The sequence below is a fragment of the Acinetobacter johnsonii genome, assembly GCF_048551975.1.
Lineage (GTDB): Bacteria > Pseudomonadota > Gammaproteobacteria > Pseudomonadales > Moraxellaceae > Acinetobacter > Acinetobacter johnsonii_A.
Genome location: NZ_JBIMCF010000020.1, coordinates 1 through 50,464, shown reverse-complemented (window position 1 = coordinate 50,464; position 50,464 = coordinate 1). Strand labels below are relative to the sequence as shown.

Annotated in this window: 53 protein-coding genes and 8 pseudogenes; 36 read left to right on the top strand and 25 right to left on the bottom strand. The window is 41.0% G+C overall.

What is annotated here, in order from left to right; genetic code table 11:
• The first annotated feature begins 211 nt into the window (after positions 1–211).
• Positions 212–466, top strand: coding sequence for a TIGR03643 family protein (locus ACG9ZB_RS13425; protein ID WP_130132672.1), 255 nt, complete (start codon positions 212–214; stop codon positions 464–466).
• Here the strand turns inward: ACG9ZB_RS13425 and ACG9ZB_RS13420 are convergent.
• The gene (locus tag ACG9ZB_RS13420; protein ID WP_419326252.1) at positions 463–615 is read right to left on the bottom strand and encodes a DUF2256 domain-containing protein; all 153 of its coding nucleotides are present in this window, start codon (positions 613–615) and stop codon (positions 463–465) included. The genes ACG9ZB_RS13425 and ACG9ZB_RS13420 overlap by 4 nt on opposite strands.
• 2 nt (positions 616–617) lie before the next feature.
• Complete coding sequence (locus ACG9ZB_RS13415; RefSeq protein WP_419326250.1) at positions 618–2,141, bottom strand: cryptochrome/photolyase family protein; 1,524 nt, start codon at positions 2,139–2,141, stop codon at positions 618–620.
• 383 nt (positions 2,142–2,524) lie between these two features.
• Between ACG9ZB_RS13415 and nudC the strand changes: the two genes are divergently transcribed.
• The gene (gene nudC, locus ACG9ZB_RS13410) at positions 2,525–3,298 is read left to right on the top strand and encodes an NAD(+) diphosphatase (RefSeq protein ID WP_416676226.1); all 774 of its coding nucleotides are present in this window, start codon (positions 2,525–2,527) and stop codon (positions 3,296–3,298) included.
• Between the two features lie 158 nt (positions 3,299–3,456).
• Here nudC and ACG9ZB_RS13405 read toward each other — a convergent pair whose 3' ends face one another.
• The 3 genes from ACG9ZB_RS13405 to ACG9ZB_RS13395 all read right to left on the bottom strand — a co-directional run bounded on the left by ACG9ZB_RS13405 (position 3,457) and on the right by ACG9ZB_RS13395 (position 4,261).
• Positions 3,457–3,654 (bottom strand): hypothetical protein, encoded by a 198-nt coding sequence (locus tag ACG9ZB_RS13405; protein WP_168405434.1) that lies wholly within the window; start codon positions 3,652–3,654, stop codon positions 3,457–3,459.
• 61 nt (positions 3,655–3,715) lie between these two features.
• Positions 3,716–3,943, bottom strand: coding sequence for a hypothetical protein (locus ACG9ZB_RS13400; protein ID WP_419326248.1), 228 nt, complete (start codon positions 3,941–3,943; stop codon positions 3,716–3,718).
• Between the two features lie 102 nt (positions 3,944–4,045).
• Positions 4,046–4,261: a cold-shock protein gene (locus tag ACG9ZB_RS13395; protein WP_004799092.1), complete on the bottom strand. Its 216-nt coding sequence runs from the start codon at positions 4,259–4,261 to the stop codon at positions 4,046–4,048.
• A 482-nt stretch (positions 4,262–4,743) separates the two neighbouring features.
• On the opposite strand from ACG9ZB_RS13395, the gene ACG9ZB_RS13390 reads away from it, so the two are divergent.
• From ACG9ZB_RS13390 to ACG9ZB_RS13355, 8 genes are all read left to right on the top strand, one after another.
• The gene (locus tag ACG9ZB_RS13390; RefSeq protein ID WP_419326246.1) at positions 4,744–5,292 is read left to right on the top strand and encodes a lipocalin family protein; all 549 of its coding nucleotides are present in this window, start codon (positions 4,744–4,746) and stop codon (positions 5,290–5,292) included.
• 136 nt (positions 5,293–5,428) lie between these two features.
• Entirely contained in the window at positions 5,429–6,415 is a 987-nt protein-coding gene (locus tag ACG9ZB_RS13385; protein ID WP_419326245.1) for an acyl-CoA desaturase, read from the top strand.
• Positions 6,412–7,695 carry an NAD(P)/FAD-dependent oxidoreductase gene (locus ACG9ZB_RS13380; protein WP_419326243.1) on the top strand — a complete coding sequence of 428 codons (1,284 nt, stop codon included), beginning with the start codon at positions 6,412–6,414 and terminating at the stop codon, positions 7,693–7,695. The genes ACG9ZB_RS13385 and ACG9ZB_RS13380 overlap by 4 nt, the downstream gene beginning before the upstream one ends.
• A 9-nt stretch (positions 7,696–7,704) precedes the next feature.
• Complete coding sequence (locus ACG9ZB_RS13375; protein WP_419326241.1) at positions 7,705–8,499, top strand: DUF1365 domain-containing protein; 795 nt, start codon at positions 7,705–7,707, stop codon at positions 8,497–8,499.
• Positions 8,496–9,692, top strand: a complete 1,197-nt coding sequence (locus tag ACG9ZB_RS13370) for a class I SAM-dependent methyltransferase (RefSeq protein ID WP_419326239.1) — start codon at positions 8,496–8,498, stop codon at positions 9,690–9,692. Before ACG9ZB_RS13375 ends, ACG9ZB_RS13370 begins: the two co-directional genes overlap by 4 nt.
• A 25-nt stretch (positions 9,693–9,717) precedes the next feature.
• Complete coding sequence (locus tag ACG9ZB_RS13365; protein WP_419326237.1) at positions 9,718–10,497, top strand: DUF1295 domain-containing protein; 780 nt, start codon at positions 9,718–9,720, stop codon at positions 10,495–10,497.
• Between the two features lie 8 nt (positions 10,498–10,505).
• A complete protein-coding gene (locus ACG9ZB_RS13360) occupies positions 10,506–11,555 on the top strand; it encodes an SAM-dependent methyltransferase (RefSeq protein WP_419326235.1) in 1,050 nt (349 codons plus the stop codon).
• A gap of 39 nt (positions 11,556–11,594) precedes the next feature.
• Positions 11,595–12,917, top strand: coding sequence for a sensor histidine kinase (locus ACG9ZB_RS13355; RefSeq protein ID WP_419326233.1), 1,323 nt, complete (start codon positions 11,595–11,597; stop codon positions 12,915–12,917).
• Here ACG9ZB_RS13355 and ACG9ZB_RS13350 read toward each other — a convergent pair.
• The 4 genes from ACG9ZB_RS13350 to ACG9ZB_RS13335 form a co-directional block, all read right to left on the bottom strand.
• Positions 12,914–13,606 (bottom strand): response regulator transcription factor, encoded by a 693-nt coding sequence (locus tag ACG9ZB_RS13350; protein WP_419326231.1) that lies wholly within the window; start codon positions 13,604–13,606, stop codon positions 12,914–12,916. The genes ACG9ZB_RS13355 and ACG9ZB_RS13350 overlap by 4 nt on opposite strands.
• 11 nt (positions 13,607–13,617) lie before the next feature.
• Positions 13,618–14,118 carry a chalcone isomerase family protein gene (locus ACG9ZB_RS13345; protein ID WP_419326229.1) on the bottom strand — a complete coding sequence of 167 codons (501 nt, stop codon included), beginning with the start codon at positions 14,116–14,118 and terminating at the stop codon, positions 13,618–13,620.
• Entirely contained in the window at positions 14,094–14,666 is a 573-nt protein-coding gene (locus ACG9ZB_RS13340; protein ID WP_419326228.1) for a nuclear transport factor 2 family protein, read from the bottom strand. The genes ACG9ZB_RS13345 and ACG9ZB_RS13340 overlap by 25 nt, the downstream gene beginning before the upstream one ends.
• Positions 14,667–14,784: 118 nt before the next feature.
• Positions 14,785–15,666, bottom strand: coding sequence for a LysR substrate-binding domain-containing protein (locus ACG9ZB_RS13335; protein ID WP_419326226.1), 882 nt, complete (start codon positions 15,664–15,666; stop codon positions 14,785–14,787).
• 102 nt (positions 15,667–15,768) lie between these two features.
• Here ACG9ZB_RS13335 and trpB point away from each other — a divergent pair, with 102 nt between their 5' ends.
• Positions 15,769–16,980, top strand: coding sequence for a tryptophan synthase subunit beta (gene trpB / locus ACG9ZB_RS13330; protein ID WP_419326225.1), 1,212 nt, complete (start codon positions 15,769–15,771; stop codon positions 16,978–16,980).
• Complete coding sequence (gene trpA, locus ACG9ZB_RS13325; RefSeq protein ID WP_419326223.1) at positions 16,977–17,765, top strand: tryptophan synthase subunit alpha; 789 nt, start codon at positions 16,977–16,979, stop codon at positions 17,763–17,765. Before trpB ends, trpA begins: the two co-directional genes overlap by 4 nt.
• A gap of 134 nt (positions 17,766–17,899) precedes the next feature.
• Here the strand turns inward: trpA and ribA are convergent, their stop codons facing one another.
• Positions 17,900–18,502 (bottom strand): GTP cyclohydrolase II, encoded by a 603-nt coding sequence (gene ribA / locus ACG9ZB_RS13320; RefSeq protein ID WP_416713958.1) that lies wholly within the window; start codon positions 18,500–18,502, stop codon positions 17,900–17,902.
• Between the two features lie 375 nt (positions 18,503–18,877).
• Here ribA and ACG9ZB_RS13315 point away from each other — a divergent pair.
• Positions 18,878–19,875, top strand: a pseudogene (locus ACG9ZB_RS13315) (IS3 family transposase); the annotation flags it as partial.
• Positions 19,876–19,878: 3 nt separating this feature from the next.
• Here ACG9ZB_RS13315 and ACG9ZB_RS13310 read toward each other — a convergent pair.
• Together ACG9ZB_RS13310 and ACG9ZB_RS13305 are read right to left on the bottom strand one after the other, a co-directional pair.
• Positions 19,879–20,373: an IS630 family transposase gene (locus ACG9ZB_RS13310; RefSeq protein WP_419326221.1), complete on the bottom strand. Its 495-nt coding sequence runs from the start codon at positions 20,371–20,373 to the stop codon at positions 19,879–19,881.
• 5 nt (positions 20,374–20,378) lie between these two features.
• Positions 20,379–20,726: an IS630 transposase-related protein gene (locus tag ACG9ZB_RS13305; RefSeq protein WP_419326219.1), complete on the bottom strand. Its 348-nt coding sequence runs from the start codon at positions 20,724–20,726 to the stop codon at positions 20,379–20,381.
• A gap of 37 nt (positions 20,727–20,763) precedes the next feature.
• Here ACG9ZB_RS13305 and ACG9ZB_RS13300 point away from each other — a divergent pair.
• The 3 genes and pseudogenes from ACG9ZB_RS13300 to ACG9ZB_RS13290 all read left to right on the top strand — a co-directional run.
• Positions 20,764–20,931, top strand: a pseudogene (locus tag ACG9ZB_RS13300) (IS3 family transposase); the annotation flags it as partial.
• A 189-nt stretch (positions 20,932–21,120) separates the two neighbouring features.
• Positions 21,121–21,489: a lysozyme inhibitor LprI family protein gene (locus ACG9ZB_RS13295; RefSeq protein ID WP_419326217.1), complete on the top strand. Its 369-nt coding sequence runs from the start codon at positions 21,121–21,123 to the stop codon at positions 21,487–21,489.
• 76 nt (positions 21,490–21,565) lie between these two features.
• Positions 21,566–22,561: pseudogene (locus ACG9ZB_RS13290) on the top strand (IS481 family transposase).
• 72 nt (positions 22,562–22,633) lie between these two features.
• On the opposite strand, the gene ACG9ZB_RS13285 reads toward ACG9ZB_RS13290, so the two are convergent.
• The 7 genes and pseudogenes from ACG9ZB_RS13285 to ACG9ZB_RS13255 form a co-directional block, all read right to left on the bottom strand.
• A complete protein-coding gene (locus tag ACG9ZB_RS13285) occupies positions 22,634–22,987 on the bottom strand; it encodes a hypothetical protein (RefSeq protein WP_419326216.1) in 354 nt (117 codons plus the stop codon).
• Between the two features lie 209 nt (positions 22,988–23,196).
• A complete protein-coding gene (locus tag ACG9ZB_RS13280) occupies positions 23,197–23,703 on the bottom strand; it encodes a GNAT family N-acetyltransferase (RefSeq protein ID WP_419326214.1) in 507 nt (168 codons plus the stop codon).
• Positions 23,704–23,765: 62 nt separating this feature from the next.
• Positions 23,766–25,061 carry a Y-family DNA polymerase gene (locus ACG9ZB_RS13275; RefSeq protein WP_419326213.1) on the bottom strand — a complete coding sequence of 432 codons (1,296 nt, stop codon included), beginning with the start codon at positions 25,059–25,061 and terminating at the stop codon, positions 23,766–23,768.
• Between the two features lie 20 nt (positions 25,062–25,081).
• Entirely contained in the window at positions 25,082–25,705 is a 624-nt protein-coding gene (locus ACG9ZB_RS13270) for a LexA family protein (RefSeq protein WP_419326211.1), read from the bottom strand.
• Between the two features lie 230 nt (positions 25,706–25,935).
• Positions 25,936–26,589: pseudogene (locus ACG9ZB_RS13265) on the bottom strand (linear amide C-N hydrolase); the annotation flags it as partial.
• 205 nt (positions 26,590–26,794) lie between these two features.
• A complete protein-coding gene (locus ACG9ZB_RS13260; protein ID WP_419326209.1) occupies positions 26,795–27,310 on the bottom strand; it encodes a chromate transporter in 516 nt (171 codons plus the stop codon).
• Complete coding sequence (locus ACG9ZB_RS13255) at positions 27,307–27,882, bottom strand: chromate transporter (protein ID WP_419326207.1); 576 nt, start codon at positions 27,880–27,882, stop codon at positions 27,307–27,309. The genes ACG9ZB_RS13260 and ACG9ZB_RS13255 overlap by 4 nt, the downstream gene beginning before the upstream one ends.
• Positions 27,883–27,990: 108 nt before the next feature.
• Between ACG9ZB_RS13255 and ACG9ZB_RS13250 the strand changes: the two genes are divergently transcribed.
• The 7 genes and pseudogenes from ACG9ZB_RS13250 to ACG9ZB_RS13220 all read left to right on the top strand — a co-directional run bounded on the left by ACG9ZB_RS13250 (position 27,991) and on the right by ACG9ZB_RS13220 (position 35,592).
• On the top strand, positions 27,991–28,875 hold the full coding sequence (locus tag ACG9ZB_RS13250; RefSeq protein WP_419326206.1) for a LysR family transcriptional regulator: 885 nt from the start codon (positions 27,991–27,993) through the stop codon (positions 28,873–28,875).
• Between the two features lie 154 nt (positions 28,876–29,029).
• Positions 29,030–29,667: pseudogene (locus tag ACG9ZB_RS13245) on the top strand (amidohydrolase family protein); the annotation flags it as partial.
• Positions 29,652–30,416, top strand: a pseudogene (locus tag ACG9ZB_RS13240) (ABC transporter permease); the annotation flags it as partial. The pseudogenes ACG9ZB_RS13245 and ACG9ZB_RS13240, both read left to right, overlap by 16 nt.
• A gap of 174 nt (positions 30,417–30,590) precedes the next feature.
• Positions 30,591–31,235 (top strand): RluA family pseudouridine synthase, encoded by a 645-nt coding sequence (locus tag ACG9ZB_RS13235; RefSeq protein WP_419326204.1) that lies wholly within the window; start codon positions 30,591–30,593, stop codon positions 31,233–31,235.
• Between the two features lie 136 nt (positions 31,236–31,371).
• Complete coding sequence (gene rapA / locus ACG9ZB_RS13230) at positions 31,372–34,209, top strand: RNA polymerase-associated protein RapA (RefSeq protein WP_419326202.1); 2,838 nt, start codon at positions 31,372–31,374, stop codon at positions 34,207–34,209.
• A 160-nt stretch (positions 34,210–34,369) separates the two neighbouring features.
• The gene (locus tag ACG9ZB_RS13225; protein WP_005399638.1) at positions 34,370–34,636 is read left to right on the top strand and encodes a PAAR domain-containing protein; all 267 of its coding nucleotides are present in this window, start codon (positions 34,370–34,372) and stop codon (positions 34,634–34,636) included.
• 140 nt (positions 34,637–34,776) lie between these two features.
• Positions 34,777–35,592, top strand: coding sequence for an alpha/beta fold hydrolase (locus tag ACG9ZB_RS13220; RefSeq protein ID WP_419326200.1), 816 nt, complete (start codon positions 34,777–34,779; stop codon positions 35,590–35,592).
• Between the two features lie 38 nt (positions 35,593–35,630).
• On the opposite strand, the gene fabR is transcribed toward ACG9ZB_RS13220, so the two are convergent.
• On the bottom strand, positions 35,631–36,326 hold the full coding sequence (gene fabR / locus ACG9ZB_RS13215; protein WP_348930039.1) for an HTH-type transcriptional repressor FabR: 696 nt from the start codon (positions 36,324–36,326) through the stop codon (positions 35,631–35,633).
• A gap of 140 nt (positions 36,327–36,466) precedes the next feature.
• Here fabR and ACG9ZB_RS13210 point away from each other — a divergent pair, with 140 nt between their 5' ends.
• Both ACG9ZB_RS13210 and ACG9ZB_RS13205 read left to right on the top strand, forming a co-directional pair.
• On the top strand, positions 36,467–37,534 hold the full coding sequence (locus ACG9ZB_RS13210) for a ferredoxin reductase (protein ID WP_419326198.1): 1,068 nt from the start codon (positions 36,467–36,469) through the stop codon (positions 37,532–37,534).
• A 14-nt stretch (positions 37,535–37,548) separates the two neighbouring features.
• Positions 37,549–38,643, top strand: coding sequence for a fatty acid desaturase family protein (locus ACG9ZB_RS13205; protein WP_419326196.1), 1,095 nt, complete (start codon positions 37,549–37,551; stop codon positions 38,641–38,643).
• Between the two features lie 36 nt (positions 38,644–38,679).
• Here ACG9ZB_RS13205 and ACG9ZB_RS13200 read toward each other — a convergent pair whose 3' ends face one another.
• The 3 genes from ACG9ZB_RS13200 to ACG9ZB_RS13190 all read right to left on the bottom strand — a co-directional run bounded on the left by ACG9ZB_RS13200 (position 38,680) and on the right by ACG9ZB_RS13190 (position 40,868).
• On the bottom strand, positions 38,680–38,880 hold the full coding sequence (locus ACG9ZB_RS13200; protein WP_419326194.1) for a hypothetical protein: 201 nt from the start codon (positions 38,878–38,880) through the stop codon (positions 38,680–38,682).
• A 159-nt stretch (positions 38,881–39,039) separates the two neighbouring features.
• On the bottom strand, positions 39,040–39,696 hold the full coding sequence (locus ACG9ZB_RS13195) for an HAD-IB family hydrolase (RefSeq protein WP_419326192.1): 657 nt from the start codon (positions 39,694–39,696) through the stop codon (positions 39,040–39,042).
• Positions 39,663–40,868 (bottom strand): DUF1615 family protein, encoded by a 1,206-nt coding sequence (locus ACG9ZB_RS13190; RefSeq protein WP_419326189.1) that lies wholly within the window; start codon positions 40,866–40,868, stop codon positions 39,663–39,665. Before ACG9ZB_RS13190 ends, ACG9ZB_RS13195 begins: the two co-directional genes overlap by 34 nt.
• A 315-nt stretch (positions 40,869–41,183) precedes the next feature.
• On the opposite strand from ACG9ZB_RS13190, the pseudogene ACG9ZB_RS13185 reads away from it, so the two are divergent.
• The 9 genes and pseudogenes from ACG9ZB_RS13185 to dusB all read left to right on the top strand — a co-directional run.
• Positions 41,184–41,417, top strand: a pseudogene (locus ACG9ZB_RS13185) (type I restriction endonuclease subunit R); the annotation flags it as partial.
• Between the two features lie 47 nt (positions 41,418–41,464).
• Positions 41,465–42,127: pseudogene (locus ACG9ZB_RS13180) on the top strand (IS1595 family transposase).
• Positions 42,128–42,334: 207 nt separating this feature from the next.
• On the top strand, positions 42,335–42,550 hold the full coding sequence (locus ACG9ZB_RS13175; protein ID WP_419326187.1) for a hypothetical protein: 216 nt from the start codon (positions 42,335–42,337) through the stop codon (positions 42,548–42,550).
• Between the two features lie 277 nt (positions 42,551–42,827).
• Positions 42,828–43,037, top strand: a complete 210-nt coding sequence (locus tag ACG9ZB_RS13170; protein ID WP_004693516.1) for a cold-shock protein — start codon at positions 42,828–42,830, stop codon at positions 43,035–43,037.
• A gap of 342 nt (positions 43,038–43,379) precedes the next feature.
• A complete protein-coding gene (locus tag ACG9ZB_RS13165) occupies positions 43,380–43,667 on the top strand; it encodes a head-tail connector protein (protein WP_419326185.1) in 288 nt (95 codons plus the stop codon).
• A 255-nt stretch (positions 43,668–43,922) separates the two neighbouring features.
• A complete protein-coding gene (locus ACG9ZB_RS13160) occupies positions 43,923–44,207 on the top strand; it encodes a hypothetical protein (RefSeq protein ID WP_234304855.1) in 285 nt (94 codons plus the stop codon).
• An 89-nt stretch (positions 44,208–44,296) separates the two neighbouring features.
• The gene (locus tag ACG9ZB_RS13155) at positions 44,297–44,422 is read left to right on the top strand and encodes a hypothetical protein (protein ID WP_017397253.1); all 126 of its coding nucleotides are present in this window, start codon (positions 44,297–44,299) and stop codon (positions 44,420–44,422) included.
• A gap of 77 nt (positions 44,423–44,499) precedes the next feature.
• The gene (locus ACG9ZB_RS13150; protein WP_419326183.1) at positions 44,500–44,787 is read left to right on the top strand and encodes a hypothetical protein; all 288 of its coding nucleotides are present in this window, start codon (positions 44,500–44,502) and stop codon (positions 44,785–44,787) included.
• Positions 44,788–44,902: 115 nt separating this feature from the next.
• Positions 44,903–45,928: a tRNA dihydrouridine synthase DusB gene (gene dusB / locus ACG9ZB_RS13145; protein ID WP_419326181.1), complete on the top strand. Its 1,026-nt coding sequence runs from the start codon at positions 44,903–44,905 to the stop codon at positions 45,926–45,928.
• 40 nt (positions 45,929–45,968) lie between these two features.
• Here the strand turns inward: dusB and ACG9ZB_RS13140 are convergent, their stop codons facing one another.
• Positions 45,969–47,021 carry an NAD(P)H-dependent flavin oxidoreductase gene (locus ACG9ZB_RS13140; RefSeq protein ID WP_419326179.1) on the bottom strand — a complete coding sequence of 351 codons (1,053 nt, stop codon included), beginning with the start codon at positions 47,019–47,021 and terminating at the stop codon, positions 45,969–45,971.
• Between the two features lie 206 nt (positions 47,022–47,227).
• On the opposite strand from ACG9ZB_RS13140, the gene ACG9ZB_RS13135 reads away from it, so the two are divergent.
• Both ACG9ZB_RS13135 and ACG9ZB_RS13130 read left to right on the top strand, forming a co-directional pair.
• A complete protein-coding gene (locus ACG9ZB_RS13135; protein ID WP_419326177.1) occupies positions 47,228–48,487 on the top strand; it encodes a putative DNA modification/repair radical SAM protein in 1,260 nt (419 codons plus the stop codon).
• A 1-nt stretch (position 48,488) separates the two neighbouring features.
• A complete protein-coding gene (locus ACG9ZB_RS13130) occupies positions 48,489–49,265 on the top strand; it encodes a TIGR03915 family putative DNA repair protein (RefSeq protein WP_419326176.1) in 777 nt (258 codons plus the stop codon).
• A gap of 286 nt (positions 49,266–49,551) precedes the next feature.
• On the opposite strand, the gene ACG9ZB_RS13125 is transcribed toward ACG9ZB_RS13130, so the two are convergent.
• Complete coding sequence (locus ACG9ZB_RS13125) at positions 49,552–50,250, bottom strand: VIT1/CCC1 transporter family protein (RefSeq protein ID WP_419326174.1); 699 nt, start codon at positions 50,248–50,250, stop codon at positions 49,552–49,554.
• Positions 50,251–50,464: the final 214 nt, after the last annotated feature.

The window sequence follows — 50,464 nt, the reverse complement described above, 5'->3', positions numbered from 1 at the left end:
ACACCCCGAATCAGATGTATGAGCAAACTAAAACCGAGCTAATTGCTTAACTCGGTTTGAAGTGGAATACTGTCAATCTATTTCAGGACAAGACAGAGTTCGTAAACTAGAAAAAATCACAAAAAATTCATGATTGTACTGTTATTCTTTTAATCAAATTAAAGTCGATAAAGCTTATTGACGCTTCATGATGATTAAAAACGAGAATAGTATGAATCAATTTTCTGAAGAAGACGTATCCAGAATTATAGAAATGGCTTGGGAAGATAGAACTCCTTTTGAAGCTATTTTATGTGAGTATGGTTTAAATGAAGCGGCGGTGATCCGCTTGATGCGGCAAAATATGAAAGCATCGAGTTTTAAAATGTGGCGTGAACGCGTCACCGGCCGAAAAACTAAACATCTGCAACTGCGTTCACCCGACGTGATACGGGCCTATTGTTCACGGCAATACAAGCGTTTCTAAGCCTTTGATTTTGACTGCTGTCTGGACTCACGTTTACATCGTTCAGAACAGTATCTGACTTCCTCCCAGCAGCGTTGCCATTTTTTGCGCCAAGTAAAAGGACGCAAACAGTGCATACAGATTTTTTCAGGAAGATGCTGTTTTTTCATGGTTATAACTCATCAATCAGGCTAAGAAGTTGCTGGGCATGGCTGATAATCTGCGGCCGATCTTTAAGCTTGTCCAGCTGTCGATAGATCATGCCCATACGTGGATGAGTACGGAATTTCGCTTCATGCCGAATCATGAAATACCAGTACAGGCTGTTGAAAGGACAGCTGTCCGGTTCGGTTCGGGTTTTGACATTGTAGCTACAGTGCTTGCAGTAATCCGACATCTTATGGATATAATTGCCCGAGGCCGCATAGGGTTTGCTGGCCATCAAGCCGCCATCGGCATGCATTACCATGCCCAGTGTGTTCGGTAATTCTACCCATTCATAGGCATCGGCATAGACTGCCAGATACCACTCGCTGATCTGCTGCGGGTCTACACCAGTTAATAAGGCAAAATTTCCAGTCACCATCAAACGCTGGATATGATGTGCATAGGCATGCTGAAAAGTATTACGGAAACACTCAGCCATACAGTTCATCCGAGTACGTCTAGTCCAGTAAAATTGTGGCAATGGTGCTGAGTGCTGCAGTGCATTGCGGCTGGCATATTCTGGCATGTACAGCCAGTAAATTCCGCGAACATATTCGCGCCAGCCTAGAATCTGTCGGATAAAACCTTCCACTGCATTCAGTGGTGCATGACCGTCATAGTAGGCAGCTTCTGCCGCATCACAGACTTCTTTGGGCAGTAACAGACCACAATTTAGATAAGGCGAGAGCAGGCTGTGAAACAGCATGTCTGCACCCTGAACCATGGCATCCTGATAATCTCCAAAATGCGGCAAACTGTGGGTAATGAAATGCTCCAGTGCAAGCAGAGCATTGCTACGTGTGGTGGCCCAGCGGAAGTTGTCAAGGCTGCCAGCGTGAAGTGGAAACTCGCGCTCAACCAGTTGTATTACATCCAGATCAATCTGATCGCGTTCAAAATGAAGTGTTGGAGGCAATGGTGGAGTGCCTGACCATGCCTTGCGATTGGCGCTGTCATAGTTCCACTGTTGTCCAAGTGGCTGCTGTCTCTGCATCAAATAACCGGTCTGTTTACGCATTTCCCGGTAAAAATATTCCATGCGCAACGTCTGGTAACGGCTGGCCCAGTGCCGGAACTGTTCCGGGCTACAGAAAAAACGATCGTCATCCAGACATTGTACCGGCAGTTGCAGCTGCTGGCTCCAGTGCTGTTCAATCTGCTGCTGCAGGCGGTATTCCCCGCATCGGGTCATTACCAATTCTGTGACGGGGAAGAGCAGTTGCTGTGCCTGTACGAAATCCAGCAGGCTACGAATCGGACTGCCGGACTGAAAGGCATGGTAACGTACACGCCAGCCTTTCGCTTTGAGCTCTTTGGCAAAATGCCGCATCGCGCTAAAAATCAGGGCAATTTTCTGCGGATGATGGGCGACATAAGTCGCTTCCTCAACCACTTCGGCCATCAGGATCACATCCCGGGTACGGTCTAGCGCTTTAAGCGTAGCAAGCTGATGATGAAGTTGGTCACCCAGAATTAAACCGAAACGCATAGCCTTTCCAGACCCGATCAAAGATAGCCTAGTCTATAGCCAGCCAGTTCAATTTTTTGTGAAAATACAGATCAGTCCGCATGTTCAGTTAATTCAGCCCGACCAGATGATCTGGTGACATTGCAAAGGAATCATGATTGCTACAATAACAGAGTGTTCATCTCTATAATGCTACAGCCAGTTGATGAAACGCGCTTCGCATTATTCCTGAATACATAATTGTTGTGAAAATTATGTGATTTTAATCAAAAAGATACAAATTATTATGGTTGTAATTCAGGCAGCGTGCGCTTAGTATCTAAAGAGAAGTTACTCTATGTAAGTTTCCTTAGTTTTGTCCCATACACCCCCATGTATGGGATTTTTTTTAATCAGTGGATGTCATGAGCATGCATTCAAAAGCATATATTTTTAGACAGCAGCAATTAATGGTGGATGAGCATTTTCAGTTGCCGCTGGTAGCAAGACTGCAGCACGACTTGGATCTGTCGGAAAATGGCCAGGTCATTGCACGGGATCTAAAAGAAAATGAATTAGTACCTGAAGGCTATCAACTAGTCCCGATCCGGCAATTGGTGCAGGTCTGGAGCAGACCACAGTTTGAACAAGCCAGTCGTGCTGTGCAGTTGCTCGAGTGGCGCCGTAATCACCGCTTTTGCAGTAAATGTGGCCATCCGACCCAGCAGCACGTCAGTCACTATGCCATGATCTGCCCATCCTGTGGTTATAACCAGTATCCACGTGTGAATCCTTGTGTGATCACTATCATTACTCGGGGTACAGATGAAATTCTGCTGGCAAAAAATGCCCGCAATAAAACCCAGATGTACAGCCTGATTGCAGGCTTTGTTGAGGTTGGAGAAACCTTGGAAGAGGCAGTAAGCCGTGAAACACTGGAAGAAGTGGGGCTACAGATCAAAAACATTCAATATCTGGCCAGCCAGCCGTGGCCGTTTCCCAGCAATCTGATGATGGCTTTCAGAGCAGAATATCACTCGGGTGAGATTCAGATTCAGGAAAATGAACTCAGCGATGCGCAGTTTTTCAAATTTGATCAGTTACCCGAGATTCCGTTCAAGGGCAGTATCGCCTATGCCATGATTCAGCATGTGATGCATGGCACACCTGTTGCCGATGACAGCAAAGAATGGCTTTGAAATTTTGAACAAATATAGTGCGCATTCTCGCTCTTTTAAGGGCGAGTTAAGCCACTAGAAATTTAAAATTATTATATTAGTTATAAATAATATAAAGCTATAAGATATAAATATTTTTATATTATTGGCTTTGTTTTAGCAGTGAGTAGTTCATCGACTTAAATAATCTTGAAAATTTTTCCGCTAGAAGTACTTTGGAAAAACATTTCAAAGCTGGGCCGAATATCTTCACCATCCACGGTAATATATTTGACATGGGAACAAGACTGGCTAGCACTAAAATTGCGCTCAACCGTGGCCTGAATAGAATATTTGATACCGAATTGGTCTTTTACATTTAGATTTTGTTTAAACATTATTTTACCTTTAATAAGATTATGGAGCGGCTATGCAATTAATTAAGTAATATATTATTTTTTAAATAACTTTTTGATTTAGCTTAAATAATTGATTTAAAGACGTATAAAATGTACGACCATCTAAGTTTAAATCTACCTCAACTCCAGATTCCAGAAGAACTCTTTTACCCACTTCAATTTCTTTAAAACCTTGACGTGTATTCTGCATTTTATTTAAGGGAATTAAAGAAACGATAATTTCGGTACCATTTTTAGATTTTGCAATTAATTCATTAGCTTTTAACAATTTATATCCTGTTTTTATGTTTTTTTCCAATGTGGAACAACAACTTTTTCTTTAAAATTAAAAAAGCACTGAGTAGTGCTTTTTCAACTCGTATTTTAGTGCTTATATAGCAACAATATTGACCGCATTCGGTCCTTTTTGACCTTGAGCAATACTAAATTCAACCTGTTGGCCTTCAAATAAGGTTTTAAAACCTGAGTTAGCAATTTCACTGAAGTGCGCAAAAACATCTGGACCTGATTCTTGTTGAATAAATCCAAAACCTTTAGTTTCATTGAACCACTTAACGGTACCTTTAACAACATTTGAGTTTGACATAATAAATCCTACTGATTTTTTAATAATTTTTAGTCATTTTATTGACTGCATATAACTTTGAAAATAATAAAGATTGAAACTTAAAATCTGAAAAAAACGAAGAATTATGAATAAAACGACGATACTTAAGAGAGATTTAATGAAACAAGACTTTTTTCTAGTTGAGTTAACTATACCTTAAAAATAAAATTAATCAAGTTTTTTTATATGTATATTTAATTGCCTTATAAAAGATGATTAGTTCAGGAATTAATATGTTGATCTAGTTGACTTTTTTAAATAATACTATCGACAATATTGCTACATTGAATCTAAAAAATTCAATTTACCGCTTTAAAAGGGGATCCAAGAAGAAATGATTTTCCCCATTTTCTCATGCTGTAAGATTGAAATTTCTCCTACCTTCATTCTGCATTTAATCTTCACACTTTGTTCACATCGACTTGGGTTATCTTAAGTCTCAAATACAACAAGGCTTAAAAATGAAGATGCTATTCAAGTCGGTTTTTGCAGTTACAGCGTTAGCCATCATCACTTTAAGCTTTACTGCTCGAGCTGAAACGGTTGCCCCTCGGGCAGTCGATCAGGTAGATATCCGGCAGTATGCCGGTAAATGGTATGAAATTGCCCATTTACCGATGTATTTTCAGCGTAAATGTGTCTCGGATATCTCGGCACAATACACTGTCAATGCCGATCAGACCATGGGCGTCTTAAATAGCTGCCGGATTGAAAATGGTGAAATGATTAGCTCTGAAGGGGTGGCCTATTCGCAAAATCAGGGCAACAGCAAACTGAAAGTCAGCTTTTTGCCGCCAGGTTTAAGATGGATTCCGTTTACCAAAGGGCATTACTGGGTATTACGCGTGGATCCGGAATATAAAGTGGCCCTGGTCGGTGGACCGAGTACCAAATACCTGTGGATTTTATCGCGCGAACCGCAACTGGATGAAGCCACCTATCAGTCCTATCCGGATACAGCAAAATATTATGGTTATGACATTACAAAACTGATCAAATTGCCACATTAATCTGTTACCCTTTTGCCGAACTCATTAGTCTCTCTATAGTTCGGCTTTTTTTTATTTACTTCACATAAAATTCATACCTGACTGATTACACTCATCAAATAGAATAAAGACAACCGCTTAAAAGTAGGACGAGTCCATGTTGAAAAGCCTGATGCGATGGATAGACAGCTGGTCTACACCCACAGCGCCCGACACACTGACGGCTGAAAACAGCAAGATTCAGTGGCTCCGGATTTTGCCCTTTATTCTGTTGCATCTGGCCTGTCTCGCCGTGTTCTGGGTGGGGGTGTCATGGTTTGCGCTGGGCTTTATGCTGGCGTTCTACCTGATCCGCATGTTTTCCATCACCGCTTTTTTTCATCGTTATCTGTCACATAAAACTTTTCAGACTTCGCGTCCGGTACAGTTCCTGTTTGTGCTGATGGGTACCATGAGTGCGCAGCGTGGCCCGCTCTGGTGGGCGGCGCATCACCGTTATCACCATCGCTATACCGATACCTTGAAAGACCCGCATTCCTCCACGCATGGTTTTTGGTACAGCCACGTTGGCTGGTTTTTAAATGAATATAACTTTGCCACGCGAAAAGAAGTCATTAGAGATTGGCTAAAATATCCTGAACTGATCTGGCTGGACCGTTTCAGTTTAATTGTGGTGCTGCTGACCGCGGGCGGGATTTATGCGCTAGGGGAGTGGCTGGCCATGACCTGGCCGCAACTCGGTACCTCCGGCCTGCAATTGCTGGTCTGGGGATTTGTGGTCTCCACTGTGTTACTGCTCCATGCCACTTTGTGTATTAACTCACTGGCGCATCATTATGGCAGCCGGGATTTTGACACTGAAGATCACAGCCGCAACAACTTGTTTTTGTCCATCATTACCTTAGGCGAAGGCTGGCACAACAATCACCATTATTATGCCGGCAGTACCCGGCAGGGTTTTTACTGGTGGCAGATTGATGTGACCTATTACCTGCTGAAACTCATGTCTTTGTTCGGGCTGGTCTGGGGACTCAAGCCCATTCCGGCACGTGTCTATGATGTCAGTAAAATTGCCCGGGCTCGAAAACAGAAAAAAGCTGCCAAGACCGGCACTCCGACTATTCATTCAAAGGAATCACCATGAAAATTGCAATTATTGGTTCAGGTATTTCCGGTTTGTATGCGGCTTGGAAATTAGGTAAAGTGCATGACGTTACCGTCTTTGAAAAGAATAACTACTTTGGCGGTCATACCGATACCCATCAGTTGAATATAGATGGCGAACAGGTCGCGGTAGACAGTGGCTTTATTGTCTTTAATGAGCATAACTATCCGCTGTTCTGCGCCATGCTAAAAGAACTTGGCATTCAATCGCAAAGCAGTGACATGGGCTTTTCGGTGAATAATCAGGTCACTGGCTTACAGTACAATCCTTCAAAAAAATTCTCGTTATTGTTCCGACCTCAAAACTTTTTTAATGCAGATTTTCGTGCGATGTTGTCGGATCTGTTCCGCTTCTATGCCGCCAATAAAGATCTGGATGTCGAGCATGTCGATGCACAGCTCAGTATTGATGAGTATCTGGATCGGCATGGCTATTCCGAAGCCTTCCGTCATGAACATCTCTATCCGATGTGTGGAGCGCTGTGGTCCTGCCCGGTAGAACAGGCCGGACAGATTCCGTATAAGTTTGTGGTGAGTTTTTTCCAGCATCATCGCATGTTGCAGCTCAAAGACCGTCCTTTATGGCTGACGGTCAAGGGTGGATCAGCTCGCTACGTCCGTGCCATTCAGGCCCAGTGCAATATCACGCTTCGTAAAACTGCTGTGCATCGGGTGTCTCGCAGTGCCAATGATGTGCTGATTGAAACCCAACAGGGCAGCGAGCGTTTTGACTGGGTGATTTTCGCCAGCCACGCCGATGACAGCCTGAAACTGCTGAAAGACCCGACCGCGCAGGAGCTGGACGTGCTAGGCAAGTTCCGCTATCAGAATAACCGCATGGTGGTACATTCCGATACCTCTATCATGCCCAAATCCCGTCGCCAGTGGGCCAGCTGGCATGTACACGTCACGCCGACTCAGGTCACTGAACAGACGCCATTCCAACACAGTGGCACACATTATGGCTTTAGCTACTGGATGAACCAGTTGCAGAACCTGAACTGCAAAACCCAGGTCTTTGCCACCCTGAATCCTAATTTTGCCCTGAATCCGAAAAAAGTCTGGATAGAACGACATTACCGTCATCCAGTGTTTGATGCCCCGGCGATTGAAGCACAGCAACGCTGGGCCGAGGTCAACGGCCAAAACCGCACCTCATATTGCGGCGCTTACTGGGGCTGGGGCTTTCATGAGGATGGGGCACGTAGCGCATCATGGGTAATCGATCAGCTATTAAAACAGGCCGAACAGGCAGACTAGGAGCGCATGATGCAGATGTATCCACTGGCGATCGCCACTGCTGAAATCCGGCATCGACGTTATTTGCCCCAAGCCCATGCTTTTAAAACCCAGCTGAGCTATCTATGGTTTGATCCAGATCAACTCGCGACGTTTACCGGAAAATCCTGGCTGTGGTCATCTAACCGCTGGAATTTCCTGACCCTAGATGAGCGCGATTTTCTGACTATGGAATGTGGCTCGATTCGGCAGAAGATTGCACGCCTGCTGATCAAGCGGGAAAACTATCTGTTACCGCATGCCGCGTCTATCCGGGTGCTAGCTTTGCCACGAACACTCGGCTTTCGTTTCAATTCCGTAGTGTTTTATCTGGTCTTTGGTGCCACCGACCAGTTGCTCTTTGTGCTGAGTGAAATCACCAACACACCGTGGAATGAACGACAGGTCTACATTCACGATTGCCGGAACAATGCAGACGAATATGCGCCGTACCAGAGTCACCAGTTTGACTTTAAAAAGGCCTTTCATGTGTCGCCGTTCATGCCGATGGGGCTGGATTATCGCTGGCGCTTCAGCTTTTCGGATCGGCAGAACGTGATTCATATGCAGCTGTTTGAGCAGGGAATCTTGCAATTCGATGCCACCCTGAAATTTTCCTTGCAGGCCATCACGGTTCCTTCACAGCAGCATCGCTATGCTGTACTGAAAGTTCTTGAACCCTTCAGGATGGTCAGAGGAATTTATCTGCACGCCTTTCGTTTATGGAAAAAGAAAGTTCCATTTTACCGACATCCTAAAAAAGAAAAAGGAAACACATTGCGATGAAGACACTATTCATGGGAGAGCAAAGCACACTGCCGGTGGTATTGCGCCACCTGCTGAAATTACGCCATGGTCAGCTGATTTTTAAAGGCGTCTGGAATGGGGCTGTCGGGGAAAATAGCGATTTACAGGCGGTGATACAGGTGCATGATGTTCGTCTGATGGATCAGCTGTTCCGTAATGGTGTACTGGGTGCTGCCGAAGGTTTTATCCGTGGCTACTGGAGCAGTGCAGATCTAGTCGATGTGATCCGCATTTTGGCACGTAACCGCGATGTGCTGGACCAGATGAATCAGAATGCAGTGGCCAAAGCCAGCCAGTTACTGTTAAAGGTCTGGTATAAATCGCGCAAGAATTCGATTGATGGCAGCCGCAAAAATATTGCCGAGCATTATGACCTGAGCAATGACTTTTTCAAGCTGTTCCTAGATTACAGCATGATGTATTCCAGTGCGGTGTTTAAAGAACCGGGCATGAGCCTGGAACAGGCTTCGGATTATAAAAAAGAGCTAATCTGCCAGAAACTGCAACTCAAGCCGATGGATCATTTGGTCGAAATTGGCAGCGGCTGGGGCGGTTTTGCCATTTATGCCGCGCAGCAGTATGGCTGCAAGGTCACCACCATTACCATTTCCAGAGCACAGTATGATGAAGCCGTGGCCCGGGTCGCTGCAGCAGGACTGTCACATCGTGTGACTGTGCAGCTGAAAGATTACCGCTTACTGGAAGGCAAATACGACAAGTTGGTGTCGATTGAAATGATCGAGGCCGTAGGTGAGCAGTATTTACCAACTTATTTCCGAAAATGCCGCGAGCTCCTCAAGCCGAATGGTCTGGCCCTGATTCAGGCCATCACCATTGAAGATGCACGCTATGCCAAAGCCCTGAATACAGTGGACTATATCAAGCGCTATATTTTCCCGGGCAGTTTTATTCCCTGTATCAGTGTCATGACCCAGACCGCTTCCGAACAAAAACTGCGTCTCAAACATCTGGAAGATATCGGCCAGAGCTATGCCCAGACCTTGCACTGCTGGCGTCAGCGTTTTCTGGAGCAACGTGATCAGGTGCTGCAACTCGGCTTTGATGAGCGTTTTATCCGCATGTGGGATTTTTATCTGTGTTATTGCGAAGGTGGCTTCCGCGAAGGCGTGATCAGTGATGTACATCTGCTGTTCGAAGCCAGTGCCTACTAAGTCAAGATAAAACAGGAGGGCCGAAATGCTGCTGAATTTACTGATGCTGAATGTCTTTATCATGCTCTGTAGCTGGGTGTTGGTGACCTATAACCGCAGAGCAGGGCTGGTCGATGTTGCTTGGAGTTTCAGTATTGCCCTCAATGTGATTATTGCCGCTTGGGCGATTGACAGTGCACCGATGTTGGTTCGCTTATTTCTGGGACTGGCGAGTGGGATCTGGTTTTCACGGCTGACTTGGCATCTGTTACGGCGCTATGCCAGTGAAACCCAAGAAGACACGCGTTATGCCAACATGCGCCGAGCGATGGGGGATTATCAGCATCTTGGTTTTCTGGTGTTTTTTATATTTCAGGCAGGTTTGGCTCTACTGTTTTCTTACCCAATGCTGAAGTTGTTAAGTATCTCGACCGAGCAATGGAATAACTGGACTTTAGTCACTGTGATTGTGGCGGGCATGATCATGCTATCCGCTTTGATAGGCGAAAGCACTGCCGATCAGCAACTTTACCGTTTTAAGCTAGATCCACAGAATCAAGGTAAAACCATGGATCGGGGACTCTGGAAATACTCGCGCCATCCGAATTATTTCTTTGAATGGCTGCATTGGTTTGCGTATCCAGTGCTCGGTCTGGCAGCAGGATGCTATGAATTATGGATTTATCCACTGCTGATGTGGCTGTTTCTGTACTACATCACCGGGATTCCATTTAGTGAACAACAGGCGCTGGCACATCGCGGCGACAACTATAAAGACTATCAACGACGAACTTCAATGTTTATTCCGTGGCCACCCAAACAGTAGGTAAATACATGGACTTTATGATTCAACAATCTTTAAAACTGGTCGAAAGCGGTAAGCTGCCCGATTCGGTGATTCGCGCGGGCATTCGTAGCCTAAGCAAAAAACGTCTGGCACAAGAAGGACGCTTTGACCCGGCACTGGCAGCTCGGCGCTATATGGATGTGCTGCATATGCTGAAAAATAGCGAGATTGCCATCGAGACCGACAAGGCGAATGAACAGCACTATGAACTGCCCACCGCATTTTTCCAGGCGGTGCTGGGCAAGCGTTTGAAATATAGCGCGAGTCTATTTGAACATGCCGATATGACGCTAGACCAAGCCGAAGAAGCTGCCCTTGCCTGCTATTGCCAGCGAGCACAATTGAAAGACGGGCAGGATATTTTGGAAATTGGCTGTGGCTGGGGATCGTTGAGTCTGTATATGGCCGAGCATTATCCCAAGGCTCGCATTACAGTGGTGTCGAATTCCTCGACCCAGCGCCTGTATATTCAGGAACAGGCGCGTCTGAAAAAACTGCAGAACCTGACGGTAATCACCTGCGACGTCAATGTGCTGCAACTGGAACCCACGTCCTTTGACCGCGTGGTTTCGGTGGAAATGTTTGAACATGTGCGCAACTACCAGAAACTGTTTGAAAATATCAGCAGCTGGCTGAAAGCGGATGGTCTGCTCTGGTGCCATATTTTCTGTCACCGTTTCCTGCATTATCCGTTTAAAGTGAAAAATGAATTCGACTGGATGTCGAGATATTTCTTTAGTGGCGGACTGATGCCGGCAGCTTCGACCTTTCTGCATTTCCAGCAGCATTTGCAATTAGAGCAGCACTGGCAATGGGCGGGTACGCAGTATGAACGTACCGCAAATGCTTGGCTAGAAAATATGGATGCTAAACAGGCCGAGCTAAAGCCCTTGTTTGAAAAAACTTATGGTGCAGATGCCGCAATCTGGTGGCAACGCTGGCGGATTTTCTTTATGGCTTGTGCCGAGCTGTTCGGTTATGAGCATGGACGCGAGTGGGTGATCGGTCACTTTCTGTTTAAAAAGAAAACCGTATAATTGAATGGCGAATCGGATAGGGTAGCGGGGAATGCGCCAATGTTAAAGCTGTTCAGGGACAAACACGATCATCCTCTGGGTGAGGTGTTTAACCGCTATTACTGGCTGCAAATCGGATTCATTGCCCTGTCTGTGGTGATCGGGATTGGCTGTAGTGCTTGGGTAATCAAAGGTTCCCTGCTTAGAACAGCGCTAGAACAGGAAATGTCACACTACTGGCAGCGGCTGGAACGTAATCCGGCTGCTGAACTGCCCGACACCAAAAACCTGTATGGTTACCGCTGGAACACTGTGCCACCCTCCCAATTTAAGAATATGTCACTTGAGCAAGGGGTGAATCGGCATTTTGTCGATGGCAAGGAGCGCATGACCGTGTATGGTGAAAAAGACGGACAGCATGTGCTGCTGGTGTTTGGCGAAAGCAACGTCAACAAGCTGGTGTGGCTGTTTGGTCTGGCACCGCTGATGGTCAGCTTGTTTGTGCTATATAGTGTGCTGTGGTGGTGGAACCGTCGGGCCCGGCGCTATTTTTCCCCGATTACCCGTCTGGCCAATGCGCTGGAATATATCGACTGGGAACATCAGAAAAACCAGGCTTCGCCTTTTCAGGACATCCGCACCGACTCTAATCTGGAAGCTGAATACCTCAAGCAGGCACTGGAAAAATATCATCAGGTATTAAGCGAATTTATTCAGCGTGAGCGTGAATTTACCGGAGATGTCAGCCATGAGCTACGCACGCCACTGACTATTTTAAAAGGCAATGTGCAGCTGTGTCAGGCACGCTATGGCGACAACAAGTCCTTTACCCGCCTGCATAACACCATTGAAGACATGCAGCTGCTGGTCGATACCTTGCTGGCCATTGCCCGCAATACCACCAACACTTTAACTGCTGAACCGACCATGCTTTCAGAATGTCTGGACAATCTTGTGCAGGATCTGGAGAGTGTCAGTCATAACAAAGGCATGCAGATAGACCTGCAAAAAGACCTCGATGAACAGCCGCGTAAACTTTATCCATCCATGACCAAAATGGTGTTTGGCAATATTCTGCGCAATGCGCTGAACTATTCACAGGGCACAGAAATTGATGTGATTCTGGAAAAAAATAAAGTGCTGATTGCTGACAATGGGGTCGGCATGCCTTTACCTAACAATTCTAAAGTTCAGGAACTGTCTGGTCAGCAGCTACAACTTGAAATCAAAGGGCATGGTATTGGATTGCAATTGGTGCAAAAGTTATGCAAACAGTTAGGTTGGCGTGTGGAGCTGTTTGACAGGCAATATTATCTCGACACTCATCAGAATGTTGATCTAGCAATGACCACTGGACTGATTGTTGTTGTTTACCTAAATTAGGCTTCATCTTCGAAAGCAATCTTTAAACCAATCCCGGAAATGGTGTGAATCAGCTTTTGTTCAAAGGGTTTATCGACCATTTTGCGTAAATTATAGATATGACTGCGCAGAGCATCACTTTCTGGCTCTTCGTCACCCCAAAGCTGAATCATAATTTCCTGTTTGGTCAGTACTTTAGGAGAATGACGCATCAATAGCTTCAAAAGTTTAAACTGAATCGGAGGTAATTCAATGTTCTGCCCAGCTCGCGTTAGCTGCTGTGTTGCTGTGTCCAAAATTAGGTCATGAATTTGCAGACGACTGCTAGATACTTCACCCAGGGAACGTTTGATCAGGGCCTTGACCCGAACCACAAGCTCGTTAAAGTCAAAGGGCTTGACCAGATAATCATCCGTGCCGGAATTGAAGCCTTTGAGTTTATCATCCAAGGTATCCCGAGCGGTAAGCATCAAGACAGGTAAGTCCAACCCCTCTTCATTACGTAACCACTCGCACAATTCATAACCCGAACCATCAGGCAAATTAATGTCTAGTAGCAAGATATGGTAGCGTTGCTGTTTCAGTAATTGTCTAGCAGCACTCAGATTGCGGGCATGATCGACCACAAAGCCATGTTCTTCTAGAAACTCGCATAGGGTAGAGGCCAGTTCATAATGGTCTTCAACCATCAGGATAAAATGTTTCGACATAGCGGCAGATACTAATTTAATAATTGCTGTTTTAATTTAGCACTAAATGGCTGGGGACCCAGCCATATATTAAAATATTGTTGTGCCAGAGGATGTTTAAGCTGCCCTAAACTTTGCTGGTTCAAAGATAAGCTCAGGGTGTGTGTAGCATGGTTGTATTTTAAACGGTACAGGTCGCCTGATCTGACCGGACGATACAAATCGGTGATTGGGTTGAATAGAGCATGTATTTTTGCGTCTTTAACATTACGTTTCAGTAAATGTGTGGCCGCACGCTTAAATGCCCATTCCGGAATATTCTGGGTATAGGAAAAGTCCATCTGTATATTTTGTTTTTCCCAGGACTGGCTACAGTTTTGTGCAAAATAACTGGCCATACCGACCTGTTTTTTACCCACCATCAGCGGACCATTGCCGCATTGATTCAGGCTTTGTGCCTGTGCCCATGGACAGAAGCTACATCCCATCACTAACGCCGTGCTGATCGCTATTTTTTGAAAGGCAGTAGCCATGAATAGACCCCTCCAACATAAGGCAGGGAACGATACAGGCCATTCGCAGGGTCCCAGAAATCCTGCTGGAAAATAATCTTGTTGTTTTCGTTAATCTTGATTTCACTGATACCGTAAGAGTCCATACTACGGGTCGTGCCGAACATTTTAAAATCATAGGTCATATGCCAGTGCACATAGGCAGAGTCCTGATGATATGAAGCGTTTAACAGCTTGACGCTGACCTTGCTGACCCGTTTGTTCATGCCTTGAAAGTGCTCGAGTAGATTTTGACGGGATGAAAATTGCGATAGGGTATCGTTAATAAACAGCTGGTCGGCATACAGCGATCCGGCTCTTTCCACAAATTCTGGTGTGCCCAAAGTATTAAAAGCTGAGGTAAAGCGGAGGCCGATATCCTGAGCTTTAGTCTGATCCAGCGCTATCCCCTGAATACCGTTTCTGGATTGGGCGTAATCGGCTGAATAACTGGGAATACTTTTACATCCGGCTAACAACAGAAGCGGCAAGGATAAGGCTGTAGCAATTAGTGTTTTTACAAGTCTCATCATCAGTGTCCGTATGAAGTGTATGTTTATACCTTAGGCAGCACAGCGTGAACAGAATGTGAAATAGACGTTATAGATGAGCAATTGAATAGAACTTTTCAAATCAAAGATTAAATGTTTAACTTTTTTCTTCGGCCATTAACCAATCAATGATATTCATAACATCACGATTTTCGTTATTTTTTCTGACCATTGCATAAAAATTATAGTCACAATAGATAAAACCAAAAGGGGCAATGATCTTTCCATTTAACATTTCTTTTTCTACTAAAATTTGAGGTGTTATGGCAATTCCTAACCCAGACACGGCAGCTTCTATCATTAAATTCAGACTATCAAAATAACGGTCATTGGATTTTGGGGAAAAGCTTATTTGAAACTGATCAAACCATGTATGCCATGCACTTTTATTTGAGTGGGTATGAAGTAATGGATAGTTTAAAAGATCATTTACGGAATGAAGAGGATTTATTTCACGATGACAAATAGGACCCATGTTATCGGGAAATAACAGATATTTATTCAAAAAGTTGGGAAGTAGATGATGCTCACTGACGCTATTGATAAATATATCAACCTTCTCTTTTTCTAACAATTTTAAGTCATTACATGTCATTAATTTGATATGGATATTGGGATAAATGACTTCGAGCTTTTCTAATCTCGGAATCAGCCAATTTGCCATAAAACTATGAGAAGCGCCTATGACAACTTCAACTTCTGAAGTTTTATTTGTTAACTCAAAGACGCATTGTTCTAAACGATTAAAAATCTGCGTACAAACGAGCGACAATTCTTCGGCATCCGCCGTCAGAGAGATGGTCGAGGAATGTCGAATAAACAATTTTTTATCCAACCATTCTTCTAACTGCTTTATTTGATGGCTAATCGCGCTATGGGTTACACATAATTCTTCGGCAGCTAAGCTGAAACTTTTATTTCTGGTGACAGCTTCGAAAGCTTTTAAAGCATTAAGAGGAGGTAATGTTCTGCGTTTCATGTTGTAAAATTTTCTAACATCATAAGTTCAAAATATATCAATTATCATCAAAATGAAAATATTTTAAGATCGAACGAGTTTTGATTGTAAAAGAGATATGAGATGACAACCCCTTATACAGGTAATGGTCCTGATGCCTTGGGATTTTTTGGTAAATTTGGCGGATGCTACATGCCAGAGAGCTTAATGCCAGCACTTCAAGAATTAGAGCAAGCCTTTAATACTGTTCGGGTCAAACCTGAATTTTGGGCTGAATATCAGCAGATTTTAACGGACTTTGTTGGTCGTCCTAGTCCTCTTTTTTATGCAAAAAACCTAACAGCTTATGCAGGCGGCGCTCGAATATATTTCAAGCGAGAAGATTTGAACCATACGGGTGCGCATAAGATCAATAATTGTGTAGGGCAAATCTTATTAGCCAAATTTATGGGGAAAACCAGAATCATTGCAGAAACGGGTGCTGGACAACATGGTGTTGCAACAGCAACGGTTTGCGCGCTGTTTAAGATAAAATGTACCATTTTTATGGGAGAAACAGATATTCAGCGCCAACAAATGAATGTTGAACGTATGAAATTACTCGGTGCTGAAGTCAGAAGTGTTCAAAAAGGGCGTGGGACTTTAAAAGATGCCATGAATGAAGCATTACGTGACTGGATTCGTCATGTGGATACAACCTATTACCTATTGGGTACGGGTGCAGGCCCTCATCCATATCCCACCATGGTCAGAGAATTTCAGAAAATTATTGGTCTAGAAGCCAGAAACCAAATACTTCTGAAAGAAAATAGACTGCCTGATGCTCTAGTTGCTTGCGTGGGTGGGGGATCAAATGCATTAGGGTTGATGCATCCTTTTCTAGAAGACCTGAATGTCAAAATGTTTGGCGTTGAGGCAGGTGGAAAAGGAATAAATAGCGATGAACATGCCGCCTCTATTTGCAAAGGTCAGGTCGGTGTGCTGCATGGCAATTTAACCTATTTATTACAAGACTTAGATGGGCAGATTTTAGAAGGGCACTCTATATCAGCTGGATTGGATTATCCTGGTGTTGGTCCAGAGCATGGCATTCTGTTTGAAACAGGACGTGTGACATACACGGCTATAACCGATCAAGAAGCCTTAAATGCATTTCAGCTTTTAAGTCAACAGGAGGGCATTATTCCTGCGCTTGAGAGTTCTCATGCGATTGCATATGCGATTCAACTTGCTCAAGAAATGCAGCCAGAACAGATCATTATTGTCAATTTAAGTGGCAGAGGAGACAAAGACTTAAACACGGTCAAAAAATATCTTGCAGGAGCTACAGCATGAACCGTCTAGATCAAAAATTAGAGCAATTGAAACTGGAAAATCGAAGCGGTCTGGTCTGTTATTTTACTGCTGGAGATCCTAATTTCGCAGAAAGTTGTCGTCTGTTGAGCCAATTAGGTCAAGCTGGGGCTGACATTATTGAAGTTGGCATTCCTTTTTCAGATCCAGTGGCAGATGGGGAAATCATTCAGGCAGCGCATCTTAGGGCTTTAGGTGCAGGTCAAACGGTAAAACAGACCATTGAGTTGGTAAAAGCAATCAGGCTGCATGATGACCAGACACCGATAATTTTCATGACTTATTTAAATCCAATGATGCAATATGGTTTCGAGACACTTATCGCCGAAACAGAGAATCTTATAGATGGAATATTGATTTTAGATGCTCCATATGGATATCGAGAAAACTTTGAAATGCAATTAAATAAAAAAAATATGCATTTAATTGCAATGACCGCGCCGACGACCCCAGTTGAAAGGTTAGAGCAAATCTCAGCGCGCGCGACAGGGTTTTTATATCATGTTGCAGAAAATGGCTTAACAGGAGGAGACTTAAATTTGTCTAAACTTGAAAAAAAGATTGCTGAAATCAAGCCTATTTTTAATATCCCAGTTGCAATCGGCTTTGGGATCAAAAATGAAAACCACGTTAAAGCCTTAGCCAATAAAGTAGATCTTATTATCATTGGCTCAGCTTTCGTCGACACTTTTTTTAATAAAGGAATGAACGCAACTTTAGAAAAAGTCACAGTTTTTTCACAAATCCTGAGAGAAAATACAGAATAAGCTAGCTATCTTTGATAGGTATTTGCTTATTCTTTAAAAACATAATTAAATATAAAACAGTATTTTATCTTCGCCTTCTCCCGAAAGGGAGATGGAACTTTGGATGTGGATTTTTTTCTAAAAGTGATCGCTTTTTAAAAATCACTATTATCATATAAATGTGACATGCGTTTTTGCTTTGTTTCTAGATAAGCTTTGTTAAAGATATTTAAACCAACTTTTAAAGGAATACGTTCAACAACATTAATTCCTAAATCAGTTAAAGATTTAATTTTAAGGGGATTATTTGTAATGAGTTTTACATTCTTTATTTTTAAATAATCTAACATAATGGTACACATATCATATTTACGAGCATCTGCTGGTAAATTTAATAATAAATTGGCGTCAAGAGTATCATGTCCTTGATCTTGAAGTGCGTAAGCTCGAATTTTATTGGTTAGTCCTATGCCGCGACCTTCTTGGCGTAAGTATAAGATCACACCTTGACCTGCATCATTTATCATTTTCATAGTTGAGTGTAATTGTGGACCACAATCACATTTGAGTGATCCAAAAGCATCACCTGTTAAGCATTCCGAATGAATTCTGACGAGTACAGATTGATTAGAAATAGTATCCATTCCTTTAGCAAGAGCGATATGTTCTTCACCAGTACTTTGGTCTTGAAACGCTATAATTTCAAAATCGCCAAATGCAGTAGGTAACTTTGATTTTGAAACAAATTCTATAGCCATTTAACGATACCCCTGTATTTTAAGAATTTAGAAACTTGCAACTATTACTTTCCAGTTAAAATAGTTCTCAGATAGTGAAATTTATGTGAAAACACAAGAGTTTTTAGTGTGTGAAGTAAATTTCAATAAAAAAGCAATAAGTTACTTCTAATTTTAGATTTGACAAGTTTTCTAAAATTATTTTTTAGTTGGATGTTAAATATACAATTTTTATATGCACAATAACTAAGATCGCAATTAACAGTCATTAGGAATGATATAGACAATTTTTAGGTGGTGTTTTAAAAAGTATGCTGACATTAAATGAAGTGATGTGTGCTGAAAAAACAGGAGGTTTTAACTTGGTAAACTAAACACACTCATCAGGAGTTTACCATGAGCAAGAAACACAAGACTTACACCACAGAATTTAAAGCTGAAGCCATCAAATTAATTGAAGCCAATCAAGGCAATGTCTCGGAAACAGCTAGACAACTTAGCATTTCAATGCAAACTCTTTCAAATTGGAATACCAAAGCAAAGCCTGGAACTTTAGCAGGTACAAAACAGTATTCACCTGATCTAAACGCTCTACTCGAAGAAAATAAAAAACTCAAACAACAGCTCAAAATAGCTGAAATGGAACGTGAATTTTTAAAAAAGGCAGCAGCGTACTTTGCCAAAGAAAGTCAGTAAGGTACGCCTATATGAAACAAAAAAGATATTCTTTTCCAATTACCTTAATGGCTCGATTACTTCATGTTTCAGTTTCACGTTTTTATGATTGGCTCAAGAGAGGCGTGAGCAAAAGAACGCTTCAACGAAATCAACAGACGATATTGGTGAAAATAGCCCATGAGGAAACAAGGCAGAGCTATGGTTATATTCGATTAACCAAATACTTACAAGCTCAGGACATAAAAATGAGTATGTACGCTGTACGTCAGATAAAAGTGCTGAACCACCTGTATTGTAAGCGACACAAGCGTTTTAAAAGGACTACGAATAGTGACCATAATCGAGCGATCTATGAAAACCTGTTGGAGCAACAATTCTCAATGACTAGACCAAATCAAGCATGGTCAAGTGATATTACGTACATATGGACTGTTGAAGGATGGCTGTATTTAGCAGCGGTAAAAGACCTTTACACGAAGCAAGTGGTTGGCTATAGCTTAAATGAGCGCATGACAGCACAGCTTGTTTGTAATGCGCTAAATATGGCTATTCACAATCAAAAACCAACCAAAGAACTGATTGTGCATTCAGACAGAGGAAGTCAATATTGCAGCCATGAATATCGAAATATACTTGAGCAATATGGATTTCAAGGTTCAATGAGCAATCGCGGAGACTGTTACGATAATGCACCGATTGAAAGCTTTTGGGGAATATAGTCAAACTGCATAATGACCCATACACTCGTTAAAAAAACGACTAAAAAGCTTATCTATTGAGTTAACCAACCATTTTTTCCTTTTTGCTTTCACCCATGCCCACATTTTTTCAATAGGATTAAGGTCAGGACTATAAGGTGGTAACCAAAGTATTTGATGCCCATGTTGGCTTAATAGATCTTGTATATCTTGTCGTTTATGGAAGGCTGCATTGTCCAGGACAATTACACTATTCGTGGGTAATTCTGGTAATAAAAACTGATCTACCCAAAAATAAAATACATCCGAATTTACTTTGCTATCAAATAAACCCACTGCAAATAATTTACCCTCATGGATTGCTCCTATTGCATTGGTTTGATTTTTTAATTGCCAATTATATGTTCCATAACAAGGCGTTCCCTGTTTTGAATAACCATGAGGTCTATGTTCATGAGATTTAAATCCACTTTCATCAAGATAGATGATCGGATGTTGACACCTTAATCGGTTCAAATCTTTTAAATACTGCTCTCTGAGTTCTGTTTTTGCTTTCGGGTGCCGTAAGGTCTTTTTTTAACTGTGATATTTAGACGCTTGAGCGCATCTCCAATTGTAGAAGTAGCACAACCAAAACGAGCAGCGCGTTCATATTGATAATCATCAGGATATTGCTCAACATCTGCACGTAAGGCATCATCATCAACTTTAGATGGTTTTCTTGGTCGAGTTCTTTTTATTTCGATTCGCTTTTTCCATTCGACAATTGTATTTTTATTAATTTCGAAGTGCTGAGCAACCGCTCGGATAGATTGACCTTCTTCAAGCTTGGCTAATATTTTCTTTCTAAAATCTATTGGATAACTCATATCGGTATTGTATTGGTTTTTTGGCGTGCGGACTATACTGAAAAATGAGTTAGTGCATCATTACAACTATCAAACCAGAGAAGAAGCCAAAGCAGATATTATAAAATACATTGAGTTATTTTATAATCATCGAAGAATTCAAAAGGGTTTGGATTTTAAGACACCAAATCAAATGGCCGAAGACTTTTATAAGTTGGCTGCCTAGAATCTCCCAAGGGAAAGTCTCCTGATAATTCAGCGTATATCAATGCCTTAAAAGATAATAAACCTGAAGAAATTCCAAGTATTTTGAGAGATATGTCTAAGCTTTGGAGTAAAACTGGTCCAAAAGGAAATAGTGGTGTAGGAATACGCCGGAGAGAAGAAGCTAAAATTTTTGAAAAAGGGTTAAAGTGTGATTGCTATAAATAAAAAAATTAAGATCTCTATCTTAACTATCTTTATCTCTTCATATGTATTTGCAGATGAAGATAGTTTGGTATGTAAACCTGATAGCACTGTTTTTAATGATATATTGAGTTGTTATTTAATTGATTACAAGAAAAATGACCAAATATTAAACTCTTTATATAAGAAGAAAGTATCAAAATTATCTGAAGAAGAAAGAGTAAAATTAAGAGAATCCCAAAGAGCTTGGTTGAAAAAGAAAGAAAAGATATGTGTTGCCAATCAGGAGGAGTTTGGGCGAGAAAGCCATTTTGAAGCGATAGAATGTCAAACAGAAATGACAAAAGAACGAATTTTATTTTTAGAAAAATACTGATTGATTAGGAATATTTTATAAAATATAGGACTTACGTGTGTGATTCATAGAGATCGTTTCAATATAATGGGTGTCTATGAACGGAGAAATTCAAAAAAGACTCGTATGGGTTAAATTATTTGAAGAGACCAATGATGCTGGCCTAGTCTGTCGGAGATGTGGCATTTCTAGACCAACATTAGGCAAGTGGTGGAAACGATATTCTGAGCAAGATATTGATGGATTAAGTAGTCAGAGTAAACGCCCATTAAAATCTCCAAATACTAAAATCAATGCTGAGCTAGAGGCCTTAATATTGGAAATGCGCTCGGCTAGAAATCTGGGTGCTCGACGTTTGCAAACAGAATTGATGAGGCTACACGGAGTCTCGTTGTCCTTAGCGACTATCCATAAAGTACTCTCCACCCATCAAGTCAAATCGATTAAAAAATTCCGTCATAAAGCAAATTTCATTCGTTATGAACGCCCATTACCAGGCGATAGAATTCAAATGGATACCTGTAAACTGGGTCCTGGAATATATCAATACACATCTATCGATGACTGCACACGATATCGCGTTTTAAGGATATATAAACGCCGAACAGTAGCGAATACGCTCGACTTTTTAGACTGCGTAATTGAAGAAATGCCTTTTCCCATACAGCGAATACAGACCGATCGAGGGCGGGAATTCTTTGCTGAAAAAGTACAGAAAAAATTGATGCAGCATGGAATCAAATTGAGGCCAAATAACCCAGGTTCACCTCATTTGAATAGCAAGGTAGAGCGTTCTCAAAAGACTGATAAATCTGAGTTCTACGCTACTGTCGATATTAATTCTGAAGATATCCAAGACAAGCTAGCCGAATGGCAGCATTACTATAACTGGATGAGACCACATTCAGCTTTGAAAGGTAAAACACCGATGTAAAGGTACTTTGAATTATGTGAAGAAACCCCTTTCTCTGATGAGGTCCAGAAGCAATACAACCCATCAAATGAACGGATTCAACACGCCAATTACAAGATGGATTTAGAGATCGCTAAATTGAAACGATCTCTATCAATCACACAGATTAACGTATCCTGAGTAAAGACAAAATAAAGGTCATGTGGGATTTGTCCTACATGACCTTTTCTAATAAACGATTAGCTATGACGTTTATTTCTTAAACTCAGTAATCTGGATCGGCTTATCTTTGACAAACTCGACAATGCCTTCACTTCCTTTGATGTGAATCGATACGCCTTTGCCGTCCGTCATAAACATACCGCTTGCGGCTGGTGCACTTTTCAGCATGAATGTTCGATCTGAGTTATCCGTCATCATCGCTGTTTCAAAATTATCAGATGACTTCAGTTCAATGGTTAAATCCATTGGTCCTGTGAAGTGAATCACTTGTTTTTCTGCAGTATTATTGTTTGATGTGTTTTCTTGAGTGACTTTTCCTGTTGGTGCAGAAGTACAACCCACTAAGGCTAAAGTAACGAGTATTGCACCTAAAGCATTTTTCATAAAAATGACCTTTTTATATATAAATCATAAGTCCATATATACTATTTGTTATATCTTAAGTTTAAAAGTTTGCTTTACATTCGCTTTACATAAATGGAATTTTACGCTGTATAAACGTACTGTTATTCACCTTAAGCGGTTCAAAATACGGTTTAAAGTATTCATTCAAACCTTACACAACAGAGTAAATTGATATTTAAAAGTTCAATTTATTCAGTGGCATTAAATGCGTCATGATAACTGACAACGCCCTGCGGTATTTCTCCATTGAAACTAAGGGCTTGAAAGTATTCGCTAGGAACGCCAGGTAAAACCAACTCTAGATTAGGCCGAAACCCAAAGCGATGATAATAATTGGGGTCGCCTAATAGAACACAGCCTTTCGCACCCAGTTGTTTTAATTTTTCAAGGGATGTCTGCATCAGCTGTGACCCAATGCCCATACCTTGTTTAGTTGGGTAGACAGAAATTGGGCCTAGGCCATACCAACTAGTTGTACCTGTCGAGATAGATATAGGTGAAATGGCGACATGACCGATAATTGAATCATCTTCAACAGCCACTAAAGAAATCGTAAGTTGACCACTTTTTCGGAGACTGTTCACAATGAATTGTTCCGTACGGCTGGTATGCTCTGCATTTAAAAATGCAGCGCGAGTCAAGGTCTCAATGCTTTCAATATCTTCTGGCTGTTCGTCTCGAATCATGATATTCATTCAAAAAATCCTTATGCGTATTCGTTCAGTGGGAAGTGATCTACTTTTATGAGGACTTAACTTCAACCCACTCTAAATAGCTCCGACCAGTTGCTTAAATAGGCAGGAGAGCGATTGCACTGATTCATTTGCCAAGGTTCTTTTTTCTCATGGCAAAACCCTAAAGAAATCATATTTTTACCAAAACGTTCAGTAATGGCATCCATTGTATTGGAGAGTTCTTCACGCTCATTTTTATGGCTATAGTCGATAAAAAGATCATGCACAAATTTAGATTTATCCATAATTTCCAAAAGGACGATGCCCGCCTTTTTGTATTTAAACCCTGACTTGAAAATTTGGTCAATGCCTTTCATGGCCGCCTGTGTAATTTCAAGCAGATCATCGGTATGTTCATACATGTGCACAATGGTATAGGGCGAGTAACGTTCACTTTGGCTAAAACGACCTGTTTGAATATACACCCCGATCATTTTACAAATAGAGCCATCATGACGTAAGCGTTTAACAGCACTGGCAACATATAAGCGTACAGAGGCTTTGATGTCATCAATTTCATACACAGCTTGACCATATGAGCGACTACTAATAATTTGCTTATGCGCAACCTCATCATTTTCAATATTGATGCAAGACATCCCTTGAAGTTCACGGACAGTCTTTTCCATCACTATGCTAAATTGCTTTTTAATTTCACTCGGCTTGGAGTCGATCAAATCTAAAACCGTATAAATACCCATCGAGTTTAGCTTTTTGCAGTTCTGTCGACCGACGCCCCAGACTTCACCGACCTCCACATCTGCAAGCATGTATTCAGCAGTACATGGGTCCATGTGTGCCAAATTGCACACGCCATTTAACGCCTTATTTTTCTTGGCTAAATGATTGGCAATTTTGGCTTCTGTTTTAGAACGACCAATTCCAATACAGCAGGGAAGACCAAGCCACTGCCATGCCTTGTCTTTCATGTCTTTGGCATAGTCAGTGAGGTTAAATAAATGCTCATAAGCGGTTAGCTTTAAAAAACATTCATCAATGGAATAGATCTCTTGTTCATCGGCTGCCACATATTGCCCCAATAACTGCATGAAGCGGCGAGACATTTCCCCATATAGAGCATAGTTACTCGAAAACACTTGAATATTATGCTGCTGGACAAGTTCTTGAATTTGAAAAAAAGGGACAGCCATGCCAATGCCGAGATCCTTGGCTTCTTGGCTTCGAGCAACTACACAACCATCATTATTACTTAATACAATCACAGGGCGGTCATTGAGCTTTGGATTAAAGACGCGTTCACATGAGATATAGCAATTATTCACGTCAACGAGCGCGAATATTTCAGTTTCATTTTTCATATTGCTTCTTCTTATTATTCTTAACGGTGGTACAGACGTTTTAAGTTAAACGTCACCACTCCCCAAATGACAAAGGTTTGATTTTCTGTAGGAATAATATGTTCATACTCGGGGTTTTCAGCTTTTAGCCAAAGTTGAGGCAAAGGGTAGTTTTCATCTCCAAAAATGTCTTTGATGTCCGACTTTGACATTTTGTTTGTCATCATCAGTCTTTTAATAGTGAAGTCATTATTATCAATTAAAGCCACCACAATGTCGTAGTGTTTGGCTTCAATACTCCGATCAATAATAATCGGGTCATTTACTTCAAGACCTACGCCCAACATTGACTCACTGTCTACATGAGCGATGAACGTTGAAATGGGGTTTTGTATTAAGAATTCATTGAGATCGATGGCTTTGCCTTGCTCATCTTTAGTGCTGAACGCTGGGCCTGCTGGAATGCGTTCTAAAGAAACAGGAATAGAGACTTTGGACTGAGGTAGAACAGGAGTCAGCCTAAGTTGATCCGCAAGTTCAGCTTGCTGCGCAATTTGTTCGAGCATGCTATTGATGGTGGGACTGGGTTTACCTTCTGGCCCCATGAGATCTTGTAAAGACGACCATGCGTCGTCCGAGAAGTAGATAGGTAACTTCTTTGACATGGTGAATACTCCTACGCTACAAGGCGTGTTTGGAAGTGGAATCTGTCTGTTTAGAATATGCTGATGTAAGTGAAAACTCAAATTTAAAAACACTGAATAAATAATGCCCCGTCAATTTTGGTCGCGGATAAGAAAAAGTAAGAAACTTTCTTTTAGATGATGAGTAGCCCTTTGATCAGGGCTATTATTGATGGTGATTATATTTTTAAGCCGATGATATAACTGAAAACTTAGGGATTAGTTCCTAAAAACTCAAAAGGTTTGGTGACTTTAAAGGATGCATTGGCTTTGCCTGCATATGTCATCGCTTGGTCTGGGCCAAGTTCTAACTTCTTGGTTTGACCATCTTTAAAGTTAATTTCCTTTAAATCGACCCAAAACACATTTGGTGAAACGGCAGATTCAAAGAAATATAAACCACGTTTATGATTGACCACCGTACGCCAACGCGTTGAGGAAATATTCGGCTCTTCTTCAGTGTTTAGGCCAAAAGGGACTGAGGTATTGCGGATGACACTAAATACACTGGCGAGCGAATGGTCTGGAGTTGCATTTTTTGGAATCGCATTGATATAAAAAGAAGCACGGGCAAAACGATCAGATGCGCGGTTAGTGCCTGGAAGCATGGTTGTGCCACCAATTTGCTTCCAATAGCTATTTAAAGCGAGCTGTTGATCAAAGGTTGGCGAGTTGGTCATCACTTGATACTGTCGACCATGATGAATGACTTGTTTACCGTTAATATAATCAATAATGGCACTATCACCCGTGGCATCGGAAATGGATAAATGCAGGGTAGCTAAACGTTTCTCACCCGGAACTTGGTCAGTCACAACGATGAAAGGCTCTTTTTCGAGTGCCTGAATGGCTTCATTCACTGTAGCATTTATCTAGGCTCTAGACTAACATATCTATTCTGCTAGTCTAGAGCCTTCTTAAATACTTGCTTTTTTTTCACATGGTTATTGGCCCAAACGAAATTAAGCCTTACATCTTGGGCATCAGATGTAAGGCTTATGCTATTTATTTGAAAGTAACAATAAAATAGAAAGTATGTGCTATTGAACACTGACCTTCATGACACACCGTTTATAAAAACAGTGCGCCTGACATTGCTCCAAAGAGCATGACCGACAGTGGATGAATTTTTTTCACTAAACTTAACCCCGTCGCCACGATAACGATCGCGATAAGTAACCAGTTCTGAGCAGATGCTGCGGCAATAATATAGGCACTAACCAAAACCAAGCCGACAGTAATTGGTTTCAATGCTTTTTCAAACATGCTACGTAGCGGGTGATCCTTAAACTGATTCCAAAACTTGAGTGCAAATATTGTCAGTACAGAAGAGGGACCAAACTTCGCCAGTGAGCTCACGAACAGTCCAGCAGGCCCAGCCACATGCCAGCCGACCAAAGGTACAATCATCATATTGGGGCCCGGAGCTGCTTGAGCCATGGCAAACATGGTACTGAACTCTGTGGCAGTAAGCCAACGATGCACTTCGACCACTTGATGTTGCATTTCAGGCAAAATGGCATTGCCGCCACCAAAAGCCAGTATAGAAAGCTGGGTAAAAACGATGGCTAAGGTGATTAAAATCATGCGTTTTTTCCTCTTTTTTTCAAGCTTAAGACTGCGACATTGATGCTGACTAAGATCAGTAACGTTAATGCCAAGGGAATCTTAATAATCAGCATAAAGACAATGGTCAGCGCAATGGTAAAGATCGTGAGGTAACTTTTCAGAATGGGTTTCAGCATTTTTAGCCCCATGGCGAACAGTAAACCTGCGGCAGCGGTTGCCAAACCTTGAATCATATGTTGAATCACGGGGATACTTTGAAATTGTATATAGAGCTGATACAGCAAAATCACAATCACCGTCGGTGCAAAAATCAACCCGAGAACAGCACTAATAGAACCTTTAACCCCCTGAAACTCATAACCAATCGCAACAGCCATATTAATGATGTTTCCACCGGGGAGGATTTGACAGACACCCAATAAGTGCGTGAACTCTTCCGTGTTGAGCCATTTTTGGTCTTCTACAACCATTTGGTGTGCAAGTGGCAGTACGCCACCAAAGCCCATGAGTCCTAGCTTCATAAAGCCTGCAAATAGTTCCCGTGAAGTTGGATGGGTTATTTGTTCAGCAGGGAGTACTTCAGTGTTCATATCTTTCACCTTTTGTGGAATGTGCCCAGTATGAACCTGTAGAGATATGTTGAAAAATGCTATTTTTGACGTTATATATACTGAAAAAGTATGTTTAATGGGGCAGACATGATGGATATCCATAAACTCAGAGCATTTATTGCAGTTGTAGAAGAAAGTAATATTTCACATGCTGCTGTACGTTTGAATATGCAACAACCACCGTTGACACGGATTATCAAAAGCTTGGAAGAAGAGCTGAATGCTCAACTGTTAAAGCGTTTGCCACGTGGTGTCGAGGTAACAGAAGCGGGCAAAGTTTTGTACAAAGAAGCCCTTGCGATATTGGCGCATGCGCAGTTGATTCCTAAACGTGTGCAGGATATTTCTTTGGGGGTCGAAGGTCAGATTAATATTGGCTTTACCAACTCGGTTGGCTTACATCCTTTTTTACCGGCTTTGTTGCGTAACTTCCGGGAAACTTTTCCACGTGTTTCAATTCATCTGGAAGAAGATGGCAGTAGCTCGCTGATTGATTCCATTAGTAATGAAAAAAATGACATTGTGTTCTTACGCAAACCTGCACCGATTGGCCTTGGTTTAACCAGTCTACATATACTAGATGAGCCACTCATTGTGGCCTTACCCAACAATCATCCTTTGGCTGAACAAGCCGAACCAATTCATTTGCTAGATCTTGAACCGCATGATTTTGTGTTGTACCGACGTTTAGCGGGGCAAGATTTATTTGATAATATTTTGGCCAGTTGTTACCAAGCTGGATTTAGTCCCAAAATTGTACAAGAAACGCCACGTTTAACCTCGAGTTTAAACTTGATTGCTGCAGGGATTGGTTTATCCATCGTGCCTGAGGCCATTCGTGACTTTTGGAATAAGCAGATTGTTTATAAAGCACTCAAGGCGAACAATCCATGTATTGCGCCGATTTATGCAGTGTATAAAGAAAATATAGACAATGTCCGTTTGCAACACATCTTAAAGTTATTGCAATAATTCGTTCAATATTGAGCACTTTATTCTGCCTGACAAGAGTTTGCTTAAAGTACTAAGGTCAGAGTGATGATGTGTTGTATTTAAAGTTTTATACCTATAACGAATGCTCGTATGGAGCAAAATATAATATTTAGCAATATTAAATGTTTAACCCATGCTTTTTAATAAAATTCCTTTTGCACTCACGGCTCTGATTTCTTCCACTGTGGTAATGATGAGTGGTTGTGCAACCAGTCTTCTAGCACCGCTTCAAACACACAACAACAGGCGCAAAATTGGTGTATGGTGGACCTATTTTAACCATGCAAGGGATGCAGCCCAGCTATAGCTGAGTACTTACTTTATTATCACACTTAAAACCATAGGAAATGAGGTTTTACAGATGTTTCCATGTGCTAGTGTTTTTAGAATTTAGCTATATGTCGATGCCATGTTAATTCAAGATGGAAAGATTCGTTATACAGGCACATTGTCTGAGGCTGAAAAGCTTGAGCCACAGGCGAAACGCTTAAACTTGAATAACAAGATCGTCATTCCTGGCATCATCGATGCACATAGCCATTTAAACTCTGTCGGTATGCAGCAAACCGTGGCGAATTTATATCCGCTACCAGATGGTAAGGTGGTGAGTATTGCCACACTTATCCAAGAAATGAAGGCGTGGCAAAGCAAAATCCACAGTTTATAAAAGCCACTTCTGGCTGGATTATTGGCAATGGTTATGATGATGCCCAGCTACAAGAGAAAACCCATCCGACAGCCACAGATTTAGATCAGATTTCAACGACTCAACGACCGCAAGTATGGCGGGCTCCTACATCAGTAGTGTGGTGGGGCAGGTCAATCAAGAACGTTTGGGGGCTAGCTCAGCGATTACGGTACAAGCGCGAACATGGTATAACCAGAATTTCGAGTCAAGATAGGGCATCATACCATCTCTGATTGCAACTTTAAGTATGATGCAGACACTGTTACTTTCGGCACTTTCAGTAGCACGCGAGCGTGAACAAGGGACTTTTGATCAGCTCTTGGTGACACCTTATACCCCGAAGCAGATTATGATGAGGAAGGCCATTCCGCCGATTATCATTGGGGTTATTCAATCTTCCATTATTTTGGCGATTATTCTGTTCTGGTTTCAGATCCGGATGAATGGCTCCTTGACCTTACTTTATTTTGGATTATTTGTCTTTAATATTGTGGTTGTGGTTGTGGTTGTGGTTGGGGTTGTGGTTGTGGTTGTAGGACTGTCGATTTCAGCGATTGCACTGAATATGCAACAAGCCATGCTATATACTTTCTTTTTGATCAGGCCTTTGACACTCTTATCAGACTTACTAACTCCTGTACAAAATATGCCTGAAGTATTGAATTGGCTGACTTCTGCCAATCCGCTACGCTTTGGAATAGATTTGGTATAACGGGTGTATTTGGAAGGTGCGAGTTTTGCGCAAGTGAAATGGAACTTTGTACCGATGTTGATATTAGCCATAATTACTTTGCCTTTGGCTACGTGGTTATTTCGAAATCGTTTGTCATAATAGATTGATATCTCTATGTATCGCTTATCGATACAGACTGTGATCAGGCATTTGACGTTAAATAATGCAATCAATATCGGTTCATGATTAAAAAAAACGATTTTTGCATTGTATTTCTGGCTTAAGCTTTTTATTATTGCCCGCTTGTTTTCGCGATCAGCTTGGAATGGAACCTTGAGTAATTTTCTAACCGAACACCTGATTCATCGAGATGAAGACTTTATGGTCATCCATAAGCCTGCAGGTATACTCACCGTTCCGGGGAAGACAGAAGACTTACAAGATTGTATGATCAATCGTTTAGTCAAACTAGAACCTAAAACTCTACTAATCCACCGTCTTGATCGCGATACCTCGGGTATCTTGGTTTTTGGTCTCAGCCGTTGGGGACAAAAAAAAATTTCTCGTCAGTTTCAAGAGCGCCAAACCGATAAAACCTATCAAGCGATTGTGGCTGGTCATCTAGAGGGTCAGGGCACTGTTGATGTGCCTGTCATTTATGATCCATCCCGTCCACCGTTACATATTGCAGAGCCTAGTCATAACAAGCCTGCTTTGACGGAGTGGAAAGCCATTGAGTATTTTGAAATACAGGGTCAGCCCGTGACTCGTGTAGCGCTCACCCCTATTACAGGGCGCTCGCATCAACTTCGTGTACATATGCAGTTTTTAGGTCATCCTATCGTGGGAGATACGCTTTATGCTGCGCCTGACCAGCAAGATTTGATGCCGCGTTTGTGTTTACACGCCGAGCGTTTGAGTTTTCATCATCCCCAAACCAATGAACGTATCGAATTTATTTGTCCAGTACCATTTTAAGTACGTGGAATCATCAAATTTGCTCACTTTTTTAGTGAGCTTTATGTCAAAATATATTGCTTAAAGGTGTATAATTTTGCTCAAATATCAAACAATGTTTGAGCATTAAATTTGCAGTCCTAACTTGTAGATAAAGGTGGAAAAATTGCAGCAGTTTGCTATTGGTCAACGTTGGTTATCAGATACTGAAACGGAACTCGGTCTAGGAGTTCTTATTGATGTAGATGAGCGATCTGTCAGCATCTTATTCCCTAAAAGTGATGAAACACGTGTATATGCACGGAATAATGCACCTTTATCACGTATCATTTTTAACGTGAACGATGAATTACAAGATCAAGAAGGCACCAAGTGGACGGTTGAATCACATGAAGACCGTCATGGTGTAGTGCGTTATAATGTTGTTCGTCGCTTAGAAGATAGTACGGAAGAACGTAAATCACTGAATGAGACTCGCATTGGCGCTCAAATTCAGCTGTCTAAACCGCTTGATCGCTTATTGGCAAGCCAAATTGACTATAAAGAATGGTACGACTTACGTATTGAAGCAATGCTGATGCAAGCCAATATGAAGTCGAGCCCTTTACGTGGCATGGTCGGTTCACGTGTCGGTTTGATTCCTCATCAGTTGTATATTGCACACGAAGTGGGTCAGCGTTTTGCTCCCCGTGTCCTTTTAGCCGATGAAGTGGGCTTAGGTAAAACCATTGAAGCTGGATTAATCATCCATCAACAGCTTAAAACGGGCCGTTCAGAACGCATCCTAATTTTGGTGCCTGATTCACTGCAATATCAGTGGATGATTGAAATGCGTCGTCGTTTCAATTTGAACTTCTCATTATTTGATTTAACCCGTACGGCTTCAATCAAAGAACATGACCCTGAACTGAATCCATTCCTGACTGAACAATGCATTATTGCGTCAATCGATTTGATGATTGACCATGATGACTTGCGTGAACAAGCCCTAGAAGCGGGTTTCGATCTGTTGGTGGTCGATGAAGCGCATCACTTGATGTGGAATGAAGAAGACGGTGGCAATGACCGCTATGACTTGATCGAAGAGCTAGCAGAAAAAACTCCGGGTGTTTTACTGTTAACGGCAACTCCAGAACAGCTGGGTGTGGAAAGTCACTTTGCACGTTTACGTTTACTTGACCCACAGCGTTTTAGTTCGCTGGATCGTTTCTTGGATGAAGAAACCCAGTATCAGCAAACTGCAAAAATTGCTGAAGTACTGATGTCAGATATGCCACTTGAAGAAGGGCATTTGGCTGCATTGGAAGGTTTGCTAGGGCATCGCATTGAAGATGCACCCGAACAACGTTTCCGTGCCATTCATGAGCTTTTAGACCGTCATGGTACAGGGCGTATTTTGTTCCGTAATACCCGTGAAGCCATTCAAGGCTTCCCAGGTCGTGACTGTCAACCTGCACCTTTGCCTGCACCAGAAAATTGGTCTAAAGACGGTAAATTGCGTGAACAAATGTGGCCAGAAGAAGCGCAGCTTGACGGTGCGTGGATGGAAGCTGACCCGCGTGTCATGTGGCTCATGGAAAAACTACGTACAGACTTAAAACATAAAAAAGTGTTGCTCATTGCACGTACTGGTCCCGTGGTTGAAGCGCTTGAAAATGTACTCCGCTTACATGCAGGTATTCGTACGGCAATGTTCCATGAAGGCATGAGTTTACTTGAGCGTGACCAAGCGTCAGCTTACTTTGCTGAAGAATCTTATGGTGCACAAATTTTACTGTGCTCTGAAATTGGTTCTGAAGGTCGTAACTTCCAGTTTGCATCGGATTTGATTTTATTTGATTTACCTGCAAACCCAGATGTACTTGAACAACGTATTGGTCGTTTGGATCGTATTGGTCAAGAAAACCGGATTCAAATTCATGTGCCGTATCTAATTGGAACAGCACAAGAACGTATGTTCCGTTGGTATAACGAAGCCTTGAATATTTTCAGTAATATCTCGCCAACTGCGCAAACTTTACAAGAAAACTTTATTGTTGAATTGAAAGATTGTTTACTGACAGATAAAGGTCAGCAGTTTGATGACTTACTCGAAGCAGTTAGCGTGCAACGCGAAGCTTTAGAAGCAGAGTTACAATCAGGTCGCGATCGTTTGCTTGAATACAACTCTTGTCGTCCAATTGTGGCGAAAGAAATTGTACAAGCGCTTGAGTCTTATGATGATAATACTACTTTACCAATGTTTATGAAGCGCTTTATGGCGTCGACAAACATTGATTTTGACGAGCAAAGCAACGGTACAGTTATCATTAAACCAACGGATCAAATGCAAGTTCAAGGTTTAACCTTGGACGAAGAAGGCATGACTGCGACCTTCTACCGCGATCAAGCTCAGATACGTGAAGATGCTCAGTATTTAACCCTTGAGCATCCATTTACTGAAAGTGTAATGGAAATGATCAATACTCAAGGTTTTGGTAGTACCAACGTTGCAGTGTTGAAGTCAGCGGCTTTACCGCAAGGTTCGGTGTTGTTGGAAGTGTGGTTTAAGGTCGATGTGGTTGCACCGAAAGCATTGAATTTGCCTTCAAGCTTACCGCAGCAGCTGGTTCGCGTTTTGTTAAGTGAAAAGGGTCAAGACCTGTCGCAGAAAATTGCGTCTGAAATCTTAAAACCGTACTTGCATCATTTGGATGGTAATAGCTGTCGTCAAGTCGTGAAAGCACGCCGTGAAGTGATTGAACAGCGTTATCTACAAGCATTGGAGCTTGCGCGTGCAGCTTTACCAAGCTTTGTGCAACAAGCGAAAGAAGTCTATGGTAGCAAGTGGCAATACGAAATTGACCGCCTGACTTACTTAAAGCAGTTTAATCCGAGTATTCGTGAAGATGAAATTTCGCGCCTACAAAAACTGCAAAAAGAAGGTCTTGGTTTGCTCGATGGCTTATCGGTCACACCAGAAGCAATTCAAGTGATGGTTGTGGTTAAACCATAATTGGAATTGCTGTATGAAAAGCACCTTCGGGTGCTTTTTTAATGAGTCCTTAAAAAAGGGATGTCTAAGTTGTATTTGAAAAGTAAACCATTGAAATTTTAAGCGCTTGCTTATGCTAGAATTTTCGCCATTAAAACTCTAATGTATCAAACAATAAATTATGTCTAAAGCTCTAGTAACAATGGGTTCAAAAACAACACATGGTGGCATAGTCACTGAGTGTGAAAACAGTTTTGTGATCAATGGCATTGCTGTGCATTTAAATGGAATGAAGCATTTTTGTCCAAAGTGTCGAATGGTGGTTTCTGCGATTGCAGCAGATCAGAGCACAACGGTCTTGGGGCGTGCTGTGGTGATTGCCGGAGACAAAACCAACTGTGGCGCAACTTTCTTAGGCAATCAAAATCTAACTGTTTCTGCAAAGTGATCTCAGATCAATCCCAGAATATTTTTAAAAATTGGCCGAAGTGATCAAAGTTCATGACTTAGGATTCATCCTGCACCATTTCGTTGGGATTAAAAAACGATTATGGTAAATAGGCTATAAAAACAATAGATCTGAATGAGATGAGCAAACCAGCCTTACACTTTACCCATGCAAATGGCATTCCCTCGGGCAGCTATCAAAAATTTTTCCAGTTTTTAAATCAAGATTTTGATGTCAAAGCGATCCCAATGATTGGTTTAGATCCGCGCTATCCTGTGGAATACCGTTGGGAAGCGTTGGTGGACCAAGTTATTTCAGATATTGAACAGCAGTTTCCACTGCAACAAGTGATTGGTTTAGGGCATTCTTTTGGTTCTTTACTCACGCTTATGGCGGCTTATAAAAATCCACAGTTGTTTTCGCAAGTGATTATCATGGATCCACCATTTGTGATTGGTTCCAAGGCCTTTTTATTTGAAGCGTTACAAAAGCTGGGATCGAAGTCCATTGAAAAACTCACCCCAGCTGCGGTGACCGTCAAACGTCGTGATCATTGGGAAAGTATTGAACAGGCCAGTCAGGCGCTCAGACCGAATCGTATTTTTAAAGACTTTGACGAACAGTGTTTTGCGGACTTTATAGAATGTGGTTTAAAAAGTGATCCGACTCGAAATGGGGTGACGCTAACCATTCCCAAACATACTGAAGCAGAGATATTCAGAACAGTGCCTGCATGGTGGTGGCGTACCCCACGCAAAGCACCTGATATGCCGATTCATGTACTGACTGCAAAAGATAGCCATTTCTATAAGCAAGGTTTACCCCAAGGGATGAAAAAAACCTATGCGATTGAGTATAGCGTGCTTGAAGGCGGGCATATGTTTCCACTGGAACAACCGAAACAGACCGCTGAATTTGTGCAACAGCTCATTGAAAAACAACGACGAAAGAAATAATCAGATATTTCAGCGAATCTGTTGGATGTAATCACAGATTAGCGAATCATCGCTTCATCCAAATGGCGTGAACCTTCCAAAATCATGCGAATCATAATCATGGTTTGTTCAGCCATTTTTTTACGCTCTACACTTGGCATATCAATCACTTTGGCACCCATATTGAAAACCAATTGGGTGATTGCCATGGACACCAATTCAGGGTGGAAGAGTTTACTATTATTTAAACGTTCTAAACGAATTAAATCGTCTTTGAGCTCTTGCTGGAAATAATTCAACTGTCTTTCGACCGCATTTTTATAAGATGCTGAACCCGTATATGCTTCGCGTAATAGCAGGCTTAAGTTGCCGTCATCCGCATCGAGTTGTTCAATAAAAACTTCGACTGAGCTACGAATAATACTTTCTTGGCGAATAGCCTTAATCCGTGCTTCATGCAAAATTTGACGTAGCACAACACCTGCACGTTCGATCAACTCAATAGCCAGTTCATCGGTATCTTTAAAATGACGATAAAAACTATTCGGTGCAATGCCTGCTTCACGTGCGACTTCACGCAAGCTTAGGGATGCAATACTTTTTTCAGGACCAATCAAATTTAAAGCAGCTTGAAACAGTTCATCTTTTGTAATCGTTGCTTTTCGACCAACACTACGTGCAAGCACTGGTGCATGTTGTTTTGAAGCTTCATGCTCTGTGTTGGTTGTATGGGTTTGAATGGTGGTCGGTGTCATATTTATCAAGCAATTAAATCAATCAGTTCATTATAGCCCCACTGGTCGGCATTGTGAAACGAAACGAAACAATCAGAGTATATATACAAATATATATACATGTGTATAATAATTCAAAATCTATGGCGTGGTCCTTTACTATGCAGATCCTTGAAAAAACTAAATCTCCTTTAACTGAGTATGCTGAGAGTGTTATAGACCGACACACAGCTAACTTTTGGCTTCAAAAAATCAACCCACTTTGGTCGATACACCAAGCTTTGGGTAAAGTGGTAAAAAAAGAGAAAGTTGCACACGATATGGTGAGTTTGACGCTGCAAACCAACCGTCACTTTCAAATGGGGCAAGCGGGACAGCACCATCCTGTATATGTCGTGGTTCAAGGCGTACGTTATGAACGCACCTATAGTTTGACCCAGATTGATGCGCAACATGTCTTGCTGAATGTAAAAATGGTAGACCAAGGCAAAGCAAGTCATTGGTTATGTAAACAGGCTCAAATCGGCGATGTTTTAGAATTCGGCCAGCCTTATGGTGATATGCAATTGACTGTAAATGATCTACAGTTAATTTTACTCGCTGCGGGCAGTGGTATTACCCCCATGGTGAGTTTATTGAAACGTTTAGATAAGACTGCCAAGCTTAAAAAGCAGCCTGTACATTTAATGTATTGGGTGAAAAAGCATACTGATGCAGCTTTCAAAGCATATTTTGAGCAGTTGGCAGCACAATACTCAAACTTCACATTTAGCATGTTTTATACCCAAGAGTCAGATGAAGGTGAGCGTTTAAACCAAAACCATGTGTCTAGACTGGATCAGATTGAAAATGCAACGGTATATGCATGCGGCCCTTCAGGGTTTGTGGCTACGGTTGAGCAGCTTTTCGCTCATGCCAATACCTTAAAAACTGAAGCGTTTAGCATGAGTCCATTTGCAAATGATGATGTTGGTTTTGTGAATATTACCTTAACAAAGTCGAAGAAGATTTTAAGCATTCCAAAAGGTCAATCCATTCTTGCAAGTTTGGAACAGCAAAATGTGAAGCCTCAACATGGCTGCCGTATGGGAATCTGTAATAAATGTGCCTGTAACAAAGTCGAAGGTTCGACTAAAAACTTGGTTAATGGTACAGAAAATTCTGAGCCTGGAAATTTTCTAAAAATTTGTGTTAATACGGCACAAACCAATCTTGTTGTTGATTTATAAGGAGAATAAATACAATGAATATGCCTGTTAAAGTTGAATATTTTAAAAACCCGAAGAATCGTGAGTTAACGACATCTGAGTTAGATGAACTTGCACGTGAGCTAGATGCCATTAAACAAGAAGTACTGGATGATATTGGCGAGAAAGATGCGCAATATATTCGTCGTGTCTATGCAGCGGTGCGTTATGCATCTATTGCAGGTCGTGCATGTTTGTTTGCTGGTTGGTTCCCACCTGCATGGGTGTTGGGCACGGGTTTGCTGAGTTTTGCTAAGATTATGGAAAACATGGAATTAGGTCATAACGTGATGCACGGTCAATATGACTGGATGAACGACCCTAAGTTTAATGGTCAAAACTATGAGTGGGACATCGTAGGTACAGCAGACAATTGGCGTCAGACCCATAACTATAAGCATCATACTTATACCAACATTAAAGGTATGGATGATGACATTGGCTATGGCCTGCTTCGATTATTCCCTGAACAACGTTGGAAACCGGGCTTTTTATTGCAACCGATTTATAGCATTCCATTTTGTTTGTTGTTCCAGTGGGGCGTTGCGATCCAAAACTTGGAATTAGGCAAATACTTCAAGGGGCGTAAAAGCAAAGCGCAGACTTTAGCCGAATGGAAACCTATGCAGCGAAAAATTGGTAAACAATTGTTTAAAGATTATGTATTTTTCCCACTTATTGCAGGACCTGCGGCATTGCCTGTCTTTACGGGAAATTTGGTTGCAAATGGTATTCGTAACATGTGGACATTTAGTGTGATTTTCTGTGGTCACTTCACCAAAGACGTTGAAGTTTTCCCGAAAAAAGTACTGGAAAATGAAAGCCGTGGTCACTGGTACATGCGCCAAATTCGTGGTTCGTCGAATTTAACCGGTTCAGAAGCGTTCCATATTTTGACAGGGCACTTAAGCCATCAAATTGAACATCACTTATATCCAGATGTACCTGCGCGTCGTTACCGTAAAATGGCGCCGAAAGTACAAGCGGTGTGTGAAAAGTATGGCATTAATTATAACAATGCAAGCTTAGTGAAACAGTATGGTAGTGTCATCAAACGTATTGTGAAATATGCGTTTCCCTTTAAAAAGTAAGTAAAAAAGCCACCTCATTTGAAGTGGCTTTTTTTGTTATTTACTAAATTGACGTAATGTCTTTACCAGATGATTGTAATCACCTTGTTTGGCAATGTTAAGCACATGTTCAATTTCATGTTTTAACCATTTTTGTTTTGAAGCATTTAAAGCGAACTGTGCCAATAATACAAATGGGCTTTCACCGAATTTGATCGAAAGACCTTTGACATACTTGGGTGGAGATAACTGTTCCATACTGATGCCTTTTTATAATTTAAGTGGAGTGGTTCTCAAAATATTTTTATTAGGCAAGATTTATCATAAATATATTTTTTGGTAAATAAAAAATGCTGAATTTTAATAATAAATATTTTCGAAAAACAATATGGTTAATTATTAACCCATGCTTAATAACTAGCTTATTTGGCGCTGATTTGATGTATTTGACAAGTCAGGAAGACTTAAATCTGTCCCTACCAAATAGCTAAAATCAGCCAAAGACAACATTTGTTTATCTTCAATGCTATTTCCATAAGCATAAACGGCATGATAACTATCCAGCTCATATTTTTCTTGGATACGTTGAGCTTTGTAGTCACAGCTACAGTCCGCAGTCAGATAGCGCCCTGTATAGCGTTGCTGGTCTTGTTCAACTTGGGTACAGATCAGATCGATTGAGAGTATTTCACACACATATTTTAAATAGATATCAATTGAGGCAGAGACCAAAACCACATCATCACCCAAACTTTGGTGTTGCTTCAGTTGGCTATACAGTGCTGGGTTGAGTCCTTTGATTAAAAGTTCTGCATAGCGTTTCGCATAAGCGTCAATTTCGCTCACTTCAGCTTGCTTAAACATCGCATGGAAGAGTTTAGAGCGCATATGATTGGCAGGATAAAAACCCAAATAATAACTTTGAATATAAGGCAGTACTTTTAAGCCTTGTAGGGCAATATGCCGTTTCGAGTGTACGTAGAAGATGAACCCCGTAAAACTGTCTTTGTCATACAGGGTGCCATCAAAGTCAAATAAGGCTAGATTTTTATGCGCTTTGCACGTTGCATGCATGTTTGATAACGTCCATTGACACGAGTGGCAAACCAGTTGGTATTGTAGTCACGGCTGAGCTTTGGACCAGAAATGACGACTTCTGGCATCATGGCATAGAAAGGTTCTTTTTTAGTGACTTCTTGATAAAGCTTAGCCACAGCACGATAGGTGGCTGTATCTTCAAATTTCTTCTCTTTCTCTTTTTTCAGGTCAGAGCGAATTTGACGCGGAGTAACCAAAATATTGTGCTGAGCGAAAACACTGATGAGTTCACGTTCTGATTGGCTTTTTGCAGATTTAGGTGAGCCATCTTTGCCATAAAGTAACAGGTCGCCGTCTAAATCAAGTTCTGCTTCAGTTAAGTCATTTAACATACTTTGGAAGGCTGCATTTCGACTTGAGTACATACCTGAGTTATAGTCGGCAAAACGGTAGAGCGGTTTGTCATAGTCAGCAGGGTACATCATCAGGCGGTGAATACCGTAATACAGACCACCATATTGGCTATAAAGGTCGGTACGTAGGTCAGCCATGCTGCCACCTTCACGTTTATTATCTTTGGCATAACCGATATGCACTTGCATTGAACCCAACGTGGTAATCGGGTTCATTTTTTCGCCTACATCCTGACCGACAAGTTTGGCTGCACCTGTGAGCGCACTGACGTGATAGTGCTTTGACATATAGTCAAAAATTTCACGGTACAGTTCATCCAGTTCGCGTTCTGTTTTAACTCGGCGCATTTGACTTAAATAGTTATCTTTAGGACTCGGCTGCTCTTTTAAAACCTGTTGGAAATAGCCTGCGATGGTGCCACCAATGGCATCACCGAGCTTATCTTTAAATTTTTCATCTAAGCGATCTTGGACTTCTTTAACCGCTTTTTCACCTAAACCATAAACTTGTGGATCTGCAACAAAGTTAGACTCTTGATCAACCACGGCAATGATCGAACACATATTCTCTTTATTTTGCGGAATACCAAACTGCTCTGAAATATCGTAAATATCTTCAGCCCATGAACGGCGGTCATTTACGCGTCCAGGAATGATGCGTGCGATTTGTTCAGCATTGAGCTTAGGCTCATCATCTGTCCACCATGAACGATCACCGCAGGCAGTTAAGCCTATAGATATGGCCAAGACACTTAGTGTTTTTAAACCAGAAGAAAGAAACAGCTTTTTATTCATAAACAGAGAACACATGATAAAAGGTGAGCCGAAACAGCAGATGCAGTATACTATGTCGGTCGAAAAAGTGATGAATTTATATGTATATTGGTCGGTGTCAACTGTCAAATCATCTGATTGTTGTTCGGATGGTAAGTAGGTCGGGTTGTTAAGAAAAATGAGTAGTATTTAGTCTGTTATCGGTTTTATTGTCCAGTGAATAGACTGTAATGACATTCTAAAAACAAATTTAAATTAATATTTGAAAAATAAAGTAAAAGGGTTAAGATCTAAAATTAGATCAAAAAATATACTTGTAATAATAATGAGGGGAGTATGGAAAATTTTATTAATAGACTAAGAAGCCATATTGAGCATGTGAAAAAAGTAGGTGGCCACTGTACTACAGAAGAAACAACTAGACAGGCTTTAATCCTTCCTTTATTAGATATTTTAGGTTTTAGCCCTTATGACCCGACTAAGGTACCTGCAGAATTTGCAGCTGATTTTCCAGGTGTGAAATCTACAGAAAGAGTTGATTATGCACTTTACTGTAATGGGCAACCTGTAAATGTTTAGGCTCTAGACTAGCAGAATAGATATTTTAGTCTAGAATAATGATAGAAAACAGCAAATTAAGTAACTATAAGATTAAAAAAATTATTCAGTGCTTTTGCATTGATATTCCTGCTTCTAAAACAGCCTTATTGCTTAACTTGAACCGTAATACCATCAACTATTGGTACATGCTTTTTAGAGAAGCAATCTACGATTATCAAACAGATTTAAGAGCAAAGTTTGTAGGTTCTATTGAAGTTGATGAGAGCTATTTTGGAGCAAAAAGACAACGTGGTTTTCATGGGAAGTTGAAGCGAGGTCGAGGTACTTTAAAACAACCTGTATTTAGAATATTTGAAAGGAATGGTCGAGTTTATACAGAAATAGTCCCTGATTGTAAAAAGACTACATTACAACAAGTTATCTTAGGTAAAGTTGTACTTGAAAGTGTAATTTATAGTGATGGTTGGCGTGGATACAATGGTTTGGTAGATGTTGGTTACTCAAAGCATTTTAGAGTAAATCATGGAGCGAATGAATTTGCCAGAGGACAATGTCATATAAATGGAATAGAAGCATTCTGAAGCTTTTGTAAAAGAAGGCTAGCAAAGTTCAACGGTATATCAAAAGAGTATTTTGATTATCATCTTAAAGAAACAGAATGGCGTTGGATGAGGGAGCTTAATGAGCTAGCAACAGAGTTGCGGGACCTCATTAGGTAAAACTAAGTGCAAATCTGCTAGTCTAGAGCCTACAATTCTAGGGCGTGACTGTCGTGCAAAAAAGCTATCAAAATGATGTTTCTAATTTTCGATGATTTATGAACATAGAGTTATGGGCTACAGCCAGAGCCTCGATAAAAAGCTTATCAAAAAGGCGGCTTTTTTATTTGTGCTATAGTTCAATTGTTACTTAACAGGCAGAACAATATGAATATCTGTATTGGTGGTGACTTGGATGGTCAAGTAGTGGTTTTAAATAAGATGCGATTTAATGCAAAAGAAATAGATCAAAATAAACCATCAAGCTATATCAAGCAAATGTATGTTAAGGGCGATCAAGTCTTAAATTTTTGGCGACATGCAGAAATGAAAATATGGGATGTTACTCATCAAGTTGAGTTGATTTTAGGAAAGAAAAACTAGCTAGAAGCGGGTAAATAAGCTTTATTCGCCTTTAGTGAAGATTTTCTTATCAATATGGATAAAAAGCATTTCATGTAGAGTTAGGTGTTAGCAATAAAATAATATGTTAAGGTCTATCTATTGCACGCTAAAAAGCTTATAGTGATACTGTATTAGAATTATTTATTTTATTGTATTTACTAAAGTTATTTCGCAATTGATTCAACTCTGCGGTTTATCCGATGTATATGATTTAAAAGATTAATTCTTATATTTTTCAAAATTTAAGAGAATATTTATGTCAAACATTACAACTGGTACCGTTAAGTGGTTTAATGAAACTAAAGGCTTTGGTTTTATTTCTAGCGATACTGGAGAAGACGTTTTTGCACACTTTAGCGAAATCCAATCAAACGGTTTCAAAGTGTTGAATGAAGGTCAACGTGTTCAGTTTACGATTGTAGCTGGCAAGAAAGGCCCTCAAGCAAGCTCTATCACAGTAATCTAAGAATATTGTGAATTAAAAAACCCGCTTCAGTTAGCGGGTTTTTTAATGGCAGCTTATTTACTATTCGGTTGTTAAGGCGTCGTACGCGCACTATCTTTAGGGGGTGAATGGCTTATTTAAAAAAACATATGAACAAATATTAATTGATTTATAAGAAATCTTTTGAAAGACTTATTAAAAATAGTAGAAAAATCCCTAGATAAAGGGATTTCAATGCCAAGTAATCAATATGAGAATAGGAATGAGGTGAAATTGTGATATTTGCTATGACACCGTAAAAGACTCTAGGAACGAGTTTAGTGATGAAAGTGTAAAAGCTGACTCGGAAAAATGGAGTGATCTATGAGTATTGTTGAATTATATGAAGTAAAGCGCCACTTACACTATGCCGATGATAGCAATGATGCATCATTAAAAAGCTTTATTGTTGTTGCTGACGCTATAATTAAAAATTATATTACAGATAATTTTGGATCGGAATATCCATCTGCCCTTAAACAAGCTGCTTTACTATTAATTGAATACTGGGAACAGCACAGCAAAGATGGGGGAGAGGTGTCTGTGAATGGTAACTACCTCCCGATACCCGTACTCTCTTTGCTTAATCTGTATCGTAAGCCCACTGTTTGATAGGTAATGTAGATAATTGTATGTATCTTTAGATAGGCATATTTGAAATTACGATAATTGTAATTGAGAATTATTTGCGTTTATTGGATTTGTGCTTTAGAATCAATTTCAAGAATAAAATAAAATTTGACAATGATGTTTCATTAACCCAGCTCTATTGATTCTCCAGAGGCTGGGTTTTTTATCTACTTTAACAAAGAAAAAAATTAGGTTAAATTATACCAATTGTTAAAATAAATATGAGAAGAATAGACCATGAATAAAAAATTTGAATTACATGTACTCAGCCAAATCTATGACTTTCTAATTGAAAGAGAAGGATTCACTGCTCTGAATCTTCATTTTAAGGTTATGGAATTTTTTAGGGAGTTACATGTAGGGGATAAGAGAGATTTTGTTATTTTGGCACCGAATAAAATTTCAGGTAATTTCGGTGAGGTTACTCATATTCATTTATTAAATATTCCACATTTCCATGAAAAGGATAAATTCATTCATTGGGCACATAAAGCTCTAAATCGCCAAGCGTCTCATCTGTAAAGAAAGAGAATGGGGTTGTTTCACAAATTAAACATTGAAATCTTTAGATTTTGATAAGTTATATTTTTAAATCGTGCTAGGCAAAAATGATGAAAATATTTGCAATAGTAAGTTTAGTTTTAATGCTGGGATTAACGGCATGCCAAAAAAGAGATACAGATACGAAAGAGCAGGATAAAACTACAACGCCACATTCCATGGATAAAGATCAGTAAGAAAAAGCTCGCCAAATGGTGGGCTTTTTCAAGAGTTAAAATGGTATAGTAGCGCTGTCCTTTAAGTACTTTTTTCTATGTCTGAAACCTATAAATACATTTACACCCAAATTAGTACATTTGGATCATTACCTACACATAAAGTTCTTATAAGTAGTGTAGGAAGGAAGACAAAATTAGTTTTCGCTGATAATACTTTTGTTTATAGTACAGTTTCTGATTGGGCTTTAAGTCATTCGGGGCTTGATTCTAGGAAATCAATATGGTCTGAAGAGCCTAAGTCATTTTTAGACAGTGAAAAAATAAGATTAAGCGTCTACAGAGCCTCACATCCTGCTTTTATCACTGAAGCAAGCATTGGTTAAACACCACCGGTTTTTTTATATTATGAGTATTTCATAGCCGCGGAACACATGATAAAAGATGAGCCGAAAGTGTAGATGCAGTATACTGTGCTGGTCGAAAAAGTGATGAATTCATATGTATATTGGTCCGTATCAACTGTCAAATAATTTGATTGTGGCTCCTATGGCAGGCGTAACTGACCGTCCATTTAGGTCTCTGTGCAAATACTTTGGTGCAGGGCATGCTGTCAGTGAAATGATGACATCAGACCAAACGTTACGAATGAGTAAAAAAAGCTTATATCGTGCTAATTTTGATGGTGAATTGGCGCCTATTTCAGCGCAAATTGCAGGATCAGATCCCAAAGAGTTGGCGGAAGCTGCACGATATCAGGTCTCAAATGGTGCTCAAATTGTGGACATCAATATGGGGTGTCCTGCCAAGAAAGTCTGTAACAAACTGGCAGGTTCTGCACTTTTAAAAGACGAAGACTTGGTGGCTCGAATTTTGGATGAAGTTGTTGCCGCAGTTGATGTACCTGTAACACTTAAAACTCGTTTGGGTTTTTTGAATGGCCATGAAAATATCTTGCATGTAGCGAAACGTGCGGAAGAGGCGGGTGTTGCTGCGTTAGCATTGCATGGGCGGACCCGTGAAGACATGTATTTGAATACGGCTCGTTATGATTTGATTAAAGAAGTAAAACAGCTGATTCGTATACCCGTGGTTGCCAATGGGGATATTGATAGTCCAGAAAAAGCCAAATATGTACTCGATTATACCGGTGCAGATGCAATTATGATTGGTCGCGCTGCGCAAGGGCGTCCATGGATATTTCGTGAAATCGCACATTATTTGGAAACAGGGGAACATTTGGCCGCACCAAGCATTCAAGAAGTAAAAGAAGTTCTACTTGGACATCTTGCTGAACTGTATGCATTTTATGGAGAATACTCTGGCTGCCGAATTGCACGTAAACATATTGCTTGGTACACCAAAGGTTTACGTTCAAGTAATGAATTTCGGCAGAACATGTACAAAGTGGAAAGTACAACTGAACAATTTAAAGTGGTCGCTGACTACTTTGACCAGTTACTCATACATGGTGAAACCATGAATGACGTACAGGTTGAACAGGTCAATTTGTTAGAAACCAATTAAACAAAGCTCCACGTATGGAGCTTTGAGTGAATAACGTGACTTAATAACTGACTTGTTGCATTTCAACCAACAATTGGTTAATTAAGTCAGGGGCTTCCATGGCACGAATTTGCGAAACATTCGTACCTGCCCAAAATGCACCAAAGCCTTGATCGCCTTGTTTAGTCGCTGCGGCATGTAATTGTTTCCCTAGATCATAACAGTATGGGTATGCAGCAACCGCAGGGCGGTTCTGTAAATCAATCTGGGTATGCCAGTGACCCAGTAAGCCGCGAGCAGGGCGACCTGAAATACTGGCACTTATTTGTGTGATGTGCTCATGGAAAAGTGCATGACGGTAGGCCTCATTGGCATTTGATGTTTTGCATTGTACGAAAGCTGTTCCCAACTGTACCGCACTCGCGCCGAGGCTTAACATCTGCTGAGCCTGTGTACCATTCATAATGCCACCCGCAGCAATAATCGGGCACCGACAGTGCTGAGTCAGAAGTTGTACAAGGTCGACCGTACGTATTGCACTATCAAAATGTTCATTAAAAATCCCGCGATGTCCACCTGCTTCTATGCCTTGAGCAATAATAAAATCAATTCCTGCTGCTTCAATGGCCCGTGCTTCCGCTAGGTTGGTTGCAGAAACCATGGTTAAAATGCCAGCGTCTTTTAGCGCCTGTATTTGATGCGGATGCGGAATACCAAAGTGGAAACTGACGGCTTTAGGGCGAGTTTCAAGTACGACATTTAAAAAGTCATCATTGTCCAAAAAGCTATGATAAATACAGTGCAGTTGAGTAGGTGGTTCTGCATTGTATTGTTCAAAATAAGGTCTTACAAAATCAATCCATGTTTGTGCGATAGCTGGATCAATTTCGGCACTTTGATGACAGAAAAAATTAACTTGAAAAGGTTGTTCGGTCAGTGCTTGGGTTTTTAAAATTTGGCTAAATGCGGTTTCTGCGGTGTTTGCACCTAATCCAAGTGAGCCTAGCCCGCCTTGATTTGAAACTTCCGCCGCAAGCTCTGGTGTAGAAACACCGGCCATCGGTGCAAGGAAGATAGGATGTTTAATTTCAAGACGTTCTAATAATAAAGACATGTACTTGCTCCTTTTACATATAGACACTTTGCCCAAGCACTGCAAAATTGGCAAATAATATTCAGTATTTTCTCGAAAAATATCTAAAGCAATCACGTTTATTTTTCGGTTTTTAGCGACAAACTCTGTCGTTGGGTATGTGTATTGGCAATGCTTTTAGTCTGAAATTTTTTATACTTTTATTTTAGATTTTACTGAGGACCGTCATGACCGATCGTATCCGTGAAAAGCTACAGATTTTAGCTGATGCAGCTAAATATGACGTGTCCTGTTCGTCCAGTGGTAGCAATCGTAAAAACAAAGGCAAAGGTTTGGGGAACACAGGAAACGGTATTTGCCATAGTTATACAGAAGATGGTCGCTGTGTTTCATTGCTTAAAATTCTATTTTCAAATGTCTGTATTTTTGATTGTTCGTACTGTGTTTCTAGGCGCTCTAACGATGTCAAACGAGCCGCTTTTACTGTACAAGAAGTCGTAGATTTAACCATTAACTTTTACCGCCGCAATTATATTGAAGGTTTATTTCTCAGTTCAGGTATTTTTAAATCAGCTGATTTCACTATGGAGCGAATGCTACAAGTGGTGAAAAAGTTACGCCTTGAAGAGAACTTTAATGGTTATATTCATCTAAAAACGATACCTGGTGCTTCACAAGAGATTATTACCGAGGCGGGCTTATATGTAGACCGCATGAGTATTAACTTGGAAATGCCAACGGAAGTTGGTTTAAAACAGTTTGCACCTGAGAAATCACATGCAGAAGTACAAAAGGACTTGGGCATTGTCCGCGATCGCTTAATTCAGTTGACGGATGAACGACGTGTAATTCGGCATGTGCCGAAGTTTGTACCCGCGGGACAAACCACTCAGATGGTGGTGGGCGCACATCAAGAAACAGACAAAGATATTATTTTAATGGCGGATCACCATTACAAAGTGTATCAGCTCAAACGAGTGTATTTTTCAGGTTATATTCCAATCAATGAACAGGAAAAAATGCTTCCTGTTGTGGGTTCTGCTCCGCCATTATTAAGAGAAAATCGGCTGTACCAGTCGGATTGGCTCATGCGTTTCTATGGTTTTGATGCGCAGGAAATTGTGAATGATCAGCATCCGAATTTAGATTTGGACATTGACCCGAAGCTAAGTTGGGCACTACGTAACCCTGAGCATTTCCCTGTTGATATTCAACATGCAGACTATCGTATGATTTTACGTGTTCCGGGTATAGGGGTGCAATCGGCTAAAAAAATTGTGCAAGCTCGTCGTTTTGGGCAGCTTCATATCGATCAACTAAAGCGTATGGGCATTGCTTACAATCGGGCACAGCATTTCATTCGCTGTGCCGATACGCCAAAGTTTAAAAAAGAACAACAAGCGAACCAGATTCGGCAGCACATTTTGCAATCGGGGCAATCCAAATATCAAAAACAGCTTTCGCCTCAACTAGGCTTTGGTTTTTAGTATGTCGACATATCACTTTGATCAAAGCATGACTGGACTACTGAGTTGTGTATATAGAAGCTTTCAGTTTAAAGATTTTGACGTCAAGCTTGCATCTAACAATTCCCAAACCAGCTTGTTTGATGAGTGTATTGAGGTTGCTTCAAATGACGAACACGCAGAGCGAGTTTGGCGAGGGTTAAAGCAAAAAATTACGGCTGAAAGGCTACGATCTTTTTATTATTGCTTTCTGTCTGAGCAGGAGGAGGCACATCAACATCTTTTTAATTTCTGTATCTATGTGTTTAAAAATACACATTCTGTAGATCGTAACTATGCGCATGCGGATATATTGGCTGTTTCGCAGTGGGCCAAGCAAGTGGGCAGAGAAAAGCACCGTATGGAAGCTTTTGTCCGCTTTAAAAAATGTCAGGATGGATTGTTTTTAAGTTTGGTACAGCCAGATTTTAATGTTTTACCGCTGATAGAACGACATTTTAGAAACCGATATCAAGATCAAAGATGGTTGATTTATGATGAAAGAAGAAATTTTGGAATTTATTATGATTTGACAGCTGTGCATCAGGTAGAAATGGATGTAGATCAAATTGATCATGCACACAAAGTCGGACACAGTCAGTCCTTTAGTGTTGAATTAGATGATGATGAGCTGCTGTATGACCAGTTATGGAAAGATTATTTTAAAAGTATCAACATCGAGGCAAGAGCAAATATCAAACTACATGTGCAATATGTTCCTAAACGCTACTGGCGTTATATGAATGAAAAAACAATCTAGCGAGATGTAAGTAAGGCGTTGACTCATCATTTTCTATGATGTTTTGAGCTGTTATGGGAAGGGGAACAGACGTTAAGCAATTGATGCTAATTAAAAAATAAGCTGTTGCACCTGTAGAATGGAACCTCAATCATCAGTAATAGTGCATCTGAGTAGTGGCTCAGAGAAAAATGTGCAAGCTTAAAGTTGATGATAAATGATGCTATAAATAGTAAAAAGCCCATTCAATCCATGGACTTTTTACATTTTAATAGGTAGTCTGCTATCGCTTTTCGTGTTGTTGACGTTAAACATGCACATTAAATAGGGAACCAATCCAACTAGAAAATAGCATCGCAAAAATTCCCCATAGTGTCACACGAAATGCACCTGTCCACATAGAAGTCCCAGAAAAGTAGCTCGATAAAGCCCCTAAACCGAACAATGATAGTACCCCTGTTAGGGCAACTGACTGAGTCAGATAACCTTGAGGGCTTAATAGAATGGCCAGCATAGGAAACAGAGCACCTAGTGAAAAGGCGAGGGCAGAAGAACCCGCGGCTTCAGGCGGCTTGGCACTGGTATTTTCATGGATGCCTATTTCATCACGAGCATGTGCAGACAGTGCATCATGTGCGCTGAGTTGTACTGCGACTTCATGTGCCAGTTTGGGTTCTAGTCCACGTTGTATATAAATTTGGGTCAGTTCTTTAAGTTCTAAGTGCGGGTTCTTATCTAATTCTCGGGCTTCATGTTTTAAATCGGCTTCTTCAATATCCGATTGAGACTTCACCGAAATATACTCACCCGCAGCCATAGAGCTTGCACCTGAAATGAGCCCGGCAATACACGTGATGAGTAAGGTATGGCTGGTTGCACCACTGGCTGCCATCCCCATAATCAAACTGGTCACTGAAATGATGCCGTCATTGGCACCCAATACCGCTGCACGTAGCCAACCAGTACGATGAATTAAATGAGGTTCAACATGGTGAGAGTAGGACATGACGATAGATCATCCTCAAATTTTAAAATTATGATTTGTTTAATAATGCACGTTTCCTCTACTATAGCACAGCCCATAAAAAAGCCTCCGAGTGGGAGGCTTTTTTAAGCTTAGAAATGTCCCGTCCTGAAATAAGTTTACACCTTAAGAGACTTATTTTATGGAACATGCACGAGAACAACGAGTTAAACGTACACAACGTGATTATAGCTTG

What these genes read in the sequence shown, in the direction of transcription:
- ACG9ZB_RS13190 (WP_419326189.1), bottom strand. Translation starts at nt 40,868, where the DNA reads ATGAATAAAAAGCTGTTTCTTTCTTCTGGTTTAAAAACACTAAGTGTC.
- ACG9ZB_RS13165 (WP_419326185.1), top strand. Translation starts at nt 43,380, where the DNA reads ATGAGTATTGTTGAATTATATGAAGTAAAGCGCCACTTACACTATGCC.
- ACG9ZB_RS13380 (WP_419326243.1), top strand. Translation starts at nt 6,412, where the DNA reads ATGAAAATTGCAATTATTGGTTCAGGTATTTCCGGTTTGTATGCGGCT.
- ACG9ZB_RS13170 (WP_004693516.1), top strand. Translation starts at nt 42,828, where the DNA reads ATGTCAAACATTACAACTGGTACCGTTAAGTGGTTTAATGAAACTAAA.
- trpA (WP_419326223.1), top strand. Translation starts at nt 16,977, where the DNA reads ATGAACCGTCTAGATCAAAAATTAGAGCAATTGAAACTGGAAAATCGA.
- ACG9ZB_RS13340 (WP_419326228.1), bottom strand. Translation starts at nt 14,666, where the DNA reads ATGAGACTTGTAAAAACACTAATTGCTACAGCCTTATCCTTGCCGCTT.
- ACG9ZB_RS13420 (WP_419326252.1), bottom strand. Translation starts at nt 615, where the DNA reads ATGAAAAAACAGCATCTTCCTGAAAAAATCTGTATGCACTGTTTGCGT.
- ACG9ZB_RS13425 (WP_130132672.1), top strand. Translation starts at nt 212, where the DNA reads ATGAATCAATTTTCTGAAGAAGACGTATCCAGAATTATAGAAATGGCT.
- ACG9ZB_RS13140 (WP_419326179.1), bottom strand. Translation starts at nt 47,021, where the DNA reads ATGTCTTTATTATTAGAACGTCTTGAAATTAAACATCCTATCTTCCTT.
- ACG9ZB_RS13220 (WP_419326200.1), top strand. Translation starts at nt 34,777, where the DNA reads ATGAGCAAACCAGCCTTACACTTTACCCATGCAAATGGCATTCCCTCG.
- ACG9ZB_RS13285 (WP_419326216.1), bottom strand. Translation starts at nt 22,987, where the DNA reads ATGAAAAATGCTTTAGGTGCAATACTCGTTACTTTAGCCTTAGTGGGT.
- ACG9ZB_RS13375 (WP_419326241.1), top strand. Translation starts at nt 7,705, where the DNA reads ATGCAGATGTATCCACTGGCGATCGCCACTGCTGAAATCCGGCATCGA.
- ACG9ZB_RS13350 (WP_419326231.1), bottom strand. Translation starts at nt 13,606, where the DNA reads ATGTCGAAACATTTTATCCTGATGGTTGAAGACCATTATGAACTGGCC.
- nudC (WP_416676226.1), top strand. Translation starts at nt 2,525, where the DNA reads ATGAGCATGCATTCAAAAGCATATATTTTTAGACAGCAGCAATTAATG.
- ACG9ZB_RS13270 (WP_419326211.1), bottom strand. Translation starts at nt 25,705, where the DNA reads ATGTCAAAGAAGTTACCTATCTACTTCTCGGACGACGCATGGTCGTCT.
- ACG9ZB_RS13335 (WP_419326226.1), bottom strand. Translation starts at nt 15,666, where the DNA reads ATGAAACGCAGAACATTACCTCCTCTTAATGCTTTAAAAGCTTTCGAA.
- dusB (WP_419326181.1), top strand. Translation starts at nt 44,903, where the DNA reads ATGTATATTGGTCCGTATCAACTGTCAAATAATTTGATTGTGGCTCCT.
- ACG9ZB_RS13365 (WP_419326237.1), top strand. Translation starts at nt 9,718, where the DNA reads ATGCTGCTGAATTTACTGATGCTGAATGTCTTTATCATGCTCTGTAGC.
- ACG9ZB_RS13395 (WP_004799092.1), bottom strand. Translation starts at nt 4,261, where the DNA reads ATGTCAAACTCAAATGTTGTTAAAGGTACCGTTAAGTGGTTCAATGAA.
- ACG9ZB_RS13255 (WP_419326207.1), bottom strand. Translation starts at nt 27,882, where the DNA reads ATGAACACTGAAGTACTCCCTGCTGAACAAATAACCCATCCAACTTCA.
- ACG9ZB_RS13275 (WP_419326213.1), bottom strand. Translation starts at nt 25,061, where the DNA reads ATGAAAAATGAAACTGAAATATTCGCGCTCGTTGACGTGAATAATTGC.
- ACG9ZB_RS13405 (WP_168405434.1), bottom strand. Translation starts at nt 3,654, where the DNA reads ATGTTTAAACAAAATCTAAATGTAAAAGACCAATTCGGTATCAAATAT.
- ACG9ZB_RS13355 (WP_419326233.1), top strand. Translation starts at nt 11,595, where the DNA reads ATGTTAAAGCTGTTCAGGGACAAACACGATCATCCTCTGGGTGAGGTG.
- ACG9ZB_RS13125 (WP_419326174.1), bottom strand. Translation starts at nt 50,250, where the DNA reads ATGTCCTACTCTCACCATGTTGAACCTCATTTAATTCATCGTACTGGT.
- ACG9ZB_RS13345 (WP_419326229.1), bottom strand. Translation starts at nt 14,118, where the DNA reads ATGGCTACTGCCTTTCAAAAAATAGCGATCAGCACGGCGTTAGTGATG.
- ACG9ZB_RS13415 (WP_419326250.1), bottom strand. Translation starts at nt 2,141, where the DNA reads ATGCGTTTCGGTTTAATTCTGGGTGACCAACTTCATCATCAGCTTGCT.
- ACG9ZB_RS13205 (WP_419326196.1), top strand. Translation starts at nt 37,549, where the DNA reads ATGAATATGCCTGTTAAAGTTGAATATTTTAAAAACCCGAAGAATCGT.
- ACG9ZB_RS13250 (WP_419326206.1), top strand. Translation starts at nt 27,991, where the DNA reads ATGATGGATATCCATAAACTCAGAGCATTTATTGCAGTTGTAGAAGAA.
- fabR (WP_348930039.1), bottom strand. Translation starts at nt 36,326, where the DNA reads ATGACACCGACCACCATTCAAACCCATACAACCAACACAGAGCATGAA.
- ACG9ZB_RS13280 (WP_419326214.1), bottom strand. Translation starts at nt 23,703, where the DNA reads ATGAATATCATGATTCGAGACGAACAGCCAGAAGATATTGAAAGCATT.
- ACG9ZB_RS13305 (WP_419326219.1), bottom strand. Translation starts at nt 20,726, where the DNA reads ATGAGTTATCCAATAGATTTTAGAAAGAAAATATTAGCCAAGCTTGAA.
- ribA (WP_416713958.1), bottom strand. Translation starts at nt 18,502, where the DNA reads ATGGCTATAGAATTTGTTTCAAAATCAAAGTTACCTACTGCATTTGGC.
- ACG9ZB_RS13360 (WP_419326235.1), top strand. Translation starts at nt 10,506, where the DNA reads ATGGACTTTATGATTCAACAATCTTTAAAACTGGTCGAAAGCGGTAAG.
- ACG9ZB_RS13135 (WP_419326177.1), top strand. Translation starts at nt 47,228, where the DNA reads ATGACCGATCGTATCCGTGAAAAGCTACAGATTTTAGCTGATGCAGCT.
- ACG9ZB_RS13200 (WP_419326194.1), bottom strand. Translation starts at nt 38,880, where the DNA reads ATGGAACAGTTATCTCCACCCAAGTATGTCAAAGGTCTTTCGATCAAA.
- ACG9ZB_RS13210 (WP_419326198.1), top strand. Translation starts at nt 36,467, where the DNA reads ATGCAGATCCTTGAAAAAACTAAATCTCCTTTAACTGAGTATGCTGAG.
- ACG9ZB_RS13385 (WP_419326245.1), top strand. Translation starts at nt 5,429, where the DNA reads ATGTTGAAAAGCCTGATGCGATGGATAGACAGCTGGTCTACACCCACA.
- ACG9ZB_RS13160 (WP_234304855.1), top strand. Translation starts at nt 43,923, where the DNA reads ATGAATAAAAAATTTGAATTACATGTACTCAGCCAAATCTATGACTTT.
- ACG9ZB_RS13150 (WP_419326183.1), top strand. Translation starts at nt 44,500, where the DNA reads ATGTCTGAAACCTATAAATACATTTACACCCAAATTAGTACATTTGGA.
- ACG9ZB_RS13175 (WP_419326187.1), top strand. Translation starts at nt 42,335, where the DNA reads ATGAATATCTGTATTGGTGGTGACTTGGATGGTCAAGTAGTGGTTTTA.
- trpB (WP_419326225.1), top strand. Translation starts at nt 15,769, where the DNA reads ATGACAACCCCTTATACAGGTAATGGTCCTGATGCCTTGGGATTTTTT.
- ACG9ZB_RS13130 (WP_419326176.1), top strand. Translation starts at nt 48,489, where the DNA reads ATGTCGACATATCACTTTGATCAAAGCATGACTGGACTACTGAGTTGT.
- ACG9ZB_RS13225 (WP_005399638.1), top strand. Translation starts at nt 34,370, where the DNA reads ATGTCTAAAGCTCTAGTAACAATGGGTTCAAAAACAACACATGGTGGC.
- ACG9ZB_RS13155 (WP_017397253.1), top strand. Translation starts at nt 44,297, where the DNA reads ATGAAAATATTTGCAATAGTAAGTTTAGTTTTAATGCTGGGATTAACG.
- ACG9ZB_RS13390 (WP_419326246.1), top strand. Translation starts at nt 4,744, where the DNA reads ATGAAGATGCTATTCAAGTCGGTTTTTGCAGTTACAGCGTTAGCCATC.
- ACG9ZB_RS13195 (WP_419326192.1), bottom strand. Translation starts at nt 39,696, where the DNA reads ATGCATGCAACGTGCAAAGCGCATAAAAATCTAGCCTTATTTGACTTT.
- ACG9ZB_RS13370 (WP_419326239.1), top strand. Translation starts at nt 8,496, where the DNA reads ATGAAGACACTATTCATGGGAGAGCAAAGCACACTGCCGGTGGTATTG.
- ACG9ZB_RS13260 (WP_419326209.1), bottom strand. Translation starts at nt 27,310, where the DNA reads ATGATTTTAATCACCTTAGCCATCGTTTTTACCCAGCTTTCTATACTG.